This window comes from Dactylosporangium sp. NPDC051485, assembly GCF_040682015.1.
Classification (GTDB): Bacteria; Actinomycetota; Actinomycetes; order Mycobacteriales; family Micromonosporaceae; genus Dactylosporangium.
Genome location: NZ_JBFAZW010000091.1, coordinates 1 through 44,620 on the forward strand (window position 1 = coordinate 1; position 44,620 = coordinate 44,620).

Annotated in this window: 32 protein-coding genes and 2 pseudogenes; 16 read left to right on the forward strand and 18 right to left on the reverse strand. The window is 70.2% G+C overall.

The features are described 5' to 3' along the window. Positions 1–104: 104 nt before the first annotated feature. Positions 105–635, forward strand: coding sequence for a hypothetical protein (locus AB0M46_RS37860; RefSeq protein ID WP_363344301.1), 531 nt, complete (start codon positions 105–107; stop codon positions 633–635). A 73-nt stretch (positions 636–708) separates the two neighbouring features. Here AB0M46_RS37860 and AB0M46_RS37865 read toward each other — a convergent pair whose 3' ends face one another. The 3 genes from AB0M46_RS37865 to AB0M46_RS37875 all read right to left on the reverse strand — a co-directional run bounded on the left by AB0M46_RS37865 (position 709) and on the right by AB0M46_RS37875 (position 6,341). Beyond that, positions 709–2,421 (reverse strand): ATP-dependent helicase, encoded by a 1,713-nt coding sequence (locus tag AB0M46_RS37865; RefSeq protein WP_363344361.1) that lies wholly within the window; start codon positions 2,419–2,421, stop codon positions 709–711. A gap of 5 nt (positions 2,422–2,426) precedes the next feature. Continuing rightward, positions 2,427–4,295 (reverse strand): AAA family ATPase, encoded by a 1,869-nt coding sequence (locus tag AB0M46_RS37870; protein ID WP_363344303.1) that lies wholly within the window; start codon positions 4,293–4,295, stop codon positions 2,427–2,429. Between the two features lie 150 nt (positions 4,296–4,445). Continuing rightward, positions 4,446–6,341, reverse strand: coding sequence for a restriction endonuclease (locus AB0M46_RS37875; protein WP_363344305.1), 1,896 nt, complete (start codon positions 6,339–6,341; stop codon positions 4,446–4,448). A 148-nt stretch (positions 6,342–6,489) separates the two neighbouring features. Between AB0M46_RS37875 and AB0M46_RS37880 the strand changes: the two genes are divergently transcribed. Beyond that, entirely contained in the window at positions 6,490–10,458 is a 3,969-nt protein-coding gene (locus AB0M46_RS37880; protein WP_363344307.1) for a hypothetical protein, read from the forward strand. A 370-nt stretch (positions 10,459–10,828) separates the two neighbouring features. On the opposite strand, the pseudogene AB0M46_RS37885 reads toward AB0M46_RS37880, so the two are convergent. From AB0M46_RS37885 to AB0M46_RS37905, 5 genes and pseudogenes are all read right to left on the reverse strand, one after another. Then, positions 10,829–11,941: pseudogene (locus AB0M46_RS37885) on the reverse strand (tyrosine-type recombinase/integrase); the annotation flags it as partial. A gap of 1,628 nt (positions 11,942–13,569) precedes the next feature. Then, on the reverse strand, positions 13,570–13,989 hold the full coding sequence (locus tag AB0M46_RS37890; RefSeq protein ID WP_363344309.1) for a hypothetical protein: 420 nt from the start codon (positions 13,987–13,989) through the stop codon (positions 13,570–13,572). Positions 13,990–14,169: 180 nt separating this feature from the next. Next, entirely contained in the window at positions 14,170–14,769 is a 600-nt protein-coding gene (locus AB0M46_RS37895) for a hypothetical protein (RefSeq protein WP_363344311.1), read from the reverse strand. 384 nt (positions 14,770–15,153) lie between these two features. After that, on the reverse strand, positions 15,154–16,302 hold the full coding sequence (locus AB0M46_RS37900) for a hypothetical protein (RefSeq protein ID WP_363344313.1): 1,149 nt from the start codon (positions 16,300–16,302) through the stop codon (positions 15,154–15,156). A gap of 797 nt (positions 16,303–17,099) precedes the next feature. Further along, positions 17,100–17,280, reverse strand: a pseudogene (locus AB0M46_RS37905) (hypothetical protein); the annotation flags it as partial. 73 nt (positions 17,281–17,353) lie between these two features. Here AB0M46_RS37905 and AB0M46_RS37910 point away from each other — a divergent pair. From AB0M46_RS37910 to AB0M46_RS37920, 3 genes are all read left to right on the forward strand, one after another. After that, entirely contained in the window at positions 17,354–17,944 is a 591-nt protein-coding gene (locus AB0M46_RS37910; protein WP_363344315.1) for a TlpA disulfide reductase family protein, read from the forward strand. Between the two features lie 309 nt (positions 17,945–18,253). Further along, a complete protein-coding gene (locus tag AB0M46_RS37915) occupies positions 18,254–18,598 on the forward strand; it encodes a hypothetical protein (RefSeq protein ID WP_363344317.1) in 345 nt (114 codons plus the stop codon). 133 nt (positions 18,599–18,731) lie between these two features. Next, entirely contained in the window at positions 18,732–19,583 is an 852-nt protein-coding gene (locus AB0M46_RS37920; RefSeq protein ID WP_363344319.1) for a hypothetical protein, read from the forward strand. Positions 19,584–19,648: 65 nt separating this feature from the next. On the opposite strand, the gene AB0M46_RS37925 is transcribed toward AB0M46_RS37920, so the two are convergent. From AB0M46_RS37925 to AB0M46_RS37940, 4 genes are all read right to left on the reverse strand, one after another. Then, a complete protein-coding gene (locus tag AB0M46_RS37925) occupies positions 19,649–20,254 on the reverse strand; it encodes a short chain dehydrogenase (protein WP_363344321.1) in 606 nt (201 codons plus the stop codon). Next, positions 20,251–21,159 (reverse strand): helix-turn-helix transcriptional regulator, encoded by a 909-nt coding sequence (locus AB0M46_RS37930; RefSeq protein WP_363344363.1) that lies wholly within the window; start codon positions 21,157–21,159, stop codon positions 20,251–20,253. Before AB0M46_RS37930 ends, AB0M46_RS37925 begins: the two co-directional genes overlap by 4 nt. 183 nt (positions 21,160–21,342) lie before the next feature. Further along, the gene (locus tag AB0M46_RS37935; protein WP_363344323.1) at positions 21,343–22,422 is read right to left on the reverse strand and encodes a hypothetical protein; all 1,080 of its coding nucleotides are present in this window, start codon (positions 22,420–22,422) and stop codon (positions 21,343–21,345) included. Positions 22,423–22,492: 70 nt separating this feature from the next. Next, positions 22,493–22,621, reverse strand: a complete 129-nt coding sequence (locus AB0M46_RS37940; protein ID WP_363344325.1) for a hypothetical protein — start codon at positions 22,619–22,621, stop codon at positions 22,493–22,495. 108 nt (positions 22,622–22,729) lie between these two features. Between AB0M46_RS37940 and AB0M46_RS37945 the strand changes: the two genes are divergently transcribed. Beyond that, positions 22,730–24,562, forward strand: coding sequence for a hypothetical protein (locus AB0M46_RS37945; RefSeq protein WP_363344327.1), 1,833 nt, complete (start codon positions 22,730–22,732; stop codon positions 24,560–24,562). Between the two features lie 14 nt (positions 24,563–24,576). Here the strand turns inward: AB0M46_RS37945 and AB0M46_RS37950 are convergent, their stop codons facing one another. Beyond that, a complete protein-coding gene (locus tag AB0M46_RS37950; protein WP_363344329.1) occupies positions 24,577–25,494 on the reverse strand; it encodes a hypothetical protein in 918 nt (305 codons plus the stop codon). A gap of 123 nt (positions 25,495–25,617) precedes the next feature. After that, positions 25,618–26,553, reverse strand: coding sequence for a TIGR01777 family oxidoreductase (locus AB0M46_RS37955; protein ID WP_363344331.1), 936 nt, complete (start codon positions 26,551–26,553; stop codon positions 25,618–25,620). 119 nt (positions 26,554–26,672) lie between these two features. Here AB0M46_RS37955 and AB0M46_RS37960 point away from each other — a divergent pair, with 119 nt between their 5' ends. After that, a complete protein-coding gene (locus AB0M46_RS37960; RefSeq protein WP_363344333.1) occupies positions 26,673–27,836 on the forward strand; it encodes a DUF2786 domain-containing protein in 1,164 nt (387 codons plus the stop codon). Positions 27,837–27,918: 82 nt separating this feature from the next. Next, on the forward strand, positions 27,919–28,422 hold the full coding sequence (locus AB0M46_RS37965) for a hypothetical protein (protein WP_363344335.1): 504 nt from the start codon (positions 27,919–27,921) through the stop codon (positions 28,420–28,422). Between the two features lie 82 nt (positions 28,423–28,504). Here the strand turns inward: AB0M46_RS37965 and AB0M46_RS37970 are convergent, their stop codons facing one another. The 3 genes from AB0M46_RS37970 to AB0M46_RS37980 form a co-directional block, all read right to left on the reverse strand. After that, complete coding sequence (locus AB0M46_RS37970; RefSeq protein WP_363344337.1) at positions 28,505–31,696, reverse strand: glycoside hydrolase family 3 C-terminal domain-containing protein; 3,192 nt, start codon at positions 31,694–31,696, stop codon at positions 28,505–28,507. 282 nt (positions 31,697–31,978) lie between these two features. Further along, positions 31,979–33,073, reverse strand: a complete 1,095-nt coding sequence (locus AB0M46_RS37975; protein ID WP_363344339.1) for a nucleotide disphospho-sugar-binding domain-containing protein — start codon at positions 33,071–33,073, stop codon at positions 31,979–31,981. A 278-nt stretch (positions 33,074–33,351) separates the two neighbouring features. Continuing rightward, positions 33,352–35,967 carry a CHAT domain-containing protein gene (locus AB0M46_RS37980; protein WP_363344341.1) on the reverse strand — a complete coding sequence of 872 codons (2,616 nt, stop codon included), beginning with the start codon at positions 35,965–35,967 and terminating at the stop codon, positions 33,352–33,354. A gap of 97 nt (positions 35,968–36,064) precedes the next feature. Between AB0M46_RS37980 and AB0M46_RS37985 the strand changes: the two genes are divergently transcribed. From AB0M46_RS37985 to AB0M46_RS38015, 7 genes are all read left to right on the forward strand, one after another. After that, positions 36,065–37,234: a S8/S53 family peptidase gene (locus AB0M46_RS37985; RefSeq protein WP_363344343.1), complete on the forward strand. Its 1,170-nt coding sequence runs from the start codon at positions 36,065–36,067 to the stop codon at positions 37,232–37,234. Between the two features lie 236 nt (positions 37,235–37,470). After that, positions 37,471–39,102 carry a serine/threonine-protein kinase gene (locus AB0M46_RS37990; protein WP_363344345.1) on the forward strand — a complete coding sequence of 544 codons (1,632 nt, stop codon included), beginning with the start codon at positions 37,471–37,473 and terminating at the stop codon, positions 39,100–39,102. 215 nt (positions 39,103–39,317) lie between these two features. Next, entirely contained in the window at positions 39,318–39,800 is a 483-nt protein-coding gene (locus tag AB0M46_RS37995; protein WP_363344347.1) for a hypothetical protein, read from the forward strand. A gap of 126 nt (positions 39,801–39,926) precedes the next feature. Further along, positions 39,927–40,703 carry an ABC-2 family transporter protein gene (locus AB0M46_RS38000; protein ID WP_363344349.1) on the forward strand — a complete coding sequence of 259 codons (777 nt, stop codon included), beginning with the start codon at positions 39,927–39,929 and terminating at the stop codon, positions 40,701–40,703. Next, positions 40,696–41,487, forward strand: coding sequence for an ABC-2 family transporter protein (locus AB0M46_RS38005; RefSeq protein ID WP_363344351.1), 792 nt, complete (start codon positions 40,696–40,698; stop codon positions 41,485–41,487). Before AB0M46_RS38000 ends, AB0M46_RS38005 begins: the two co-directional genes overlap by 8 nt. Then, positions 41,484–42,401 (forward strand): ATP-binding cassette domain-containing protein, encoded by a 918-nt coding sequence (locus tag AB0M46_RS38010; protein WP_363344353.1) that lies wholly within the window; start codon positions 41,484–41,486, stop codon positions 42,399–42,401. The genes AB0M46_RS38005 and AB0M46_RS38010 overlap by 4 nt, the downstream gene beginning before the upstream one ends. A 25-nt stretch (positions 42,402–42,426) precedes the next feature. After that, positions 42,427–43,059, forward strand: a complete 633-nt coding sequence (locus tag AB0M46_RS38015) for a maleylpyruvate isomerase N-terminal domain-containing protein (protein ID WP_363344355.1) — start codon at positions 42,427–42,429, stop codon at positions 43,057–43,059. A gap of 16 nt (positions 43,060–43,075) precedes the next feature. Here the strand turns inward: AB0M46_RS38015 and AB0M46_RS38020 are convergent, their stop codons facing one another. Beyond that, complete coding sequence (locus AB0M46_RS38020) at positions 43,076–44,029, reverse strand: helix-turn-helix domain-containing protein (RefSeq protein ID WP_363344357.1); 954 nt, start codon at positions 44,027–44,029, stop codon at positions 43,076–43,078. A gap of 72 nt (positions 44,030–44,101) precedes the next feature. Between AB0M46_RS38020 and AB0M46_RS38025 the strand changes: the two genes are divergently transcribed. Then, positions 44,102–44,530, forward strand: coding sequence for a rhodanese-like domain-containing protein (locus AB0M46_RS38025; protein ID WP_363344359.1), 429 nt, complete (start codon positions 44,102–44,104; stop codon positions 44,528–44,530). Positions 44,531–44,620: the final 90 nt, after the last annotated feature.

Genomic DNA, 44,620 nt, shown 5'->3' on the forward strand with positions numbered 1-44,620 from the left:
GCAGCAGCGGCGCGAGCCGTTCCCATTCCACATCGGACAGATCACAGGCCACGCCACACAGTACCCGTTTCAAGATCCGTCAGATAGGCCCTAGCACTACCGGCATGACCGACCTCGGCGAAGCGGCGCTCGCCCAGATCACCAGCCGTGCCACCGACTACCGCGCGCTGCTGCACCTGCCGGGACACCGCACAGCCCGTGATCGACCCCGGCATGTGCGGGACTTCTCCGCGGTCCGGCACGGCAACGCACTGACCGATGTGGTCACCGTCGTCGAGTCCTTCGTCGTCGCTCGGCTGATGCGGTTGAACCCAGGTCTCGGCTACGAGCAGATCAAGACCTGGCATGCTCGTGTGCAAATGTGGCAGCAGTACGCGGTCGTCCTGACTGCCTTCCCGGACTGGCAGGCGTTCATGGGCTTTGTCGAGACCCGCAACGCGCTGGCCCACAATCTCGGTCGGCTCACCGACCTGCAGCTCGGCAAACGCCGCTATGAGGTGCTCGCTCAGATCGCCGACGCCGGCGTACAACTCAACGGTGACCTATTGCTCGTCACCTCTGAAGATGTGCAGCGATGCGTCGAGCTCAGCGCTGGTGTAGTCCGCTTCGTTGATCTCAACGCTCCGAAGGTCTGACATGTGCGGCGTCGCCAGCCGTAGCATAGGGGCGGGTCGACCCGTCGCAGCGCTGCTCGCTGGGCATCCGTTTCTACTGCACCGTGCATGACGCTCCGAGCGCCCCGAGATGCCGCTCCATACCGTCGAGTTGGTCTGCTGGAATGGCGAGGGCGAGCATTTGGCGGGCGCGGGTGACTGCGACGTACCAGGTGCGGAGGATCTCGTCGCTGGCTGGGTCGCCGTCGCGCCACCGGGTCAGGATGTCGTCGTCGGGCAGCAGAAGCAGCACGGCGTCATGTTCGTCGCCCTTGACCTGATGGACGTTGTCGATACGGCACACCGGTTCTGTGGCCGTGATGGCCGGCAGCCCGGCGGGCGCCGTACGGAGCTGCCCGGCGTTGCCGCGCGGGGCGGCGGTGACGGGACGCGGCCAGGTCTTGATCCGCTGGTTGACTTCCTTCGGCCAACTGGGACCGGGTTCCGGGAGTCCATGCAGGAACCCGTAGGCATGGCGGAACAGGTCGTCGAGCCGGACCTGGTGCGTGGCGCAGATGGTTTCGAGGCTCCCGCCGCTGTCGGGGTACCAGTACCGGAGTAGATGGCGGGCGGCAGCGCGGCAGGCACGGTCGTTGCTGTCGGCGTCGCCGCTACCGGTGTGCACGGTATGCCATGCCCGGGCCAGCCGATCGCTGGAGTTGGGAGCGTTGCGGGCGGCGGCGCCCGGCAGGGTCGCGCGCAGACGGGCGGTGACCAGACGCTCGGTCACCGCGACACCGTGGGCTTGGGCATGCTCGGCGAACACGTCCACCACGGGTCGGCCGCTGGTGATGTGCGTGGCGCGGCCACGGTTACCGAACGTGGTGCCGATGAGCAGGATCGGCGGATCGTGAGGGTGATCGGCAACGCTGACGTCAGGCGGGCGCTGACCGGTGCGCAAGGTGGCGGCGAGTCGGCAGATGCCGGGTGTGCTGCGCCGGTTGCCGGTCAGAGTGAGCGTGCGGCCAAGGCGGTCGGCGAGCGCGGCGAGCCGCTTGGGGTCGGCATTCCGCCAGCCGTAGATCATCTGATCGGGGTCGCCGACCACCACGAGCGGAACATCGCCGTTGTGGAGGTGTTCCAGGATGGCGAGGTCGACGACGGAGCAGTCCTGCGCTTCGTCGATGATGATCTCGGTGAAGCGGGACCGCAGCGGGCCGAGTACCTCGTCACCTTTGCCTCGTAGGGTGTGCAGCGCGAGGATGCGGGCCTCGTGGCCGGTCAGGTAGCCCTTGTGGTACAGGTCGCGGCGGGTGTCCTTCGCCTGTTGTTCCCAGGTGCTCCACGTGCGGCTGCTGCCAGCGATGATGCGCTCGGTGGTGGAGTCGAGGAGGTCCCGGCGGACCGTCTCGGTGCTGGTGTCGGGGTCGTAGACGAACTGGAAGGCGTGGAGGGGCACCGCGCGGTCGAGTTTGACCGAGGCGGGTAGCCGCTCCCAGGAGTCCAGGAGTTGCCAAGAACGGTCGGTCTGCAGGTAGGGCGCGACGAGCACGTCGAAGATGAAGCTGTCCAGAGTGCCGAGGTAGTGCGGGAAAGCGATCGCGTCAGGGCGCGCCTGCGTTTGGCAGCGTCGGCGCATCTGCTGGCTGGCCGCGCGGGTGAATGACAGCAGCGCCCGTCCCTGCCGCAGCTGTGGCGAGGACCCGGCGAGGTGGCGGGAGACGACGACGTGGGTCTTGCCGGCCCCCGGGCAGGCGTGCACGAACAGCGGTGCCGGGGCGGTGATCGCCCCCAGCTGTTCCTGGTCAGCACGTTCACGTGCCGACATGCCGCTCACCCGACCACCGGTGTGGGGACGGCGGCGATGAACGTGACGGCGCGGGCCAGGTGACCGGGGACAGTGAACCCGCAGCCCGGGACCAACCGGTCGGCAAGGGCATGGGCAAACTCCGCCTTCGAGATCGCGGTGCCGTCGACGTTGGCGTCCTTCTTCTTGTCGATGAACAACAGCCGGAACCGCTCGGGCCGACCGGCAGGCTCGGTGTCCATGACGGCCTGCCAGCGGGCCTGCGAGCGCGGGGCACAGTCCAGGAACGCCGCACCCAGCAGTTCCTCGTTGCCGGGCAGCACCAGCGTCGGTTCGAACGTGGGATGGGCGAGGAAAATATCGAGCACGTCGGCGCCGACGGCGTACGCGCCGGCCAACGTGCGCGCCTTGGCCACCCGGCTCGGTTCGCCGTCCGCAGCCTTAGCGTCGGTATCGGTGATCACGGCGACCCGCTGCCCGATGTGCACCCCGTCCACCGGGGTGAGCAAAACCTTGAGGTACGGGTCAAAGTCGACGCCGTCGACGAGAACCAGGGCGGAGCCGTGGAACCGTTCGATCGCCTCCTCGGCGGCCCTGGCCTGCGCGACGTCGGCACCTAGCGGCGCGGCCAGGACGAGTTCAGCGAAGGACGGCAGGAGTAGCGCCTCGGACAACCCCTCGACGAGAATGGTCCGCGGCCCATACAGCAGCATGCTCTTGGTGACGTCGAGGTACCGGTCGAGCTTGCGGACCTCCTTGGGCTGCAAGCCGAGGCCGGCCACGGGCACCGCCCGTGCCTCCCAGCCCGGAACCTGTCCGCGCGGGCCGCGGGTCATGACGACCAGGTCCTCCACGCTGACGGCCGCCGACAGCACCGGCGAGTGGGTGGTGATCACGACCTGAATGTGCCCGGCCGGTTCAGCTGGGTCGGTGACAGGCCGGGCGCGTGAGGACGCGGCCCGCCGCTTGAGATAGCGCAGCAGCAGGGTCTGCAGCTGCGGATGCAGGTGCGCCTCCGGTTCCTCCACCAGCAGCAAGGTGAGGTCCGCCTCACGCGCGGTCTCCAACTCCGCAAGCACCGTCGCGATGTACAGCGCGTTGGCATAACCGAGCCCAGAGGCGTCGACGGTCCCGGTCAGCGGCAGTTCAGCGTCGCCGAGCAGCATCCGCAGCGCCCGCGCCAGCGACCCAAGGCTCGGATCGGTCACCGTCAACCCCGCATGCTGCCGATGCGCCCCGGCCGTGATCGACCCCAGCGAAACGCTCACCGCCGCACCGACCTGCCTCACGGCATCATCGTCGGCAAGCGCTGTCAGGTGGGCCCCGGCCCGGCTGACGAACTCGTTCACGGCCTCGCGCCCGCCGAGCAGCGCCTCCAGCATCACCCGGATGCGCGCCCCGCCGCCCACGCCCAGGTCCCGGACGGCGTCGCGCAGCGCCGGCAGGTGAACGTGACGAATCCCGGTGCGGGCCTTGGGCTCACCGGTGATATCCCGTCCTGCGCCGACCGACCAGAGCACGCTGCCACGCCGTCTCCCGACCGGCGGGCGGGTGTAGGTCAAGGCCCACGCCGACGACCGTGAGCCCTCGGCGCCGACACCCTCCAAGAACTCCTCCCGGTAGGTGCCCGCCTGCGAGGGCCCGATCTCATCCAGCCGCGCGGCCAGCCGGATCTGGTCCGCCTCCGCCGCACCGTCGAACACATCGTCCTCGTCCAAACCGGTGCCCCGACGGCCATCCAGCGACTCAGTCAGCTGCCGCAGCGCGGTGATCACGGTCGTCTTGCCAGCATTGTTCTCCCCGGCCAGCACGGTCACGTCGCGACGCAGCGGCACCCGGACATGCCGACACGACCTCAGGTTGCGGACCGTGACCTCGGAAACGAACACGAGCATCCTTCCCTAGCTCAGTTGACCATGGTCCCAAAGGAAGTCGAGCGATCGTGTCGCACAAACTGTCCGCTGCGTGGGCTTCAGCTGCAGGTTCACGCGACTTTGCAGGACACATCCGGACAATATTCGCGCCCGGACGCCGGAACCTGAGGCTCACTGATCGGCGAGCAGGGCGACTGCGGTCGGAAGGACCTGATCCACGTCGCCCAGGATCCGCTGGATGGCCGAGCCCAATTCAGGATCACCCGCAGCAACCAGTACGAATCGGGTAAGCAGAGTGTGCTGTTGCCGGTCATTCATGATCGCCAACATCAATGCGAGAACGATGTCGTCCGACCTCTGCGACGGCCAGGTCCGATAGCCCAGACCGATCGATGCTTCCAGCCAAGCTCCTTCTTGACCTGGCCGCCGCCACCGAGGGCAGCTCGCACTGCCGCCGTATCCGGGAGGCCATCCACCTTCGACCGACCGGCGCATATGATCTTGGGAGAGTTCTAGCCCCAAGGTTTGGACTCGGTCGCCCACCGGCTTCCCCAACTGGTCGTACACCAGCCGCAGCATGTCGTTGTAGACCTGCTGCAATTCCGCGTCGCTGCGACCCGACGGTGTCACATGCCTACCCGCGAGCCCGACAACCTCCGCCCGGTAGCCTGCAAGGTCACCCGAATCGCTTGCCGCGAAGGACCGTGCAACAACCTCGACGGCAGGCATCTCGAACTCGACCGCAATGATCGCCGTAACGTCGTGCTGCGTTCCAACTGCCACATAGGTGGTTGTTTCGTCGCCCTGGGCAACGCCTCGGACGGCGGGGCGATGAGGAAGGGCGCCCACACGTGCACTTCGGCCGGTGACCAGATCGGCAACATCAATATCGGCGTGACCGCTGACCGTCAGGAGCGTCTCACCGCCCAGCGGAACCAGGCCGACGCAGTCGCCGGTTGCAATGCGTACCTGCTCGGGGATCCCCTCATCGAGCTCGATCAGCGAGCAGGAACTTTGATGACCCAGAACGAGTCGTGTCTCGTCGAGCCAGGCCGCACCCACCGGCCAGGGAGGTGATGGGCTGATCTTGTGGCGCTCCTCCTCACCGAGCCGTTCGCCGAGGCGGACGACGGTCGGAGTGACCTGGTTGAGGACTTCGTTGATCGGGTCGAGGACCCACACACTGCCGTCCGACCTGGTGAACAGGCTGCACCTGTCGGGAAAGCCACCTGCAACGACGGCGAGGTGCCCGTCGGCTACCACGCCGATGCCATGCCTGCGGGCAAACGCGATCGAACCGTCTGGACGGAGGACCGGATTGCCATGGCTGCCGCGGACCGGAACCCGCCACGCAGCCGTCCGTTTGATGTGATCGACCTCGGCCATGCCGTCCTCGCCGGCAATGAGGATTTTGCCTGGGCCGAGCGATGCCATGCCGAGTGGACCGGTTCCCGAAACGGTGCACGCAACGCGGGCGGAGAGCCCCACGGATAGCCGCTCGTTCGCACCGTTTGGCGGTACCTCGAAGGTGACCGTCGGCGCAGAGACCGTCGGCGCCAGCAGATCGAGCAGTGGCACGTACGCCTCGCCCTTGTACGCGGCATGATCGTAGGCGAGGTCGAGGAGTTCGTCGGGTGGGACCAGGCCGCTGACCATGGCCTCTATGTGGCTGCGGTCGAATAGCAGGATGGAGCGATCGCCGGCGTCAGGAAGCGCGGCGAGGGCTTGCGGGGTGTAGCCGGCCATGGAGATGAACACGCCAATGGTGCCGCGCATCCGCTGACGCAGTCGTAGCCCCAGCTTGGCCAGCGGTTCCGCGTCCGTCTTCGACTGCGTCCATTTGGCTTCGGCGATGTAGCGCTGTCCACCGAAAGCGAAGCTGACGTCGAGCTCGCCGGCGGGTGTCGCGGTGGAGGCGCGGGCGTCGATGCCCCATAGTCTGAGCAGGTCGGCGATGAACTCGTTGAATCGGATCCCTCGGACCTGACGAGTCACCGTGCCGCCGTCCAGACTCCGGAGCCGGTCGTACTCGGATATCAGGGCGCGCAGCGGGTCCGTGTCCTGCATCGCTACAGTGTGCCCGTCCGCCCGACCGTTGCGATCCAGGCGCGCCTTGGGCGGTTCGCATCGGCTCTGTTCGGAGGCGTCGGTGTGGTCCGTTATCCGTGGGGGTGTCGGGCCGTAGAATCGGTCGGTCATTTCGTGAGGAGCGCCCATGCCGATGGCCGGGGGCCCGGCCGACAAGGTGGGCAACCGATACGAACGGCGCTGGACGGTACGCGCGATGCTCGATGTGATCGCGGGCGTCGCCGAGTCGCTGCGCATCGAGGTGCCCGGCGAGGAGGGCGCGGGTGCCGAGTTCCGACTGATCGTCGGCGGAACGCCGTATTGGTATCAGTCCAAGCGGCAACGCGACGCGGGGGCCTGGACGATCGCGGCAATGGCAAACGAGGGCTTCCTCCAAGCCTGGCTCCCCAAGCTCCAGGCAGGTGGGTACTGCGTCTTTGCCTCGGGTACCAGTGCCGATGAACTGCGCGAATTGTGCGAACGGGCGAGAGACGCCCAAACATGGGCGGAGTACGACGAACACTTCCTAGCCGCAGAGCAGCAGCGAGCCAGATTCACCCGCTTACGCAACCTTTGGGCCGGAATCGACGACGAGCACATCTTCAAGAATCTGCGACGGGTTGACGTCCACACCATGGACGAACGCAACCTCGCTGAGCTGGTCCGGCTACGGCTGGGCGGCCTCGTCGATGGCCATCCCGACACAGTCAGCGACATCCTGGGACAGTTCGCCGATGACCAGATCCACCAGGAGTTGGAAGCGGCTGATCTTTGGCGACATCTTGAGGGTCGAGGCATCCACCCGACGGCGCAGGCCGCGCCCACAGCACGTCGATCAGGTGGCCCACCAATCGCTGCCACAGCACCGTCGACGCAGACAGCTGCCGAGGAACAGCAGCTGCGGGATCGCCTTGATCGATTGCCACCACTGACCCATTCCAGACTCGTGGCCTCCTGGCACGACGACCGAACACGAACATGGAGACTGGTCGCCACCCTGACCAGCATGGACGCCCCGCCCGGCGACGTGGTTGATGAATGGCAGGACGCCGAACCGCGATGGCTGACCGACGCGCCTTGGCAAGTCCAGACCGCGGCCGGTGAACTTGCCACCGCGTACGGGGCACGACGCCTCGCCGCCGACCTGTTCGTTCGGGCTGCTCAGGAAGGAGCCCCGCGCCGCTACCGCTGGCTCGCCCGGGCCGCACTACTGTTCGACGACACTGGCGACCCAGCTCGTCGTGACGAGGCCCTGACCGCATATGGCCGATGCGCCGACAGCACGGACCCGTTAGCGCGTGCGGTTGCCGCGCTGTTCGAGGGCGACCTTGCAAGGGCATCGGCCCATCTGCAGGAGTGGGTCCCCGATGACCCCATGGAGCAGGCCATCCGGTCAGGTTTTGCGCTGCGACTGGCTGTTGGCGATCCGCAGGAACCCTTCAGCGCGGCTTCGCTGCAGGCCGCCCTGGAGGTGACCGGCCGTGCCCTCGACCAGCAGTGGACGGCGGGTTTGGCGATTGCCCGGGCTCGGATGCTCATGTACCGCGCACGGCTGGGCGACTCACCGGCACTGTACCGGGACCTGCAGCAAGCTCGCGATCTTGCAGTTCGTGCCCGCGATGAACGGCGTGCCTGGCGTGGCGACAGCGCCGAGCCCACGGCTCTCGCCTGCCAGGCGGCGGTTCTCTCGATCGACCTCGTCGGTGCCATCCGCCTCGGCACGCCTGGCGAGGACGGCGCAACAGCGGCAGAAGCGCATTCGCCTGAAGTGCGCGAGTACGTGGCCGTCGCGGCGAGCCAGCTTGGCGATCTCTCCTTGGCACGGGCGTCGGCCGAGCACCTCACGGACCCGTTCGCCCGGGCCCGCGTTGAGGCGCTTCTCGCTGAGGGGAGCGGCACCGACCCCGAACCTCACTGGCGACGAGCCGTTGCCCTCGCCGGTGACAACGATGAGCGGCTTGCCCAAGCACTTACCGGGTACGCGATGGCCGCCAAGAGCCAGGACGTACCCGGGCTCGACGAGTTCGCGGCACGCTATCCCGATGCAGGCGAACAGATCCGGGCCATGGCCGAGTTGTCCGCGGGCAACCCAGGCGCGGCCATCGCCAGGTTGCGGGGTCTGCGGCGCTCCTCGGTCACCGCCGCGCTGAGTCTCGCCCAGGCTTACAAGACCGCCGGACAGATCGATCGCTGCGTAAGCACGCTATTGGAGGCCGCAGACGACTACCACGACCCCTCCCTGCGCTACAGCGCGGCAACCACCCTCGCCGAGGCCGGCCGGACCATCGAAGCTGAGCAGGAGCTGCAGTCACTGCTCGCCGTGACAGCAGCCGACTGGCCGGGAAGGGCCGACGCGGTCAGATCGGCCGCACAACTTGCGTACGGCCGCCACGACCTGCATCGTGCCACCGAACTACTGCAGACGTTGATGCAGCTCGCGCCGGCCGACGAGTCGAGTCGCTGGGCCCTTGTCCAGATCCACATGCGACGCAGCGACCTCGCAACCGCCTGGCACACGCTCACCACGGCCCCGCAGCCGCTGGATCCGCGCAACGTCGTCGAAGCGCAGATGTGGATCGAACTTCACCGTCGCTACGGCCCGGCCGACCAGGCGGTTAACGGATCGGTTGCCCTGCTGCGCCGCTTCGGCACGTCGGAACAATTCAGCGCCTACGTCCTCACGTCGCTACTGGCTCCCGGCTCCTCCCAAGACCCGCTGCCACCCGCAGTCCTCGCCGACTTCCACCGGGCGATCGACGCCTTCTTCCAGCAGTGGCCCGACAGCCCCTACCTGCGCAGGATCAGTACCGACGACACCACCGAACTCCTCGCTCGCCTCACCGAGATGGTCACACCGTCTGAGGAAGAACTCGTTCACCGCCGGCGCTTGACCCGAGATCTCATGATCGGACGCCTGCCGCTGGGCATCCTCACCCAGGCAATCAAACGGAGCTACACGGAGATCATTGTCCGTCGAGGCGTCGGGATCATTCCCGCGCTCCATCCCGATCCGCGCGAGTTCACTGCTTCCATGGCTGCTGTGAGGTCGGCCATCGACAAGGACGTGGCGATCGGGATAGACGCAGTCGCGGTTCTCGTCACGCTGCCGGCCGACATTCGGGAGTTGGCCGCGCGCAGCTTCAGCCGGCTCATCACCACCGATGACATTCTGCGCGACGCGCGCAACGGTCACGACAGCCTTACCCAGCGGACCACGGCGACCTGGTTCTATGACGTTCACGCCCGGTCGGGGCGGATGGCCGAGGTGCCGGAGGCCGAGGCCAACCGGATCGCCCGTCAATCAGCCCAGTTGCTGGCAATGATCCAGGGACTCACCCGTTACCCGCGGCCGGTGCGCCGCGCGGCCCCGGACGCCGATGAGCCCGCCTTCGCCGGGTGGATGTCTGTCATTGACCTGGCGCTTGACCAACAGGTACCCATCTGGACAGACGATCACGTGCTGCGGTCTGTCGCGCGTCAAGTTGGACTCTCGGCCCTATCCACCCCGGCACTCCTCGCTTACCTGCTAGAACAGAGCGTCCTGACGTCCGATCGCCACGAGGAAGCCGTTCGCTCAATGATCAAAGCGCGGGTAGGCGACTTTCCCGTCAACGAACAGCGCCTCATGGAACTCGCCGAGGACGACGGATGGGCACCTGCATCTGTCGCGGTTGTCCTTTCACGGCCGGCCGCATGGACTAACAGGTCACGTACAGCCACCCTGTTTGTCGACCTGCTCCAATCCGCGCGCCCACATCGCCCCTTGGACGCGCCGGACTGGCTCTACGCCGCCATAGTCGGCGCAACACTCGCCACCGCCGATCCCTTCACAGCCACCGACATCGCCGCACGCCTGCTCGCCCTTGCACTTCAGAACACGGCCGCCCAGGGCGAACTGGCATCCAATCTCGTGACCGCCGCCCGGCGAGCGCTCGCCGACAGCGACGACGTTGACCAGCAGCACGCACCCGACCCGTTGCCACTGAGCGCCACCCTTCTCCGCAACGCCTATTTGGTCGCCGTTCCACTGTCGATGGCCACCAGCTACGTACTGGCAAGCCTCAGCGAGCTGAGCGATGCCGACCGTCATACGGTGCTGCGAGCCTTGTTGCAGTAGGTGTCACCGAGCTCAGCAACGCAATGACCCGAATGCATCGACCTTTAGGCGCTTCAAGCGAGTTCGACGGCCCGCCCGCACCCGGGAGCGCGGAGCACGGCCACCGCGGCAGGCCCAATAGCGACCGTGCGCTTGCTTCTGCCTTTGTGGATCTTTTCGATGGAGCCGCTGTGGGACGCGGTGGTGCGCTCCCGAGTGCACCTGCAGGACACCGCCGTCCAAGTCGACGCTCCCCACTTGAGTCCGTCCAGCTCGCGGCGGCGTGGCTCGCCGACGATGGCCAGTACCCAAACCGCGCCGGCGCTCGGAGTCGGTACGTCAGGAACCGGCCCATCTGTTTTTGGCCAGCCGCGATCTACGTTTCGCCGTGTCAGCGTCCGCGCCGTATGCGGGCCAATGCATTGACCGCCGCGTCCTCGGTGCCGGGCAGCGTGTGTAGGTACTTTTCTGTGGTAGCGATGCTGCCGTGACCGAGTCGTTCCTTCACCACCTGCAGGTCTGCCCCGCCAGCCAACAGCCAGGATGCGTGGGCGTGACGCAGACCGTGCGGCGTTACGTGAAAGCCGATCTCTGCGGCGGCGACTGCCTTGATCCAGATATTGCGGCGGAACCAGTCACGGCCGATGTGACCATCGGTGTCGACGGTTCGGGAAGTCCGTGGATGATCTTTTCCATCAGAGCGACGTTGCGCCCGGTAGGCAGCGACGGCGTCTCTGCAGTAACGGCACCGACACTTGCCCGCCCCATACGCTGTTGGCGTGCCGTGGAAGTACGTGCGGCCCTTGTCGTTCGGCTCCGTTCGGCCGAGGGTCGCCGGGGCCGGTAGCACCTCGGGAATCCGTCGACGCGGACCATCCGGTTGACGGACCTCGAACAGCAGATCGTCAGGGCCGAGGCCGAGTGTGGCGACCTGCGTCTTGATCTTATCTAGAAGATGATCCGCAACGCGGAACTGCCGCCACTCCCCGTCCTTCGGATAATCCTTTACGAGGAACCGCTTGCCTTCTGGGTGGAACTTCGGGTTTAGCTCAACGACCACCCGCGCGACGGTGAGAACGCCTGCGGAGAAGTCGAAATCTTTGGGTCGCAACTCAGTGAGTTCGCCCCAACGACAACCGGTCTCGATGTCAGTCTCGACGAGCAGTCGCATATCGTCGTTCGGGAGTGCAACGTAGATTGAGTCGAACTGATCCGGCGTGACGATTCGTCGGGGCTTGGTAGCCACAGGAGGCGTCTTCACGCCTTTCCCGGCATGCAAGAAGGTCACCTGATCGTTGAGGGCAGTGGTAAAGATGGCGTCGACAATCACCTTGCAGTACCGAATCGTCGGTGGTTTCGCGCCCTCCCGCTGGAGCTTGACAATCCACTCCCTGACGTGAAAGGGGAGAATGTCAACCATCCGCATCGGGCCGAGTCCCGGCAGGATGTATCGGTCAAGCAGGTAGGTATACGTCTGGCGAGTCGTCGCCTCAAGCTGATGGTTCGGAAACCACTCCGTCTCGACGTACCGCCTGAAGGTCTGCCGTCCGCGACGGGGGTCGCCGACCTTGCCGGCAGCGACCTCTTCCTCGGCCTTGTGCCACGCGCGGTCGGCCGCCTTCTCGCTGCCGTAAGTACCCGCCGAGCGCTCCTGGCCGCGGATGTCGATGTAGTAGGCGGTGTACCGCGGCTTGCCGCTCTTGCCGGTACGAGGTCGGGAGAAGCCCACGTCGCCTCCAAGATCATTGACCGTCATTTGACCGTCAACCCAGACCCATGGAGCCTCATCGAGAAACACCAAGCCCCATGGAAATTCGTCTTCTGACCTGGAGTTTAGTTAACTTGAAGATCCTTTGCATCCCGGCGATCTGACGCCCCGACCTCCTTCACACCGAAGAGGTCACTGGTTCGATCCCAGTATCGCCCACCGCAGCTTTTCAGGTCACGGCCGTCTTCCTCTCCGGAGGGGCGGCCGTTTCGCTTGTTCCGGTCATGATCAGGAGAAATCCTGGAGACGATCTTGTTCCTGAGATCCGGCGGCCAGCCACGTCAGCGCTCCCGCAGCAGGTCGTCGAGGACCCGCACGGGTGATCCCGCGCACATCGCTCGCCGCGCGTCCAGTGCCGCTTCCCACGCCTCCGTCAGACCGGCGAGCAGCCCGTTCACGCGCGTTCTGGCAGTGCGGCCCGACTCCCCTCATTCTGAGTCACCACCAGTTGAACGGGCTGAGGGCGGCTACGAAGTCGGGGTCGAAAAGACTCCCTATGCAGCCGCAGAGACAGCACAGCATCGCAAGGATGGCAATCACCCCCACCACCACTGGTGACTTACCTGCTGGCTGCTCGTCGCGAGGCGTCTGCACAAGCGACATCCTCTGCCACCCGGCCCGCGGCCGATAGCCTCCGCTGTATGTAGCACTGCCCACTCTGGACCCTGCGTGCGAGCCTCGCCTCCGTCGGGCAGGGCAACCGGCCCTGCACCCGGGACCGGCCTCCGGCGGCCAGGGCAACCCGACCTGGACCCGACGCTCCGGGATGCCAGAACCCGCCGCGGCCTCCCGCCGCACACCCAAGGCAGCCAGACCACACCTGCCCGCGCCAGGCCAAGCCGCTTCGCCGCAGGGGCATGGCGCGACGATACGCGCCCTCTGTTCCGCCGTTCCGAGGGGTCAACTGTGGGGGTCACGGGGGTGAACAGCCACGCACACCAGTGAACGCTCGCGGACCTAGAACCGTTGCGACACAACGGGTTTCAGCAGGTCCAGTGTGGACGCCATGGCGTTCACACCGAAGAGGTCACTGGTTCGATCCCAGTATCGCCCACCGCGTACGGAACGGCAGGTCATAGCCACTTTAGCGAGTGTCCGTGACCTGCCGTTTAATCATTCCTCGTCGTCCGGCGTCAGCAAATCGTCAGCAAAGGCATCAAGTGCGGCCCGCCCGCTCGGGGACTCACCGCGCCTCTCGCCTTCGGCTTCGGCGCGGCGGCCCCCCAGCGGCCCCGCGTCCCTCGGCCGGACACGACGATGCCCAGCGCTCACCGGAACGGTGAACACTGGGCATCCGGACCGTCGCAGCTAGCCGTGCCCTGTCGGCGGGTACTGAGCGCTCACCGTGTCGGGCTTCTACGTGATCACGAGGCTTGGCGACGCTCGGCCGGCGGTCCCGCACCTGCCGGCTCGGTCCGGTTCAGGCGAAGCCGCCACACCCCCACCCAGCAAGCCACCATGATGACCACCGCGACGATGGCAAATGGCCAAAGCGGTGCGGCGATGGTTTCGCGCACCTTCCCGCACGGGTCCGACGCGGAATATTGAAGGCGCGAGTGCCCGCCAACGTAGATGTCGCGAGGCACCGGGTTGGAGCCGGAGTCCACACGGGACTCACACACTCGCCCGGCCGCTTCGAACCTAACGTCATACACTCGTCGACCTGGAAAGTTCGACTTGATGTCGACGACCTCAGCGTCGACCACTCCGCCACGCGCCTCATCCAAGGCGGCCCAGCCGAGTAACAAGCCAAAGACCGTGCACCAAACGGTGATGACCAGCAACAGGACGCGGTTCGTCCGCCCGCTTACCCGGATCCGGTACCTCCGACCGCGCACTACAACCCCAATCCGCGTTGTCGTTCCAGGACGCGTCTCACGATCTACCAACAGAAGAACCACCAAGTCCAGCAGGTGACACACCGTCCTCGGCGAAGTGAGCTGCAACAACCGCCCGATTCCCGGTTACAGCCCGTGCGGACGGACGTCGAGACATTCGAAGCTTTGATTTAGCGCACTAATCAGCTTCTCATACTTGACAAGTCGAACCTTGGAAAGCAGTACTATCGGGTATTCCGCGTCCCGTCCGGCCAGTTCACTCAAAGCCATAGACAGCCGCAACGAACGGCGAATTTCCCAGATAGCGCGAGTCCCCGCCTCAGGCTTCTTTGCGAGCAACACGTCGACTGTGTCGATGCGTGCCTCGGAAATTCCCCGATACGAAGCGGATTCAACGAAATCAAATCCTCGAGCCAACAACACAGACAGCCGTCCCAGCACCTCCCCTTCATCGGACCCGACAGCGCCGAGGTCAATTGCAAGAAGATCGGGATCCGGATCAGGATCGCCGCGGACGATGAAGAAACCTCGACCGCCGCCATCGTCGCCGATCAAGACCAGGTCAGGCCCATATTCGGAGATCTCGAAGGTGGCATTTCGCTCAACGATGCCATCCAGTGGATAGATGAACGGCTCTCCTGTAGCGATGCGCCCTTCATAGACATCGCGCAAAACGTCCGGGATTCGCCACCCCAGGTCCGCCTCTACCGTCCTGACAGTCGCCATGAAACACCTACCGTCGCCCTTCGGAAGTCTCCGCCGGACCAAGCATGCTGCGCCTCCGAACATCGGTGATCACCCCCATGCTCCAGCCGTCTTGGTGGGGGCTATCAGGGGGTCACGGCTGCGAACAGCCACGTACACTGGCGAACCCTCGCGGACCTAGAACCGTTGCGGCACAACGAGTTTCAGCAGGTCTGGCGTGGACGCCACGGCGTTCACACCGAAGAGGTCACTGGTTCGATCCCAGTATCGCCCACCGCAGCTCAAGGGCCGTTTCCTATGATCGGAAACGGCCCTTGATCCGTTCAGGGGGTCTAACTATCGCCCCACTCGGCGGGGCAGTTGAGACCTTCTCCATGACTGCCGTTCCGGGCCGTGGCACCTTGATCACTGGTGTCGCGGCCGCCTGGCGTTGTCAGGATCGTCGAGCAGCGTCTGGCAGGCATCGCGGTCCTGGGGCAGTCCGACCTCGGCGAAGTACGGCATGGTGTACTTTGCCCGTTCGCCCCAGATGCCATCGTCGTCGACCAGCCGACCCAGGAACTCCCGCTGGTTGCTAGTGAGCGGCCGGTCGGGCCATCCGGGCGGGAACGCCGCCGGCAGCAGCGGCCCCCATCCGGCCTCGTTCGACTCCGCCGCCGGCGTGGCAACCACCAGCGCGCCGGGCACGAGCTCGTCGAAGCTGCCCGCCCGCGGCCCGGCGGCCTGCGCGAGTTCCATGTGCAGCCGCTTCCGCTGCAGCGGCGACCCTGGGTGAAGCCAATCGTCGTTCGCCGGGGTGTACCGCAACGCCTCCTCCAGCGCCGCGACGGCGCGGGCATCACCCGCGGTCGACAGCGACAATGCCGCGCACGCCCGCACCACCAACGCCGGATGATCCAGCAGCGAAACCGTGTCCGCACCCAGCTCCCCGAGGGCATAAGCCGCCGCACCCGACACGCTCACCGCACCGTCACCGCGCCCGGCGACCGCCAGCAGGCCCTCCACCGCCACCACGACACGCTCAGCCGCCGCACCGTCCGCCGCCGCGCCGCGAACCTCCGGCTGCAGCAGCTGCGCGAATCGGGTCACCGCGAACAGCGCCCAGTGCGCGACTCGCACATCCGGGTCCTCGATGTACGGCAGGATGTCGCCGAGCACTCCGCCGGCCATTGCGCGCATCCCGAGCCGATCAGATGCCTCATACCCGGCGAGCAGATCCGGGCGGGGCAGGTCCTCGACGCCGGCCGCGACGGCCGCCGCCTTCGCCCGCAGCTCGTCGTCCGTGCCACCCCACGCCGGAGCCGTCGCCGCGGTGCCCAGCAGCTCCAGCAGCTTGGCCCGCACCGGCAGCTCCGGGTCCCAAGAGTCGTGCACCGTCACCCCGGCGGAGCGCGGATCGGCCAGCACCGCCACGACCACTGGGACAAGTGGCAGGGTCGCCGGACGGAGGTCCGCGAACTCGAAGCCAGCGGCTTCCAGGGCGTTGACCGCGTTGAAACGCCGGCCGGGATCGGCGTGCCAGAGATCACGCATCATCTCCGGCACAGCGGTCATCGGCCCGGTGCGACCGTCGGGCCAACAACCACCCTCGACACCCGACCAGTCGACGGCGGCAAGCGACGCCTCCAAACGGCTCAACCCGCTACTCCCGTCCACGCTCCCCCATTGGTCCGGCAACAGTGAACCATTTTCTTGGCCGCACTCGGCACGGCTGGAACACAGGACCGCCCCTCCCTGCACCAGGCCGTCCGCGTGGGGGCAAAGTCGGGGGTTACGGGGGTGGGCAGCCACGCACAACGGCGGACGTTCGCAGACTTGAAAGCCTTGCACCACAACGGAATTAGGTAGCTCACGGGCCGCCGGAACGGCGTTCACACCGAAGAGGTCACTGGTTCGATCCCAGTATCGCCCACCGCAGAGGGGCGGAGTCTACTCATGGACTCCGTCCCTTTCGTCATGCTCGGCGGTGGATGTTTCCGCTCGCTTCGCTCGCAAGCGGGGGGTTCCCACCCCGCGCCCCCCATGCCTCGCTTCGCATCGGCACTGGCCTCGCTTCGCTGGCCGGATGAGCCAGCCGCCGGCCGCTGTTCGGGGGACCCGGCCCTTGGCTCCCTTGACTGGACGCGCCGCAATCTCTTGGCAGTGCTTTGTCCGTGACTCGCGGCCTGCGCGGCGGCCCCTAAGATGCGTGCGCCGCCAACTGGACTCGGATTACTGATCCTCGCCGACCTGGGTCCCATCCGGCCTCTTTCGCGTCGGCGATGCACCGCTCCACCAGCGCCGGCGCGCGTCGGGAACGGCCCTTGATTCGTTCGGGGGGTCCAGGGCGCCGCAGCCGCCCCACCGGGCATGCCGAACAGCCGGTCCGCGACCTCTGCTCCGCTCACCAACACCGGGCGCAATTGGTGGCGGTAGAGCTTTTCCCGTCACGACCGTCCCGGCGTGTCCGACGAGATCGGCAATCTGCTCCAAGGTCAGACCGAGGGCCGAGGCGATCAAGACGAAGCTGTGCCGCAGTTCGCGGGGGCTTTCATGGGTGAACAGGCGGGGATGAGCTACCGTCTACCCGAATTTCGAGAGGTGCATCGACCTCTAGGGGGGTGCGTTGTCCACACGTCGTCGCGTTGCTGCATGCACAATCGTCGCGGTCAGTATGGCGGCGGCGTGGTATTTGCAGCAAACGAATGCCACGAACGGCCGGGAGGATGGTGCGGCGCGTCCCTCCGCTACCGCAATCCTCCAATTTCCGCTAGCGAGCCGTCAGGCCGCGCCGGCGTTGACCGGACATCTCCTCGACAACAGCGCGTTTCGGCTCGCCGAATGGCGCGGCTCCGTTGTGGTGGTGAACTTCTGGGCGTCCTGGTGTGCGCCCTGCGGTGACGAAGCGCCGGATCTGCAGGCTGTCGCCGACGCCACCGCTGGCCTCGGTGTGCATCTGCTTGGCGTGAACGTCAACGATGACCACGACTCGGCCAGGAAATTCGTCGACTCCTATCATTTGACCTATCCGAGCCTGTTCGATCCGGCTGGCGAGATCCCGCTGATCTTTCCCGCGATTTCGGCCCGCACGCTCCCGAACACCGTCGTCCTTGACCAGGCCGGCAACGTAGCAGCCGTCGCTCGCAGCAAAGTCACCCGCAACGAACTCGAGGCCACTGTTCGAGCCCTCGCGGTGGCACCGACACCAACCGGGTGACTGTTCCAGCCCCTCCTCCGGAGGGGCAAAGCGGCCGGTCGAAGAGTTTCGTCAAGAGTTGGCCGACAGCGGATGGACAAATGCAGGGGAGAAGACTAAATAGTCCAGCCGGGTGGTAATCAATCCCAAGATTGAATGGACTGGCGGCGGAGAAGGGGGTGACCCGATGATCGAAGATGACGTGTGGAAAGCGCTGGTGGCCGCCGAGCGCGCGGCGGTGAAATTGCGTGCCGAATTTCACCGGTCGCCAACAGGGCGGAAATCCTGGCGGCGTCGCTGTCTGTTGGCGCGGATACGTGGGAGCAGCGAGTGGCGATGAGCTATTTTCGGGCATTCCCGTCCGAAGTCTCGAACTATGTACCGCAAATTTTCACGTTTACGCTCGGAGGGAGATGGGAGGGAGCGGCGGTCGAACTGCTGGCGGTGGGATCTCGGGAACTGGTGCTCCCACAAGTGGTCCAGTGTGTCGCGGAGCACATCCCAATGCGCGACCCGGAGGACTACGTGCAGCTGGCTGGCCTGCTGGCGAGGCTTGATGCGGGTGACACCATCGAGTTCATAGCCTCCGATGCGCTTCGCAGCGACGACCACGAAGTTCGAGCGGCGGGTGACTCCATCCGCGAAACGTACAAGCACCTGCTGCACCGCCAGTAACCCCGGACAGGCACTGATGTGGGTGTCTCGAGGGCGGCGGGATCGTTGGGGGGCTGGCACCGCTGCTCTGACGGGACATTGCCGTGGCGAGTGTCGGCAGTGCCTACGATGAACTACCACGGGCGGAGGCACCATGCAGGTTCGTTTCGCGTCGGAGCCGGCACCGGACCGGCAGGAGAACGAGGACACCGCGTTCCATGCGGGGCCGATGGTCGGGGTACTCGACGGCGTCACGGCGCCCGAGGGGGTCAACACAGGATGCCGACACAATCCAGCTTGGTACGTCCGCCGGCTGTCGGCCCACCTGTCGGAGGCCGCTCCCGCAGCAACGGCGCCCTCCCTCGGCGACAGCCTCGCCGCCGCCATCGACATGGTGCGCCGCGACCACGACGGACACTGTGACCTGGGCAACCCGGCGACCCCGGCGGCGACGGTCTGTCTCGTCCGCTCCACCGGAAACCGGTTCGAATACCTCATCCTGTCCGACACCACGCTGGTGGTCGAGCACGGCGACGACGTGCTCGCGCTCACCGACCGCCGGTTCTCCGACGTCGTCGCCGAACTCGACCGGCTCCATCCGGTGCCCGGCGCGCCGATGGGCAGCCCCGAATTCCTGTCGTGGCGGGATGCGTACTTCGCCCACAAGTACCAGCTGACGAACACGGCGGGCGGGTACTGGGTCGCCAACAGCGTTCCTGATGCCGCATACCATGCGATGACCGGCAGCTTCCCGACCCGCGGTGCCGACGGGGTGCGGCGCGCGGCGCTGCTCACCGACGGCGTCTCGTGCCTTGTCGACCTCTACCGCCGGATGGACTGGGCTGCCCTGCTCGATGCGATCTCCCGGCACGGACCGGATGCGATCATTCAGCAGGTCCGGCGGACCGAGGAGTCCCACGGCAACGGCGCCGGTACCGGCCGACGCTGGAAGCGCCAGGACGACGCCACCGCGGCCCTGTGCACCTTCACGGATGATCCGGGCTAGTCCCAAGTCATTGCCCACCGCAGGTCAAGGGCCCGTTTCCCAGGGTCGGCCGTCGATGGGCTTCGTCAACCGTAGGCGCGGATGACCTCGCCCGTCTGCTGGCCATGGATGCACGCGAGATAGTCGGCGAGGAGGGAGTCCATCGGGACCGCCCGCATCCCTGGGAAGTGTTCGGAGAACGTTTCGACGGAGTCGCCGATCATCGTCGGGCTCACGGCGTTGACCCGCATCCCGCGGGGCAGCTCGACTGCCGCGGAGAGGACGAACGCATGCAGAGCGCCACTGATCATCGCGCCGCCGGTTACGCCCGGCCAGGCCTGGTCCGCGAAGATTCCGGAGGTCAACGTGAAGGACGCGCCGTCCGAGGCGTGGCGCTGGCCGATGAGCACGAGGTCGACCTGGCCGAACAGCTTGCCCTGCATGTTCGCGATCAGGTCGTCGCGCGTCAGGGTGGCGAAGTCGTCCAGTGCGCCGTGGGCCGCCACGCTGACGACAGCATCGACCGCGGCGACCTCTCGGTACATCTTCTCGATCGACCTGCGCGAGGTCAGGTCTACATGGACATCGCCCGAGGTCCGGCCGGCCGTGATGACGACGTGGCCGTGCTCGCGCAGCGCGGGGACCAGGCGGCGGCCGATCGTGCCCTCGCCGCCGACGACCACGACCTTCATGCGTGCGTCCGCATCTCGGCGGGGGCGGTGGACTCGACCGCGGCGCGCTGCCCGGCCAGCGATGCCAGCAGGATGAGCGCTTCGTGATCCGGTGTCCCTCGCCGCGCGTGGAACAGCCCCAACTGCTGGTCATCGTCGGGGAGCGAGAGCGTTTCGTTGGTCAGCCGCATACGGCCGACCTCGGGGTGGTCGAGCTCGCGTACCGCGGAGGCGCAGACCCGTATCGGGCGCTGTGACCACATCGCGGCGAACTCACTGCTGGCGACGGTGAGTTCTCCCACCAGATGCTCAAGTCCCACGTCGTCCGGGTGCCGAGCCGCCTCTTGGTGCAGCGCGGATACGGTCATCAGCGCCTTGGCGCGCCAGTCCCGGTACAGGGCACGATGGTGGGAGTCGAGGAACAGCAGCCGGGCGATGTTCGGCCGGACGGGTTCCTCTGGTGCTCGCGGGTCCAGGTGACCGGCCAACAGCGCGTGGCCGAGCCGATTCCACCCGATCACGTCGGTGCGATGGTCGATGACGACCGCCGCCACGTCGTCGAACGTGTCGAGCAAGTCCCCAATCGCTGGCCGTAGCACGCTGCGCCGCGCGCGACGGCGGGCCCGTCGTGGCGGCGCGGCCAGTGCTCGCAGGTGCTTGTGCTCGGCGTCATCGAGTTGCAGCGCCGCCGCGAGCGCGTCGAGCACCGCGGGTGAAGCCGCGTGGCTCGCGCCTTGCTCCAGGCGCGTGTAGTAGCCGGCGCTCACACCGGCGAGCTGAGCAAGTTCCTCCCGCCGCAGGCCCGGTACGCGACGGATCGTCATGCCCAAGGACAAGCCGGCCTGTTCCGGCGAGAGCCGCTCTCGCCGGCTCCGAAGGAACTCGCCCAACTCGTTCCTCGTCGTCGTTGCCATGTCGCCCAGCATGCCGTTCACCGGACGAATGCGCCTGTCCCTGTGAGGTGTACCCGAAGGCGGGCCGGCATCGTCCCCGGATGACGCCTAGGGCTGCGCCGACCTTGTGCGGGTCGCGACCGTTACGCGGAAGGATCAGCACGCATGAAGCCGCCCGCGTCCCCGTCGGGGGCGCGGGCGGCTTCGAGCAAGGTGTCAGGCCGCGGTGGCGATGGCTGGGAGCATCACCTTGACCTGGGTGCCGGCGGCGTCCGGTTCCATCTGGCTGAACATGAACGCCAGGAGGGCGTCGTTGCCGACCCAGGCGCAGATGGAGATGGTCACGCCCGAGGAGGAGTCGGTCTTCTCGCACTGGGCCTTGCCGCCCAGCGAGCCCGGGGCGACGTCGATCGGGGCGCTGCCGGTGCTGTTCAGCGACTGGAAGGCGCTCTTGAAGAAGGAGTCCAGCTGCTTGTCGGCGCCGCCCACGCTGAAGATCGAGCCGGTGCCGCCCCACACGATGGCGGTGCGGCTGGTCTTGGCCGAGTCCTGGTACTGCGCGGCGAACGGGTTGTCGATGCCGGCGGCCGAGAGCTGCTTGGCCATGGCCTGGGCCTGGTCCTGGTTGGCCTGCTTCTTCCAGGTGCTGATGGTCGCGGGGGCGTTGAGCTTCACCTTCGGGCCGCCGCCCGCCGTCGGGGTCTTGGCGCCGCCGGTCGGGGCCTTGGTGCTGCCGCTGGCGGTGGTGGTCGGGGCCGAGGAGGAGGTCGCCTCGGGCGTCTTGTCGTCGTTGGACGAGTACACCCAGGCGGCCACGCCGATGCCGCCGCACAGCACCAGGGCCAGGGCGCCGAAGACGAGGCTCAGGACCAGGCCGGTGCGCTTGCGCGGCGGCGGGGTCGGGGCGGCGCCGCCCCACGCGGGGTAGCCGGGGTCGGGCTGGCCGTAGCCGCCGCCGGAGGCCGGGACCGCGGACGTCGGCTGGCCGTAGGCCGGCTGCTGGCCGTAACCGGGGTCGGGCTGGCCGTAGCCGGGCTGAGCGCCGTAGCCGGGGTCGTTGCCATAGCCGGGCTGAGCGCCGTAGCCAGGGTCGTTGCCGTAACCGGGCTGAGCGCCGTAGCCGGGCTGGCCGCCGTAACCGGGCTGGCCGCCGTAGCCGGGGTCATTACCGTACGAGGGCTGGCCGTATGAAGGCTGACCGTACGACGGGGGCTGGCCATATGGCGGCGGCTGCTGGCCGTAGGACGGCTGGCCGTAGGGGTCCTGAGGGGGTTGTGGTGCGTACGGGTCAGACATGAAACGCTCCTCGGCACGCGGAAGACCCGGGGCAGCATAGCTTCTTCCTGCCAGGAGTGCTGTCCGGTTGTTAGCGATCCGCGTCACTGCGGGCGCGGCCGGCCGGGACGGTGACGTCCGATCCGTGGGACGCAATGCCCACCTCGGCCGCGCCCAGCGCATCGCCGAACGCCACGCCGGCCGACGCCATAGGCGCCATGGGTGACTGATACCGACACCTGAACAGGGCGAATCCGGCATAAGAATTCGCCCCCCATCTCACCCCAGATCGGGGGAAACCGGGCGACAGCGTTGATACGTTCACGCAATGTCGACCGGTGGTCGCGTTATGGCGCTGCGGCCCGCCGGGATGGCGGAGCAGCGGGGCGCAAATACGCAGGGTAATGCGGACGTCACCGACGCCGCGAGGCGCCGGTGGGTCCGGCGTGCCGACCTACTTCCGGTCGCCTCGTACCTGCTGCTCATGCTGTTCATCGTCGCGCCGCTGCTGATCGGCCACGGCGACTCGGTACCGATCCAAGCGGGCGACCGGGCCCAGGCCGAACTGTTCCTGGCGCACGCGGCCCACTTCGTCACGCACGGCGGCAACCCGCTCTTCATCGCGAACCTCAACGCGCCGTTCGGCGTCAACGCGATGGCCAACACGAGCGCGCTCGGGCTGGGCATCCCGATGGCGCCCGTCACCCTGATGTTCGGCGCGCAGGCGAGCTTCGACGTGCTGATGGTCCTGGCCGTCGTGGCCACCGCGACGTCCTGGTACTGGCTGCTCTCCCGCCACCTGGTGACCAACCGGACGGCGGCGTGGGTGGGCGGGCTCGTCGGGGGGTTCGCGCCCGCGGTCGCCTCGCACATCTCCTACCACCCGAACCTGGCCGCGCAGTTCGCCGTACCGCTACTGATCTGGCGCTCCTGCAAGCTGCTGGAAGGCCGCCCGGTGCGCAACGGGCTGCTGCTGGCGGCCGTGGTCGTGTACCAGGCGTTCGTCAACGAGGAGACCCTGTTCCTGGCCGCCCTGGGCATGGTGTCCTTCATGGCGCTCTACGGCCTGCAGCGGCGCGCGGTGATCCGGGCCACCGTCAGGCCGCTCGTCGCCGGGCTGGCGGTGACCGCCGGCGCGGCCGGCGCGGTCCTGGCCTACCCGCTCTCCTACCAGTTCTTCGGGCCGGGCAGCTACCACGGCGGCGAGCCGACGATGACCAAGTTCCGCATGGACATGCTCGGGCTGACGACGTACGGCAGCAACAGCATCGCCGAGCGTCTGCGCCGCTTCAACACGCCGTCACCGTTCGGCCTCGGCGCCGAGGAGCATGGCTACTTCGGCTGGTCGCTGGTCATCCTGCTCATCGTGCTGGTCTGGTGGCAGTGGCGGGACGTGCGGGTGCGCTGCCTGGCCGTCACCGGGCTCGGGTTCGCCGTGCTGGCGATGGGCTCGCCGCTGCAGTACGACGGCGTCGACACCGGCATCAAGGGCCCCTTCGGCCTGCTCAACGAGCTGCCCCTGTTCGACACTGTGCTACCGACCCGCTTCGGGCAGGTCACCCAGTGGGCGGTCGTGCTGCTGGTGGGCATCGGCATCCAGCGGCTGTCCGAGATCCCCGGGCTGAGCGGCCGCAACCGACGGGCGCTGATCTCCGGCCTGGTGGCCGTGGCGCTGGTGCCGGCCGCACCCGGGACGCTCAAGGTGGTCAGCCGCCCCCCGACGCCGAGCTTCATCACGGCGGGGACGTGGAAGCAGTACGTCGGGCCCGGCCAGACGGTGCTGGTCATGCCGCTGCCGCAGTGGGACTGGTACGACGGCATGGCCTGGGCGGCGGCGACCGGCGAGCGGATGCCGCTGTCGCACGGGTACTTCCTCGGCCCGGAGGGGGGCGTCAAGGGCCACCACGCGACCGTCGGCCCGGCCCCCCGCCCGACCGACGACCTGTTCACCTACGTCATGTACCAGCAGAAGGTGCCGCCGATCGGCGAGCAGGAGAAGGCGCAGGCGAGGGCCGACCTGCGGTACTGGCACACGTCGCTCGTCATCGTCCCGGCCGTCCCGGCGTGGATCCCCGCCCGGGACACCATGACCACCCTGTTCGGCCCGGCCAAGGGCGTCGGCGGCGTCTGGATGTGGGACGTCAGGAGCCAGCTGCGGTAGCGCAGCCGCCCGGCCTAGCCCATCACCCGGGCCCCGTAGGCGGTGGCCACCGAGAGCAGGGCCCGGGCGGTGCGCGCCCGCTTCAGGTCGGGCACGCTCAGGGCCCGCCAGTCCGGCGGCAGCCCGTACAGCTGGGCCACCGTCATCGGCAGCGCCGCCAGGCTGATCCGGGTCAGGTCGGCGGCGTGCTTGGCCGCGGCCCGCTGGGTGAGGCTGCGGACGAACCACATCCACCGCCACACCCACTCGTCGCGCGACCAGGCGCCCGCGTCGGCCGCCCGGTCCAGCAGCCAGATCTCCAGCCCGGCCCACTCCACCGCCCGCTGCGGGTCCCGGAACCGCAGCGCCGGGAGCGGGTGCAGCAGCGCCACCCACCACTCGGCGGCCTCGGCGCTGTCGGGCACCCGGTCGGCCAGCCACTCCGCCCGCTCCGTGCGCGTCAGCGGCAGCAGCTCGCCGAGGCTGTCGCAGACGGCCCGCCACCGGGCCTCGGGCAGCGCCGGGGAGTCCGGCACCGGCCAGACCGGGGCGGCGATCGCCACCACGACGCCGTCCTCGGCGGTGGCCGTCGCGCCCGTGACGGGCGCCCGCAGCGTGTCGGGGGCGCCGTGCCGGCCGGCGGGCAGCGGCTGGAGGCTCTGACCGACCCGGCGCAGCTCCTCCCGCAGGTCGTCGAGGCGGACCGGGGCCGGCAGCCGGTCGGCCCGGACCACCAGGAACCGGCCCTGCCACGGCTCGTCGGGGCCCAGGCGCTCGTAGTGGCACTCGACGGTGCCGAAGTCGCGGTACATGGCGTCGCCGGAGGAGTGCACGGCGAAGTCGGCGCCGAGGGTCGCGGCCAGGGCGTGGATCGGCGCGTCGGCGCTGAGTCCCTGCACCCGGCCGGTGGCCAGCGCCTCGACGCACAGGTCCAGCGGCGACGGGGCACTCATAGCCGTGCCCGTTCGTCGAGATCGATGATCGGCAGCGCCACGCCGCCGATCGTACGCACCCGTGCAAGGGGTTGCCCGGCGATCATCACGGGATGATGCCTCGGCCCGGACGGGTGCTGCCGCTCAAGGCGCGAGCAGGAGGTGCCGCAGCGCCGGGACGAGGTCGGGATGGGCGAACTCGAAGCCGGCGTCGAGCAGGCGCCGCGGGACCCCGCGGCGGCCGGTCAGGGCCAGCGCCGGGTCGGTGCGCAGCGCCACCGCGCCGGCCCGGACCAGCCAGGCCGGCATGGGCGGGACCGGCGGGCGGCGCAGGATCGCGCGCAGGGCGGCCATCAGCTCGGCGTTGCGCACCGGGTTAGGGCCGGTGACGTGGACGACGCCGGACAGCGACGCGTCGTCGAGCAGGTGGCGCACGGCGGCGAGGAGGTCCTCGACGTGAATCCAGCTCACCCACTGCCGGCCGGAGCCGACCCGGCCGCCCAGGCCCCACCGCACCAGGCCGGTGAGGCGGTCCAGGGCCGGGGCGCCGCGCTCCAGCACGATGCCCATGCGCAGCATGACCTGGCGGGTCTCGTGGACGATCGCGCGGTGGAAGGTGGCCGCCTCGGCCAGCGCGGCGGCCGACTCCCAGGCCCGGGCCACGCCCGCCATCTGCACCGGGCCGTCGGCCACCGGGGCCGTCTCGTCCAGCTCCGGCTCGCCGGCGTCGCCGTAGATGGCCAGGGTGCTCGCCTGCAGCCAGACCAGCGGCGGCTCGGCCAGCACGGCCGCCGCCTCGACCAGGGCGCAGGTGGGGCGGACCCGGGAGTCGCGCAGGAGCTCGACGTTGGCCCGGGTCGGGCGGCGGTCCACCAGCTCGCCGGCGAGGTTGATCACGGCGGCGCCGGACAGCTCCTCGGCCCAGTCCTCGACCGTGGCGCCGTCCCAGAGGATCTGGCGGAAGGGCACCTCGTCGCGGACCCGGCGGGTGAGGATGACGACGTCGTCGCCGCGATCGGCCAGATCGGCCGCGATCCGGCGTCCGAGGGCCCCGGTGCCGCCGGCGAGCACGATCTTCACGATGCCCTTTCTACCAGCTCGGCCGGGCCCGAACGAACCGCTGCAGGTCGCAGGCCTAGCCGGTCAGGGCCAGCTGTACGCCTACGAGCCCGCCGAATTGGCCAAGTAGCCTTGGTGCCGTGAAATCCCAGATCGACGCCCTGGTCCATGGGGCGGTGGACTACGAGGGCGGCCTCGACCGCCTCGCCGTCGCGCCGGCCGCGGACGTCGACCCGGCGCTGTTCGCCGCGCTCGCCGAGGCCGCCGGGCGGCTGTTGCGGGGCGGCTGGCAGCCGGTGGAGCTGCACCGGGTCGTGGTCCGCCGGGGCGGGACCGACCGGCCGCTGCTCGGCCGGGCCCTGGTCGACGCGGTCGCGGCCCACCTGCGCGGCTTTCCCCGCAAGGGCGTCGACGAGCGCTGGCTGGCCCAGGCCGACGAGCTGGGCGCGGCGGTCTGGTGGGGCGCCGACGAGCGGTACGTCACCGAGCTCGCCACCCGGCACCGCCACGACCGGATCTCGGCCATCGACGACCTGCTCGGGCTGCTGCGGGTACTCGCCGAGCTGCCGCCCATCGAGGTGCTGGTCCCGCCGCCGGGCAGCGCGCCCCGGCGGGTGAGCGCCGCCCACGTCGACGTGCGGCTGCTCGACCGGGTGCGGGCGCTGCTGGCCAAGGCCGAGTCGACCTCCTACCCGGCGGAGGCCGAGACGTACACGGCCAAGGCGCAGGAGCTCATCGCCCGCCACTCGATCGACGAGGCCCTGGTGGCCGGCCGGGGCGGCCCGGACGCGACCGTGGTGCCCTTCGCCCGCCGCATCGGGGTCGACCACCCCTACGAGGGCGAGAAGGCGTCGCTGCTCAGCGCCGTCGCCGAGGCCAACCGCTGCCACACCGTGTGGTCGCCGGACCACGGGTTCACCACCGTGTTCGGGTTCGATGCGGACATCGACGCGGTCGACCTGCTGTACACCTCGCTGCTGGTGCAGGCGAACCGGGCCATGGCGAAGTCGGAGCCGCCCGGGGGCAAGGCCGGCCGGGCCCGGCTCAAGGCGTTCCGCCAGTCGTTCCTGGTCGCCTACGCGGTGCGCATCGGCGAGCGGCTGGCCCGGGTGGCGGAGGCGGCCATCGAGGCCGCTCCCGAGGCGGCGGACCTGCTGCCGGTGCTGCGTTCCCGCGACGAGCAGGTGCGCGAGACCATGGCGAAGGTCTTCCCGCGCACGGTGCGCGGGCGCGGGAGCCGGGTCGACAGCCGCGAGGGCTGGGAGTCCGGCCGGGAGGCGGCCGACCGGGCCACCCTGCTCTGACCGATCGAGGGACGTCAAGGCCTTGACAGCCGTGAGACCCTCGCCCGTCACAGTCAACTTTGTCGACGGGGAGTCCCTCAACATGATCCGAATTCCCGCAGGGCAGGTCGCGGCCGGTCACCTGCCGCCCGTCTGCCCTCGCCACGGCGAGCACGCACTGGAGATGAAGAAGCTGCGGCTCATCTCCAAGCCCCCGTCGTGGGCGGCCGTGCTGATCCTGCTGGGCGGCATCGTGTACCTGATCGTGGTCATGGCCCTGCGCAAGACCGTGCACGCGGCGGCATGGCCGTGGTGCGAGCAGTGCAAGGCGGCCCGCTCGCGCAACCTGGGCATCGGCCTGGGCGTGCTCGGCCTCGGCCTGCTGCTGATCGTCGTGGGCATCGCGACCATCGACGGCAGCGCCGGCCCGCTGCTGTTCCTCGTCGGGCTCGTCGCGCTCGTGGTCGGCATCGTCTTCGCGGCCCGCGGCGGCGCCCAGGCGGTCTCCGGCGCCTTCGTCTCGCAGGACGGCAACTTCGTCGAGATCGCCAAGGACGACCCGCGCTTCGGCCAGGCGCTGGGCGGCCGCCAGGCGCAGTACCGCTAACCGGTTTTCCAACAAAGAGCGGGCCGCGCACTCCGCCAATTGGTGTGCGCGGCCCGCCTCCCCCGCCCTCAGGGGGTCTTTTCTACGGGGTGGTCGTCCACACGAAGGTGGCCGTTGCCCCGGTGCTCGCGGTGACCGTCACGGTCGACGTTCCGGCCGTCGTCGCCGATCCCGTGATGACGCCAGCGGAGCTGATCGACAGGCCGGCGGGCAGGCCCGTGGCGGTGTAGGTGGCCCCGGCCGCGCCGAAGGCCCAGTTGACCGCCTTGCCGACCGGGCTGCTCATGCCGTACGGGTTGGGCAGCAGGTTGGCGGGCACGGTCGCCGCGGTGACGGCCAGGCTCCCGGTCAGCGGCAGGTTGCGCGAGGAGTTGCCGACCGAGATCTGGTACGTCCCGGCCGCAGTCGTCCACGCGTCGCTCGCGGTGTTCCAGTACGCCAGGTCCTTCTGCGTCACCGAGAACGTGACCGTGGTCGAGGCGCCCGGGTTGAGGGTCACCCGCTGGAAGCCCTTGAGCGACCGCGGGGGCTCGCCCACCGCCGCCGGCGCCCCGACGTACAGCTGCACGACCTCGGTGCCGGCCCGGCTGCCGGTGTTGGTGACGGTCGCGGTGACCGTCGCCTTGCCGTTGTTCAGCGCCCCTACCTGCAGGTTGCTGAAGCCGAAGCTGGTGTACGACAGGCCGTAGCCGAACGGGAACAGCGGCGCGATGTTCTGGCTGTCGTACCAGCGGTAGCCGACCTTCAGGCCCTCGGAATACTGCACCTGGTTGTTCGCCCCGGGCCACTGCGCGGCGGTGCGCGCCGGCACGTCGGCCAGGCTCTTCGGGAAGCTGACCGGCAGCTTGCCCGACGGGTTGGCGTCGCCGAAGAGCAGCGCCGCCGTGGCCGTGCCGACCTGCTGGCCGGCGTAGAAGCCCTCGAACACGCCCGCCACCTGGTCCAGCCACGGCATCGTGGTGGCCGAGTTGGTGTGCAGCACCACGATCGTGCGGGGGTTGGCCGCCGCGACCTGGCTGATCAGCGAGTTGTAGGTGCCCGGCAGGTCGATCGTGGCCTGGTCCGAGCCCTCGTTGCCGTAGTTGTTGCTGGCGAAGACGATCGCCACGTCGGACGAGCGGGCCAGGGCCACCGCGTTGGCGATGTTGGTGCCGTCGTTGTACGTCACCGTCGTCCCCGTGCCCTGGACCCGGTTCTGGATGCCGGTCAGCGGCCAGACCGTGCCCGAGCTGGTGGCCGTCGCGCTGCCGCCGCCGACGCTCTGCACGCCCGCGCCGCCGTCGACGCCGAGCACGGCGATCGAGTGGGTGGTGGCCGTGGACAGCGGCAGGATGCCGTTGTTCTTCAGCAGCACGGTGCCCTCCTCGGCGCCGCGCCGGGCCACGTCCTGGTGCGCGGCCGTGCTCACGTTCGCCTGCGGCGAGCCGGTCTTCGGCTTGTCGAACAGGCCGAACGCGAACATCGGGGTGAGCACGCGGGTCACCATCAGGTCCAGCTGGGCCGCGCTCACCTGGCCGTTGGCCACGGCCTGGCGCAGGAAGTCGGCGTAGAAGTACCCGCCGGGCATCTCCATCGTCATGCCGTTGTTGGCCGCCGGGACGGTCGAGTGCGCCGCGCCCCAGTCCGAGGTGACGAACCCGCCGAAGCCGGCCTGCTGGTACAGCGCGGTGTTGAGCAGGTACGGGTGGTCGCAGTCGTAGGTGCCGTTCACGGTCGAGTAGCCGCACATGATCGAGGCGGTCGCGCCCTGGGTCACCGCCGCCTGGAAGCCCGGCAGGTAGATCTCCTGCAGCGTGCGGGTGTCGACGATGGCGTTGTCGGCCGGCCCGTTGCGGTTGGTCTCCTGGTTGTAGACGGCCGCGTGCTTGGCCTGGGCCATCACGCCCTGGCTCTGGATGCCGCGGACGTTCGCCACGGTCATCTGGCCGGTGAGGTACGGGTCCTCGCTGAACGTCTCGAACGCCCGCCCCCAGCGCGGGTCGCGCACGATGTTCAGCGTCGGCCCGAGCGCCACGTTGGCGCCCTTGCCGGCGAACTCGGAGCCGACGGCCGCGCCGTACTCCTGCTCCAGCGCCGGGTCGAACGTCGCCGCCGAGGTCACGGCCGAGGGCATCTGGGTGACCCCGCCCATGCCGTCGCCCACGCCGCCGGGGCCGTCCTGGAAGCCCATGTCGGGGATGCACAGCGACGGGATGCCGCTCAGGTTGCCGATGTACGGCGACGAAGCCCCGTTGCCGTGCAGGATCGAGATCTTCTGGTCCGTCGTCATGCGGCTCAGCAGCTGGCTCACCCGGGTCGCGATGGGCGCCGTCGAGCCGACCCACGGGCAGCCGGCCGGCGGGGTCGTGGTCGGCGGCGCGGTGGTCGGCACCGAGCCGATCACGCGCACCTCGAACTCCCACAGCGAGTAGCCGTATGCCGTCGCCCGCGCCGTGCCGTTCATCCGCACGTACCGGGCGGTGCCGCTCACGTTGATCGTCTGCGTGCCGCCCGTGCCGGTCGTCGTGGAGTAGGCGTTGGTCCACGTCGTGCCGTTGGCCGATAGCTGGATCTGGAAGGCCGTGGCGTACGCCGTCTCCCACTGCAGCACCACCTGGCAGACCTGCGCGCTCGCGCCCAGGTCGACCTGGATCCACTGTGGATCGGCGAAGGCGCTCGACCAGCGGGTCCCGGCGTTGCCGTCGAACGCGCTCGCGGCCGGGGTGCCGGCGTTCTCCGCCGACGACGCCGTGGCGGTCTTGTTCAGGGCCGCGTTCGTGGTGCCGCAGGCGCCGGTGCCGGTACCGGTGTCGCCGTACACCTGGAACTCCCACAGCGAGTAGCCGTACTGCGTGGCCCGTGCCGTGCCGTAGAGCCGCACGTAACGACCCGACCCGGTCACGTTCAGCGTCTGGTTGCCGCCGGTGCCGGTGGTCGTCGAGTAGATCGTGGTCCAGGCGGCCGCGTCGGCGGAGACCTGGATCTGGAAGGCGGTCGCGTACGCGGTCTCCCACTGCAGCTGGACCTGGCTGATCGTCGCGCTCGCCCCCAGATCGACCTGGATCCACTGGGGGTCGGAGAAGGCGCTGGACCAGCGGGTCCCGGCGTCGCCGTCGAACGCGGCAGAGGCGGGGCTGCCGGCGTTCTCGGTCGACGACGCGGTGGCCGGCTTGCCTTGCGAGAGCAGTTGGGTGGCCGCGGAGGCGGTGAGCGCGGTAACGGTGAGGTAGCCGGCGACGAGCCCGGCCACGACGAGCGGCGCCAGAACCCTGGCCCGTTTCAGGACAGCGAGCATCAAGACCTCTTGGCGGAGAGGACAAGCGCCCTTCGGGTGAGAGAGCGCTCTCTGAAGAGTTCTCCTTGGCGAGGGCGACTGTCAAGGCCTTGAAGGGAATCGATTGGGAGAGCGCTCTCCTATTCGGCGCATCGATGACGGTGCTTTCCGAGCCTGTCGCTGGTCACGATAAGTCGGGCGCTGGCGCGCCGCGACTTATCGGACATTTCACGATTTAACGGTGAATGTAGGGGTGAATGTAGGGGTGAATGGAGGGGTGAATGGAGGGTTGCACGCATGGCGTCACCGCAGGGCCGGTACCCCCTCGGCGGTGAGCGCCCGCACGATCGCGTCGGGCGAGGACATGGCGGCGATCTCCACCTGGACCCAGGCGGCCGAGTCGGCGAACGCCGGGTCCTCGAGCAGCCGCGGCACGCACCGGCGGACCGCCCGCTCGATGGCGAGCGGTCCGAGCGCGGGGACCGTCAGCGCGGCCCCGGCGTGCGTGACCGCGTCCTCCCCCGCCTCCGCGTGGCCCGTCTCCAGGGAGAGCACCAGCTGCGGGAGGCCGTAGGCGAGCGCGGCGAGCGCGATCCCCGGGCCGCCGGGCGAGATGACGGCGCGGCTTCGCGGGAGTACCGATGCGAGGGAAACGTCCGGCGAGATCAGCACGTGGCCGGGCTGCGGCCCGTAGCGCCCCGGATCGGCGGACACGACGACGTTGGCCGGCAGGTCGCCCAGCGCCGCCAGCACTGCGCGGCCGTCCCCCGGGGTGCCGGGACGCACGAAGATCGTGTCGCGGTACGGCAGGTCGCCGATCCCCGCCGGAGCCCCTCCCTCGGGCGCCGTCGTGGGCCGCAGGTCCAGCGAGTTGCCCCAGATCCGCTCCCCGTCCCGGCGCAGCGCCGGCGGGCAGACGTCCAGGTAGGTGGCCGCGCGCACCACCTCGGCCGATCCTTCGCCGCCCCAGCGGGCGAGGAGGGAGTCGACGTGCATCGCGTACGCGTCCCAGACCCCGATCGGCGGCATGACCCCGAGCCCGTGCACCACGTGGCGGGCGCCCGTGACCGCCGCCGCGACGGACCCGGCGACCTCGGCGGTCTCCGATACGACGAGATCGGGTGCCCAGCGGGCGGCCCGGGGCACCAGGTCCTCGGCCCGCCGGGCGGCCGAGTGCGCGAAGAAGGCGGCCCGCTGGGCGGCCGTGCCCCCGCCGGCCAGCTCGGACTGCGCGGGCCCCACCGCCCACGCCTCGATGCGGTGGCGCCGCACCTGGGGCACGACGCCCGCCCCGGTCGCCACCGCCACGTCGTGCCCCGCCGCGCGGGCCGCGAGCGCGAGCGGGAGGATGGTGGTGATATGTCCGGGTAGCGGGCACGCGCTGAAGAGGATGCGCATACCGCGGGCCACGCACGCCCGCGGGCGCCGGTTCACATATGTCCGATTGGCGGCAGTCACGGACCTCAACAGCAACGAGCCAACACGACGGACGCCCCGCACCCCGGGCGCCTCAGCGGCAACGAACCAACACAGCGCCGCGCCCCGGGCGCCTCAGCAACGACGAACCAACACAGCGCCGCAGCCCAGTCGGCGCCTCGGCAGTGGCGAACCGACACAGCCCCGCACCTTGCAGCACATCGACCACCTCGGACGGGCGGCGGCAAGACCGAGAGCGATCATCCGGCGCCGAAGCAGACGAAACTGTCCGTGCTCGCGCGGTCACGCTGGTCCGCCGAGGCCTGCGCGGCGGCGAGCGCGGCGGCCGGGCCGAGGCCGGTGCTCAGGTGGCCGTAGAAGGCGTGCATGAGGTGCCGGGTGGCCCCGTCGTCGACCGGCCCGGTGGACGCGATCACGGTCGCCGTCCCCATGTTCAGCAGCGCCGCGACCAGGCCCATCAGCTCGTCGCCGGGGTGCACCGCGGCCAGCCCGGTGTCGCATCCGGACAGCACGAGCAGGGCCGGCGGCCGGCGCAGCGCGGTCAGGTCGTACACCGTGAGCGGCCCGTCGGCGAGCATCAGGAACGAGAAGAGCGGGTTGTCCGAGCGGAACTCCCCGTGCGACGCGATGTGCCCGACCGCCGCGCCGTCCAGCGCGGCCAGCGCCGGTGCCACCCGTGCCTGGTCGCCGGCCAGCACCGCGGCGCCCGGCCGCTCGGCGGCGATCCCGCGGACCTCGTCGGCCGCCTGCTGCGCGGAGGGCGCGCCGACCAGGACGAGCTGCCCGTCGACGGCCGGCACGGTGGCGCAGCGCAGCCAGATCGTCGCGGACGGCGCGACGCACAGCGACCGCCCGCGCAGCCGGGGCAGCATGCCCCAGGGCAGCGCGTGCAGCGCCCCGGTCGGCACCAGGACCAGGGGACCGTCGCCGAGCAGGTCGGCGAGCGGGCCCATCAGCAGAAGGTCGAGCCGCTCGGCCCGCCGCTCGAGCCGCTCGCCGCCCGCCCCGTGGCCCAGCACCTGGTTGTGCAGGGCGAACCGCAGCGACTCCAGCTCGGCCCGCACGGCGTCGATCTCGCCGATGATGCGATGCGTGACCTTGCGCCCCCGCACCACCAGCGCGTGCAGGCGCCCGTCGAGGTCCAGCAGCTCGACCAGCACCCGCTCGCCGAGGGCCCCCGCAAGCGTGGGGAGGGAGAACTCCACGGCGTTGGGCCCGGAGCCGGGCGCCCGCCACGAGCGGCGGCGGATCTCGGCCTCCAGCACCCGCTGCCGGCGCATGAGACGGCCGGCGCGCTGCTGGCCGGTCGGGGCCGCCACCAGCTCGCCGTTGATGCGCCGCAGCTCGGTGAGGTGCCGGGCCACGACCGGGTCGGACGAGGGCTTCGCCGGCGGCAGGGTGAGCGCCGCCGCCCGGCAGCGCTGCGCCCAGCTCAGCGCGGTGGCCGGCCCGCCGTGCACGAGGGCCAGCCGCAGCCGCAGGCCGGCCAGGGCGGCCGTCTCCGCGCTGCCGCGCACCCGCAGCTCGGTGGCGCCGAGGCTGGCCCGGTAGGCGTCGGCCTGCCGCAGCCCGGAGGTGGCGGCCCGGACGGACTCGGCAACCGCCCCGGAGGCCAGCTCCAGCCGGGCCCGGATGTGCCACCAGCGCACCCGCAGCGGCGCCGGGCCGAGCTTGGCCGCACCGCCCGCCTCGGTGAGCAGCTCGCGGGCGATGTAGAGCTCGCCGAGGTCGACGGCCAGCTGGGCGGCGTCGAGCAGCGCGTCCCAGCCGGGCTGCAGCCATCCGGCCTCGAGCAGGTGCGCGGCGACCGAACGCAGCTCCCGCAGGGTGCCGCGGTTGGCCCGGCCGAGGGCGACCACGGCGGCGATCTCGGCGACCCGGGCGCGGGCGCTCCAGACGCTGCGCCCCTGCCGCTGGAACTCCCGCCGCGCGGCGGCGGCCGCCGCCCTCGACTCGGCGGGGGCGCCGGCGGCCAGGCCGTGCCGGGCGAGCATGAGCTGGGCCTGGCCGAGCACCGAGTCGAGGTGGCCGTCGGTGCAGGCGTCGATGGCGGCCCGGATCGCGGTCTCGGCCTCGGGCAGCAGCCGCACCGACAGCAGCAGGTCGGCCCGGTCGAGCAGGCCCACCGCGGCGACGCCGGTGCTGTAGAGCCGGTCGTGGGCGCGGTCGTAGCGGGCCAGGGCGGTGGGCACGTCGCCCGCCTGCGCCGCGACGAAGCCAAGATTGTGCTCGACCTGGGCGGCGGCGGTGGCCATGCCGAGCCGGTTGTAGAGCGCCTGCGCGGCCCGCAGGTCGACCTCGGCCTGCTTCAGGTTGCCGCGGAAACCGTGCAGAACACCCCGGTTCGTCAGGGTGCGGGCCTCCCACACCTGGTCGCCGGACTCCCGGAACGCGCGCAGGGCCCCGCGGTACAACTCCATCGCCTGCCGGTCGAAGCCCAGCCGCCGCAGGATCAGCGCCCGCTGCATGATGGCCCGGGACCGGCGGGGGCCGTGCAGCTCCGCCACCGCGCGGTCGACCTCCTTGAGCGCGGCGCTGGGCCGGCCGAGGTCGTCCAGGATCAGCGCATGGCTCATCCGCGCCTCGGCCTCGTGCACCCGCAGGCCGTGCCGGCGCGCCACGCTCATCGACGCCTTGAGGTGGGCCGCCGCGGCGGCCGCGTCGTGCTGGGCCTGCGCGACCAGGCCCAGCGCGCGCAGGGCCACCGCCTCGCAGGCCGGGTCGGCGTCGCGCCGGGCATCGAGCAGCGCCGCCTCGGCCAGATGCTTGGCCTTGCCGGGGTTGGCCATGACAATCGGGAGCAGCCGCTGCGCCAGGTCTTCGTCGGCGGCGGGGAGCACGGACGCGGCCGTCATGGTTGCATCCTGCCAAAGGCTCTGATGTGTATCACGGGGTCCGGAGCGCGACTCATGTCACCGGCCTCATTGTTGATCCTTATTGGGGGAGCACTCGATGTCCGTACCGAACGATCGTCAGCGGCGGTGGGAGCAGGTCCGCGCCGCGCGCCTGTCCAATCTGCCCTGGTTGCGCACCGAAGTACAGTCCGGCCGCCCGGTGCGGTTCGTCGCCGATGAGATCCTCGTCTCCGACCACGGCACCGCCGCCGCGCACCGGACCCTGACCGGCCTCGGCCACCGCTCCAGCGAGATCCAGGAGGACGAGCCGCGCGGCGGCCTGCGCCGGCTCAAGACCCGGGGCTTGGACGTCAGCACGGCCGTGCGCCAGCTGCGCGCCCAGCTGCCGGGCGCCGTGGTCGGCCCGAACCACGTGTTCCTGTCCACCCCGTACGAGCACGGCGGCCCCTACGGTCCGCCGGTGTCGGCCGACGCCCCGCCGGCCAAGCTCGCCCCTTCGGCCACCGGCGCATCCTCCGTCAAGGTGGTCGTGATGGACACCGGCGTGTGGGTCGACAGCCCGCTGCCGGCCGGCTGCTACTCCGCCACCGCGGAGAACCGGGAGACCGTGCTCGACGGCGACGGCGACGGCGAGCTCGACTCTGACGTGGGCCACGCCAACTTCATCGCCGGCGTGGTGGTGCAGAGCACCGACGCCGCCCAGGTCCGCATCGTCAAGGTCCTGGACACCTTCGGGGTGTGCACCGAGGCGGACCTCGCCGCCGCGATCGGCGCGCTCACCGACGTCGACGTGCTGAACCTGTCGCTCGGCGGCTTCTGCGTCGGCGACCAGCCGCCGGCGGTGCTGGCCGCGGCGCTGGGCACCTTCCTGTCCGAGCCGGGCCGGATCGTCGTCGCGGCGGCGGGTAACGACGCCATCCACGACCGCCCGTTCTGGCCGGCGGCCTTCGCGGCCGGCAACGCCCCGTGGGCCGGGCGGGTCCTCGCCGTGGCCGCGCACGACGGCAACGACGTGTGCTCGTGGAGCAACCGGGGCGCGTGGGTGACCCTGCTCGCCCCCGGCGAGGACGTGGTGAGCACGTTCATCAACCACCCGACCTTCCCCTCGGGCTGGGCGGCGTGGAGCGGCACCTCATTCGCCGCGCCGAAGGTGGTGGCCGCGCTGGTCGAGCGGGTGGCCGCAGCCGGCTCGGTCCAGGCCGCCGCCGAGCAGGTCAAGGCCGAGGCGTCGCAGCAGACGCTGGGCGGTTTCCCGGCGCTGCGCTGAATCCGGGCATATTCCCCGGGCGTCGCGCGGCGCCCGGGGAATATCCGTCGATCCAGCGGGTTGGACGCGCAACGACGGCAGCCGCAGAGCAGGCGCCACATCGAGGGATTTCGACTTTCGGGAGCCTATACGGCAGAGTGAATCGTCCGTTCAACCGACCACCAGACCGGGCGCGGGCGTGCTGGGATGTCCCTTTGCGGGGCAATACCGAAGAGCGATCCGATTGGGCGGGATCTTTGAAGACGCTGGCGGACCGGTACCGGCTCGACTACGCGATCGGCGCGGGCGGGGTGGGCATCGTGTGGCGCGCCCGCGACCTGCGCCGGCAGCGCATGGTCGCGATCAAGGAGGTGCGGCTGCCGGAGGCCCTCGAGGGCGAGGAGCGCGCCGCGCTGACCACCCGGGCGATCCGCGAGGCCCGCGCCGCAGCGCGGCTCGAGCACCCGAACGTCCTGCCGGTGCTCGACGTGGTGATCGACGAGGGCCTGCCATGGGTGATCATGGAGCTGGTCGAGGGCGAGTCCCTCATCGACCGGGTCCGCACCGGTGGCCCGCTCGCCCCGGCCGACGCCGGCGCGGTGGGCCTGGCGCTGCTCGACGCCCTGGAGGCCGCCCACGCCGCCGGAGTGGTGCACGGCGACGTGAAGCCGGCCAACGTCATGATCCGCGCCGACGGCACGCCGCTGCTCACGGATTTCGCCCTCGCCGCCACGCTCGGCGACGGGGTACCGCTGGGCGACCCCGCGTACGTCGCGCCCGAGCGCCGCCTCACCGGCGACGGAGGGCCGGCCGCCGACCTGTTCTCGCTCGGCGCGACGCTGGCCTTCGCCACCGACTCGGACGACCCGGCGCTGACGGCCGTGATCAAGTCCCTCACCGACGGCGATCCGCGGGCCCGGCCCTCGCTGGCGGCGGCACGGGCCGCACTCGAAGGTCAAGACCCGGCATCCGTACCGCATGAGCCTTCCCCTTCCGATCCGGCTCCTGCACCGGCGGCGGAAACGCCGGATCTCGCGCCCGAATCGCAGTTGCCGGATCCGGCGCCCGGCGACGAGCCGCTCGAAACCCCTGCGGCCGAGTCCACACCACCGGTGGGACCACCGCCCCCGGCCGAGCCTTCGACCGCCGCGGAGCCAACGCCCTGGGCCGCAGCCACGGCCGCGCCCTCAACTCAGGCGCCACCCACGGGCACGCCCTCGGCCCAGGCACAGCCCGCGACCGCGCCCGCAGCACAGGAACAGCCCGCGGCGGGGGCCGCGGCACCGGCCGAGGCGCCCCGCAAGCGGCGGTGGTCGGAGCCGAAGACCGCGGCCCTCGTCGGCGCCGGCGTGCTGGCCATTCTGGTCGCGATCGGAACCCTCGGCCACGAGAACGCCCCCGCGCCGGCCGAGCACGTGGCCGCTTCGGCCTCCCCCAGCTCGAGCCCGTCCGACGACCCGACCTCGCCGGTGCCGGCCGACGCGCCGCCCCTGCCCGGCCCGTCCACCTCGCCCAGCCCTTCCGTCAAGAGCCCGGCGCCCAGGTCGACCCGGACGAAGACGACCAGCCCGAGCCCGAGCACCGAGAAGCCGGCGATCCTGTCGGCCGAGATCACCACGAACCCGGCGACGTACACCGGCCCCTGCGGGGGCAACGGCCTCGACATCGACGTGACGATCACGATCACCGCGACGCCGGCGAACGCGGCGATCACCTACGCGGCCACCGGGCACGGGACCCAGACCGTGACGGCGGCCGGGGGCAAGTACAGCACGACGTACCGGGTGAGAATCGACAGCCATCGGAGCAGCGTGCAGTTCGCACTCAACGTGACCAGCCCGGCCACCGCGGGCGATACGAGCACGATGACGAACAACTGCACCAGGTAGCAGAAAACCCTTCGTGTTCGTCTACGATGCCTCCGTGCCCAGCGACCGGCGAGCCGTGATGGACCGGCAACGCCATGTCGCCGGCATCATCACCCTCCGCGCTCTCCCCGTCACGGGAAAGGACCGGCCGAAGCGCACGGTCGAGTTCCGGGCCGAGGTCACCTCGCCCAATTACGGTCGACTGCGCCGGCGTGCTGGACAAGTAGGGCGGGCCCATGAACGAGGATGACGTCACCCGGGACGGACTGCCACGGTTCATCTACGGGGAGTACACCGGCGAGATGCCCCTGCCGGTGCGGCCCGAGCCCGAAGAGGACGAGGCCCCGGCCTCGATGGACCGCAGGACCAAGATACTGGTGGGCAGCGGCGGTCTGGCCCTGCTGCTCATCGTCGGCCTGGTGGTGGCGGCCCTGAGCACCGGCGGCGGTGGCGACACCCCGGCCGTGGCCAACCCGGAGTCGCCCGCCCCGGCCTCGTCGCAGCTCAGCACGGAGCCGTCGCCGACGGTCTCGCCCGAGCCGACCCAGTCCTGGCCGATGGCGACCGACCTGGGCGACCACGGCGGGAGCACCACGACGGCCAAGCCGACCAAGACCGCCGGCAAGCCGGTCACCACCGCGCCGACCAACCCGGAAGGGCAGCCGACCACGCCGAAGGTGCCGCTCCCGCCGAAGCCCTCGCGCTCCCACCACGGGTAACCGAGCCGGACCCGCCGAGCCTCCTCGACGGGCCGGCGAGGCCGCCCCGGCGAAATTCCGGTGACCGCCGCGGCGTGAGCCGATAGCGTATCCGGGCCGCCGCGAGCACCCGGGGAGCCGACGACGATGTACGCGACGCTGTTCGTGCTGGGCTTCCGCCGTTGGTCGGCGTATCGGACGGCGGCCGTCGCCGGCGCGTTCACCAACTCCGTCTTCGGGCTCATCCGGGCCTCGGTGCTCATGGCCGTGGTCGGCACGGCCGGCGGCGCCCTCGCCGGCTACGACCGGGTCACCGCGGCCACGTACGTGTGGCTGGGCCAGGCGCTCATCGCCTCGATCAACCTGTTCACCTGGAGCGAGCTGGCCGAGCGCATCCGCACCGGCGACGTCGCGATCGACCTGGCCCGCCCGGCCGACCCGATGCTGTCCTACCTCGCCTCCGACCTCGGCCGGGCCGCTTTCACCCTGCTGCCCCGCGGCCTGCCCCAGCTGGCGATCGGCGCGCTGGTCACCGGCGTGTCCCTCCCCCGCACACCGGGCACCTACGCGCTGGGCCTGCTCAGCGTGGCGCTGGGCACGGCGGTCTCGTTCGGCTGCCGGTGGCTGGTCAACCTGAGCGCGTTCTGGCTGCTGGACCTGCGGGGGCCGATGACGCTGTACCTCGTCCTCGCCAACATCCTGTGCGGCCTGATCGTGCCCGTGCACTGGTTCCCGGGCTGGCTGGCCGCGCTGGCCGCGGCGACGCCGTTCCCCTCGATGCTGCAGGCCCCGATCGACGTACTCATGGGCCGGGCCGGCTGGCAGACCGTGGCCGTGCAGGCGCTCTGGCTCGCCGGGCTGCTGGTGCTGGGCCGGGCCGGCTTCGCGCTGGGCGCCCGGAAGCTGGTGGTCCAGGGTGGCTGAGCCCTACCTGATGCTGGCCCGGCTGCACGTGCGGGCGCAGACCACGTACCGCGGGTCGTTCGCCATCGAGCTGCTCGCCAGCGTCGGCGCGACCGTCACCGGCGTCGGCGAGATGTACGTCGTGTTCGCCAACGTGCCGGCGCTGGGCGGGCTCACGTTCCGGGCCGCCCTGCTGGTCTTCGCGCTCGGTCACGTGTCGTTCAGCCTCGCCGACCTGGTCTTCGGCCACCTCGACACGCTGCCGGCGTACCTGCGCTCCGGGCGCTTCGACGCCTTCCTGCTGCGCCCCCTGCCGGTCCTGCCCCAGCTCGTGTTCGCCGAGCTGTCGTTGCGACGACTGGGTCGTACCGCTGCGGGGACCGTCTTGGCCGCGGCGGTGCTGGCCCGGATCGGGATCCGCTGGACCCCGGCGGACGTGGGGTTGCTGGTCGTGACCGTGCTGTGCGGCGCGGCCATCTTCGCCGCGCTGTTCACCACGGCCGCGGCCGTGCAGTTCTGGCTGGTCGACGGCGCCGAGGCGACCGCCTCGTTCGTCTACGGCGGACAGTACGCGTCGCAGTTCCCGGCCGGCATCTACCCGGCGCCACTGCGGACGCTGTTCACGTTCGTGGTGCCGTCGGCGTTCGTCGCCTACCTGCCGGCGGCCACGCTGCTGCGGCTGCCGACGCCGGGAGTTCCACTGTGGATCGGCTGGTGCACGCCGCTGGCCGCGGCCGGCGCGTGGACCGTTGCGCTGCTGGGCTGGCGGTCCGGGCTGCGCCACTACGCGGGGACGGGATCATGATCATCGAGGTCGACGGGCTGCGCCGCGTGTTCAAACGCACCGTCGCGGTCGACGGGCTGACGTTCGGCATCGACCGGGGCGCCGCCGTCGGGTACATCGGCGCGAACGGCGCCGGCAAGTCCACCACCATCAAGATGCTGACCGGGATCCTGCGCCCGACGGCGGGCACGGTGCGCACCTGCGGACTGGACCCCATGCGCCAGCGCCGCCGCCTGGCCCGGCGCATCGGCGTGGTCTTCGGCCAGCGCAGCCAGCTGTGGTGGGACCTCCCGCTGCGCGACTCGTTCCGCGCGCTTGGCGCGATCCACCGCCTCGATCCCCGCCCGCGCCTGGCCGAGCTGTCGCAGCGGCTCGACCTGGCGTCCTTTCTGGACACCCCGGTGCGCCAGCTGTCGCTGGGCCAGCGCATCCGCGGCGAGGTCGCGGCCGCCCTGCTGCACTCGCCCGAACTGCTGATCCTGGACGAGCCGACGATCGGCCTCGACGTGCTGAGCAAGGAGCGGCTGCGGGCGTTCCTGGTCGAGCAGCGCGCCGCGTTCGGGACCAGCCTGCTGCTGGCCACCCACGACATGGGCGACGTGCGCAAGCTCACCGAGCGGATCCTGCTCGTCGACCACGGCCGGCTCGCCTTCGACGGCACGCTCGACGGCCTGGCCCGCCAGGTCGGCGCCGAGCGGATCCTGGTCCTGGACCTCGCCGAACCGGCCGGACCGCTGGACGCGGTCCCCGGCACGCGGCTGGTCGGGGTCGAGGCCGGCGGGCTGCGCCAGCGCCTGTCGTTCGCCCCTGGCACGACCACGGTGGCCGCGATCCTGTCCGCGGTCGCCGCCTCGGCCCAGGTGCACGACCTCACCATCGAGGAGCCCGACATCGAGGCCGTCGTCCGGCAGTTGTACGCCGGGCCGGTTTGTTAGCGCCGGTTTTGCTAGCGTCGGTCCCGTGACCCTCAACGGATCCGACGTGCTGGCCTCGGTCGCCCTGGTCCGCGCGGCCTTCGGCGACGTGCCCGACGACGGCTGGGATCGCCCGGCCGGCACCCTGTCGTGGTCGTGCTGGGAGACCATGGAACACATGGCCGACGACCTTTTCGCCTACGCCGGCCAGATCGCCGCGGCCGACGCCCCGCAGGAGTCGTACCTGCCGTTCGCCTGGCGGGCCCTGCGCGAGGGCGGCCCGAACAGCACCGTCTTCGTCGAGCACAAGGCCGGCACGCTGGGCCTGCTGCGCGCGTTGGACGCCTGCGGCGCCATGCTCGCCGCGGTCGTCGACGCCGCCCCGCCGGCCCGTCGCGGCTGGCACCCGGACGGCCTGAGCGACCCGGAGGGCTTCGCCGCGATGGGCGTGCTCGAGGTGCTGGTCCACGCCTGGGACGTGGCCGGGACGGTCGAGCGGCCATGGAACCCGCCGGCCGAGCTGTGCCGGCAGGTGCTGGACCGGCTCTTCACCGGCCTGCCGGAGGGCGCCGAGCCGTGGCCGGCGCTGCTCTGGGCGACGGGCCGCGGCGAGCTGCCGGGCCACGCCGTGCGCGCCTCATGGCGCTGGGACGCCCGCCCCCTGGCCGAACGGGTCTGACGAGCCCTGTCCGGACTCAGGCGCCCCCGCGGCGGAACGCCTGGCGGTAGGCCGACGGCGAGGTGCTCATCGACGCCGCGAAGTGGTGGCGGAAGGTCACCGGGCTGTCGAACCCGACCGCGGCGGAGATCTGCTCGATCGACGAGCCGGTCGTCTCCAGCAGCGCCAGGCTCGCCTGGATCCGCTGGCGCAGCAGCCACTTGATCGGGCTGGTCCCCGTCGCCCGCGTGAAGTGCCGCAGGTACGTCCGCGGCGACATGTGCGCCTGCCGCGCCAGCACCGGCAGCGTCAGCGGCTCGGCGAGGTGCGCCAGCGCCCAGCTCAGCGACGCCGCGATCCGATCGTCGGAGGCCTCCGCGGGCACCGGCGCCTCGATGAACTGCGCCTGTCCCCCGTCCCGGTGCGGCTGCACCACCAGCCGCCGGGCGACCGAGTTGGCGATCGCCGCGCCATGGTCCGTCCGCACGACGTGGAGGCACAGGTCGATCCCGGCGGCGCTCCCGGCGCTGGTCCAGACGTCGCCTTCGGCGATGTACAAGACCGAGGGATCCAGCGGTACGCCGGGGAAGCGCGCCCGGAATCGGTCCGCATAACGCCAGTGCGTGGTCGCCCGGCGCCCCTCCAGCAGCCCCGCCGCGGCCAGCGCGAACGCCCCCGAGCAGATGGACACGATCCGCGCGCCCCGGGCATGGGCGGCCCGCAGCGCGTCGAGCACCTCCGGGGCCGGGTCCGCGTGCACGCTCGTCACCCCGGGGACGATGACCGTGTCGGCGGCGACCAGGTCGGTGAGGTCGCCCTCGGGGTGCAGGACCGCGCCGCCGACGACCGGCACGGGGGCCCGGCCCGGGACGCAGATGCGCAGCCGATACCACGGGACGTCGAGTTCGGGCCGCGGGAGCCCGAAGACCTCGGTGACGATCCCGGTCTCGAACAGGGACATCCCCGCGAAGGCGAGGACGGCGACGCGCATGGCGAAATGTTAGCGGACAGCGGCGTTTTCGCCACTGTCCCGCCGTACCGTGGCCGGATCATGCTGGACCGCATGACGACGAACGCCATCGAGCACTTCACCGCCCGCCTCGCCTTCGAGACCGACGTCAGCGACGTGCACGCGGCCATGACCGCCGGGGCGACGGACCTCGTCGTGGTCGACTCGCGCGGCGCGCAGGCGTGGGCGCAGGGGCACATCCCGGGCGCGGTGCACCTGCCCACGGCCGACATCGCGGCGCGCGCCGCCGGGGCGATCCCGCCCGGCGCGGCGGTCGTCACGTACTGCTGGGGCCCCGGCTGCAACGGCGCCACCCGCGCGGCGCTGGAGTTCGCGAAGCTCGGCTACCGGGTCCGCGAGATGCTCGGCGGCTACGAGTACTGGGTGCGCGAGGGCTTCGAGTTCGAGACCTCGGCGGGCCGGGACAGCAGGCCCGCCGACGAGCTCACCGCCCCGCGCCACGCGGTGTCGTGCGACTGCTAGGTGACTGGTGTTAAACGATGGCCGCCACTGGCGTGGCGGCCATCGTTTTGGATCTATTTCGGGTAGTTTGCTGGGATGGCGTTAGGCAGG

Coding starts and splice junctions, on each gene's coding strand:
- AB0M46_RS37995 (WP_363344347.1), top strand. CDS start 39,318: ATGAACGAGGATGACGTCACCCGGGACGGACTGCCACGGTTCATCTAC.
- AB0M46_RS37880 (WP_363344307.1), top strand. CDS start 6,490: ATGCCGATGGCCGGGGGCCCGGCCGACAAGGTGGGCAACCGATACGAA.
- AB0M46_RS37925 (WP_363344321.1), bottom strand. CDS start 20,254: ATGAAGGTCGTGGTCGTCGGCGGCGAGGGCACGATCGGCCGCCGCCTG.
- AB0M46_RS37985 (WP_363344343.1), top strand. CDS start 36,065: ATGTCCGTACCGAACGATCGTCAGCGGCGGTGGGAGCAGGTCCGCGCC.
- AB0M46_RS37900 (WP_363344313.1), bottom strand. CDS start 16,302: ATGACCGCTGTGCCGGAGATGATGCGTGATCTCTGGCACGCCGATCCC.
- AB0M46_RS38000 (WP_363344349.1), top strand. CDS start 39,927: ATGTACGCGACGCTGTTCGTGCTGGGCTTCCGCCGTTGGTCGGCGTAT.
- AB0M46_RS37950 (WP_363344329.1), bottom strand. CDS start 25,494: ATGAGTGCCCCGTCGCCGCTGGACCTGTGCGTCGAGGCGCTGGCCACC.
- AB0M46_RS37930 (WP_363344363.1), bottom strand. CDS start 21,159: ATGCTGGGCGACATGGCAACGACGACGAGGAACGAGTTGGGCGAGTTC.
- AB0M46_RS37965 (WP_363344335.1), top strand. CDS start 27,919: ATGATCCGAATTCCCGCAGGGCAGGTCGCGGCCGGTCACCTGCCGCCC.
- AB0M46_RS37865 (WP_363344361.1), bottom strand. CDS start 2,421: ATGTCGGCACGTGAACGTGCTGACCAGGAACAGCTGGGGGCGATCACC.
- AB0M46_RS37920 (WP_363344319.1), top strand. CDS start 18,732: ATGCAGGTTCGTTTCGCGTCGGAGCCGGCACCGGACCGGCAGGAGAAC.
- AB0M46_RS37980 (WP_363344341.1), bottom strand. CDS start 35,967: ATGACGGCCGCGTCCGTGCTCCCCGCCGCCGACGAAGACCTGGCGCAG.
- AB0M46_RS37975 (WP_363344339.1), bottom strand. CDS start 33,073: ATGCGCATCCTCTTCAGCGCGTGCCCGCTACCCGGACATATCACCACC.
- AB0M46_RS37935 (WP_363344323.1), bottom strand. CDS start 22,422: ATGTCTGACCCGTACGCACCACAACCCCCTCAGGACCCCTACGGCCAG.
- AB0M46_RS38020 (WP_363344357.1), bottom strand. CDS start 44,029: ATGCGCGTCGCCGTCCTCGCCTTCGCGGGGATGTCCCTGTTCGAGACC.
- AB0M46_RS38010 (WP_363344353.1), top strand. CDS start 41,484: ATGATCATCGAGGTCGACGGGCTGCGCCGCGTGTTCAAACGCACCGTC.
- AB0M46_RS37875 (WP_363344305.1), bottom strand. CDS start 6,341: ATGCAGGACACGGACCCGCTGCGCGCCCTGATATCCGAGTACGACCGG.
- AB0M46_RS37940 (WP_363344325.1), bottom strand. CDS start 22,621: ATGGCGCCTATGGCGTCGGCCGGCGTGGCGTTCGGCGATGCGCTGGGC.
- AB0M46_RS37945 (WP_363344327.1), top strand. CDS start 22,730: ATGTCGACCGGTGGTCGCGTTATGGCGCTGCGGCCCGCCGGGATGGCG.
- AB0M46_RS37870 (WP_363344303.1), bottom strand. CDS start 4,295: ATGCTCGTGTTCGTTTCCGAGGTCACGGTCCGCAACCTGAGGTCGTGT.
- AB0M46_RS38025 (WP_363344359.1), top strand. CDS start 44,102: ATGACGACGAACGCCATCGAGCACTTCACCGCCCGCCTCGCCTTCGAG.
- AB0M46_RS37860 (WP_363344301.1), top strand. CDS start 105: ATGACCGACCTCGGCGAAGCGGCGCTCGCCCAGATCACCAGCCGTGCC.
- AB0M46_RS37895 (WP_363344311.1), bottom strand. CDS start 14,769: ATGGCGACTGTCAGGACGGTAGAGGCGGACCTGGGGTGGCGAATCCCG.
- AB0M46_RS37970 (WP_363344337.1), bottom strand. CDS start 31,696: ATGCTCGCTGTCCTGAAACGGGCCAGGGTTCTGGCGCCGCTCGTCGTG.